Source organism: Nocardioides limicola (assembly GCF_016827675.1).
Classification (GTDB): domain Bacteria; phylum Actinomycetota; class Actinomycetes; order Propionibacteriales; family Nocardioidaceae; genus Nocardioides; species Nocardioides limicola.
On record NZ_JAERJA010000015.1, the window covers coordinates 1 to 53,839 of the forward strand.

At 70.4% G+C, this 53,839-nt stretch carries 47 protein-coding genes; 27 read left to right on the forward strand and 20 right to left on the reverse strand.

Features of this window, described 5'->3' with window-relative positions; translation table 11 throughout:
- Positions 1-311: 311 nt before the first annotated feature.
- Entirely contained in the window at positions 312-1,181 is an 870-nt protein-coding gene (locus JKG67_RS17535) for an ion transporter (RefSeq protein ID WP_203338648.1), read from the reverse strand.
- A gap of 139 nt (positions 1,182-1,320) precedes the next feature.
- Here JKG67_RS17535 and JKG67_RS17540 point away from each other — a divergent pair, with 139 nt between their 5' ends.
- Together JKG67_RS17540 and JKG67_RS17545 are read left to right on the forward strand one after the other, a co-directional pair.
- Complete coding sequence (locus JKG67_RS17540) at positions 1,321-2,937, forward strand: succinic semialdehyde dehydrogenase (RefSeq protein ID WP_203338649.1); 1,617 nt, start codon at positions 1,321-1,323, stop codon at positions 2,935-2,937.
- Complete coding sequence (locus JKG67_RS17545) at positions 2,934-4,640, forward strand: GMC oxidoreductase (RefSeq protein ID WP_203338650.1); 1,707 nt, start codon at positions 2,934-2,936, stop codon at positions 4,638-4,640. Before JKG67_RS17540 ends, JKG67_RS17545 begins: the two co-directional genes overlap by 4 nt.
- Positions 4,641-4,884: 244 nt before the next feature.
- On the opposite strand, the gene JKG67_RS17550 is transcribed toward JKG67_RS17545, so the two are convergent.
- Positions 4,885-5,514 (reverse strand): QsdR family transcriptional regulator, encoded by a 630-nt coding sequence (locus tag JKG67_RS17550; RefSeq protein ID WP_203338651.1) that lies wholly within the window; start codon positions 5,512-5,514, stop codon positions 4,885-4,887.
- Positions 5,515-5,678: 164 nt separating this feature from the next.
- Here JKG67_RS17550 and JKG67_RS17555 point away from each other — a divergent pair, with 164 nt between their 5' ends.
- Genes JKG67_RS17555 through guaA form a run of 4 tightly spaced genes read left to right on the forward strand, consistent with a single transcriptional unit; the run spans position 5,679 to position 10,579 of the window.
- Positions 5,679-6,857: an acyl-CoA dehydrogenase family protein gene (locus JKG67_RS17555; protein ID WP_203338652.1), complete on the forward strand. Its 1,179-nt coding sequence runs from the start codon at positions 5,679-5,681 to the stop codon at positions 6,855-6,857.
- Positions 6,854-7,951, forward strand: a complete 1,098-nt coding sequence (locus JKG67_RS17560; RefSeq protein WP_203338653.1) for an acyl-CoA dehydrogenase family protein — start codon at positions 6,854-6,856, stop codon at positions 7,949-7,951. Before JKG67_RS17555 ends, JKG67_RS17560 begins: the two co-directional genes overlap by 4 nt.
- Positions 7,948-9,012 (forward strand): NADPH-dependent curcumin/dihydrocurcumin reductase, encoded by a 1,065-nt coding sequence (gene curA, locus JKG67_RS17565; protein ID WP_203338654.1) that lies wholly within the window; start codon positions 7,948-7,950, stop codon positions 9,010-9,012. The genes JKG67_RS17560 and curA overlap by 4 nt, the downstream gene beginning before the upstream one ends.
- Positions 8,993-10,579 carry a glutamine-hydrolyzing GMP synthase gene (guaA, locus tag JKG67_RS17570; protein WP_203338655.1) on the forward strand — a complete coding sequence of 529 codons (1,587 nt, stop codon included), beginning with the start codon at positions 8,993-8,995 and terminating at the stop codon, positions 10,577-10,579. The genes curA and guaA overlap by 20 nt, the downstream gene beginning before the upstream one ends.
- A gap of 17 nt (positions 10,580-10,596) precedes the next feature.
- Here the strand turns inward: guaA and JKG67_RS17575 are convergent, their stop codons facing one another.
- Positions 10,597-11,778, reverse strand: coding sequence for an ROK family transcriptional regulator (locus tag JKG67_RS17575; RefSeq protein ID WP_203338656.1), 1,182 nt, complete (start codon positions 11,776-11,778; stop codon positions 10,597-10,599).
- Positions 11,779-11,957: 179 nt separating this feature from the next.
- Between JKG67_RS17575 and JKG67_RS17580 the strand changes: the two genes are divergently transcribed.
- The 5 genes from JKG67_RS17580 to JKG67_RS17600 all read left to right on the forward strand — a co-directional run bounded on the left by JKG67_RS17580 (position 11,958) and on the right by JKG67_RS17600 (position 16,451).
- Complete coding sequence (locus tag JKG67_RS17580) at positions 11,958-13,016, forward strand: sugar ABC transporter substrate-binding protein (protein WP_203338657.1); 1,059 nt, start codon at positions 11,958-11,960, stop codon at positions 13,014-13,016.
- Positions 13,016-13,849: an ATP-binding cassette domain-containing protein gene (locus JKG67_RS17585; RefSeq protein WP_203338658.1), complete on the forward strand. Its 834-nt coding sequence runs from the start codon at positions 13,016-13,018 to the stop codon at positions 13,847-13,849. The genes JKG67_RS17580 and JKG67_RS17585 overlap by 1 nt, the downstream gene beginning before the upstream one ends.
- Positions 13,842-15,092 (forward strand): sugar ABC transporter permease, encoded by a 1,251-nt coding sequence (locus tag JKG67_RS17590; protein ID WP_203338659.1) that lies wholly within the window; start codon positions 13,842-13,844, stop codon positions 15,090-15,092. Before JKG67_RS17585 ends, JKG67_RS17590 begins: the two co-directional genes overlap by 8 nt.
- A gap of 70 nt (positions 15,093-15,162) precedes the next feature.
- Positions 15,163-15,441 (forward strand): GNAT family N-acetyltransferase, encoded by a 279-nt coding sequence (locus JKG67_RS17595; protein WP_203338660.1) that lies wholly within the window; start codon positions 15,163-15,165, stop codon positions 15,439-15,441.
- Positions 15,442-15,443: 2 nt separating this feature from the next.
- Complete coding sequence (locus JKG67_RS17600) at positions 15,444-16,451, forward strand: substrate-binding domain-containing protein (RefSeq protein WP_203338661.1); 1,008 nt, start codon at positions 15,444-15,446, stop codon at positions 16,449-16,451.
- Between the two features lie 78 nt (positions 16,452-16,529).
- On the opposite strand, the gene JKG67_RS17605 is transcribed toward JKG67_RS17600, so the two are convergent.
- Complete coding sequence (locus JKG67_RS17605; RefSeq protein ID WP_203338662.1) at positions 16,530-19,046, reverse strand: bifunctional FO biosynthesis protein CofGH; 2,517 nt, start codon at positions 19,044-19,046, stop codon at positions 16,530-16,532.
- 162 nt (positions 19,047-19,208) lie between these two features.
- On the reverse strand, positions 19,209-20,243 hold the full coding sequence (locus tag JKG67_RS17610) for an LLM class F420-dependent oxidoreductase (protein WP_203338663.1): 1,035 nt from the start codon (positions 20,241-20,243) through the stop codon (positions 19,209-19,211).
- A 174-nt stretch (positions 20,244-20,417) separates the two neighbouring features.
- Between JKG67_RS17610 and JKG67_RS17615 the strand changes: the two genes are divergently transcribed.
- Positions 20,418-21,500: a glycerophosphodiester phosphodiesterase family protein gene (locus JKG67_RS17615; RefSeq protein WP_203338664.1), complete on the forward strand. Its 1,083-nt coding sequence runs from the start codon at positions 20,418-20,420 to the stop codon at positions 21,498-21,500.
- A 129-nt stretch (positions 21,501-21,629) separates the two neighbouring features.
- On the opposite strand, the gene JKG67_RS17620 is transcribed toward JKG67_RS17615, so the two are convergent.
- From JKG67_RS17620 to JKG67_RS17630, 3 genes are read right to left on the reverse strand one after another with little or no spacing between them, the layout of a single operon-like run.
- Positions 21,630-21,839 (reverse strand): PspC domain-containing protein, encoded by a 210-nt coding sequence (locus JKG67_RS17620; RefSeq protein ID WP_203338665.1) that lies wholly within the window; start codon positions 21,837-21,839, stop codon positions 21,630-21,632.
- Positions 21,840-22,115 (reverse strand): hypothetical protein, encoded by a 276-nt coding sequence (locus JKG67_RS17625; protein WP_203338666.1) that lies wholly within the window; start codon positions 22,113-22,115, stop codon positions 21,840-21,842. It abuts the gene before it with no gap.
- On the reverse strand, positions 22,112-23,491 hold the full coding sequence (locus JKG67_RS17630; protein WP_203338667.1) for a PspC domain-containing protein: 1,380 nt from the start codon (positions 23,489-23,491) through the stop codon (positions 22,112-22,114). The genes JKG67_RS17625 and JKG67_RS17630 overlap by 4 nt, the downstream gene beginning before the upstream one ends.
- A gap of 143 nt (positions 23,492-23,634) precedes the next feature.
- Between JKG67_RS17630 and JKG67_RS17635 the strand changes: the two genes are divergently transcribed.
- The 3 genes from JKG67_RS17635 to JKG67_RS17645 are packed head-to-tail and all read left to right on the forward strand — an operon-like array spanning position 23,635 to position 26,865.
- On the forward strand, positions 23,635-24,906 hold the full coding sequence (locus tag JKG67_RS17635) for an ATP-binding protein (RefSeq protein WP_203338668.1): 1,272 nt from the start codon (positions 23,635-23,637) through the stop codon (positions 24,904-24,906).
- Positions 24,903-25,535: a response regulator gene (locus JKG67_RS17640; protein ID WP_203338669.1), complete on the forward strand. Its 633-nt coding sequence runs from the start codon at positions 24,903-24,905 to the stop codon at positions 25,533-25,535. Before JKG67_RS17635 ends, JKG67_RS17640 begins: the two co-directional genes overlap by 4 nt.
- 37 nt (positions 25,536-25,572) lie before the next feature.
- Positions 25,573-26,865, forward strand: a complete 1,293-nt coding sequence (locus tag JKG67_RS17645; RefSeq protein WP_203338670.1) for a serpin family protein — start codon at positions 25,573-25,575, stop codon at positions 26,863-26,865.
- Here the strand turns inward: JKG67_RS17645 and JKG67_RS17650 are convergent.
- Complete coding sequence (locus JKG67_RS17650) at positions 26,843-27,847, reverse strand: EamA family transporter (RefSeq protein ID WP_203338671.1); 1,005 nt, start codon at positions 27,845-27,847, stop codon at positions 26,843-26,845. The two genes, JKG67_RS17645 and JKG67_RS17650, sit on opposite strands and share 23 nt — an antisense overlap.
- Positions 27,848-27,918: 71 nt before the next feature.
- Here JKG67_RS17650 and JKG67_RS17655 point away from each other — a divergent pair, with 71 nt between their 5' ends.
- Both JKG67_RS17655 and JKG67_RS17660 read left to right on the forward strand, forming a co-directional pair.
- Positions 27,919-28,818, forward strand: a complete 900-nt coding sequence (locus JKG67_RS17655) for a LysR family transcriptional regulator (protein WP_203338672.1) — start codon at positions 27,919-27,921, stop codon at positions 28,816-28,818.
- A gap of 40 nt (positions 28,819-28,858) precedes the next feature.
- Entirely contained in the window at positions 28,859-30,151 is a 1,293-nt protein-coding gene (locus tag JKG67_RS17660; RefSeq protein ID WP_203338673.1) for a serpin family protein, read from the forward strand.
- An 18-nt stretch (positions 30,152-30,169) separates the two neighbouring features.
- Here the strand turns inward: JKG67_RS17660 and JKG67_RS17665 are convergent, their stop codons facing one another.
- From JKG67_RS17665 to JKG67_RS17695, 7 genes are all read right to left on the reverse strand, one after another.
- Complete coding sequence (locus JKG67_RS17665) at positions 30,170-32,026, reverse strand: ABC transporter ATP-binding protein (protein ID WP_203338674.1); 1,857 nt, start codon at positions 32,024-32,026, stop codon at positions 30,170-30,172.
- Positions 32,023-33,825, reverse strand: coding sequence for an ABC transporter ATP-binding protein/permease (locus tag JKG67_RS17670; RefSeq protein WP_203338675.1), 1,803 nt, complete (start codon positions 33,823-33,825; stop codon positions 32,023-32,025). The genes JKG67_RS17665 and JKG67_RS17670 overlap by 4 nt, the downstream gene beginning before the upstream one ends.
- A complete protein-coding gene (locus JKG67_RS17675; RefSeq protein WP_203338676.1) occupies positions 33,822-34,652 on the reverse strand; it encodes an ABC transporter ATP-binding protein in 831 nt (276 codons plus the stop codon). Before JKG67_RS17675 ends, JKG67_RS17670 begins: the two co-directional genes overlap by 4 nt.
- Positions 34,649-35,809 carry a FecCD family ABC transporter permease gene (locus tag JKG67_RS17680; protein WP_203338677.1) on the reverse strand — a complete coding sequence of 387 codons (1,161 nt, stop codon included), beginning with the start codon at positions 35,807-35,809 and terminating at the stop codon, positions 34,649-34,651. The genes JKG67_RS17675 and JKG67_RS17680 overlap by 4 nt, the downstream gene beginning before the upstream one ends.
- Positions 35,806-36,810: a FecCD family ABC transporter permease gene (locus JKG67_RS17685; RefSeq protein ID WP_203338678.1), complete on the reverse strand. Its 1,005-nt coding sequence runs from the start codon at positions 36,808-36,810 to the stop codon at positions 35,806-35,808. Before JKG67_RS17685 ends, JKG67_RS17680 begins: the two co-directional genes overlap by 4 nt.
- Positions 36,807-37,790 carry an ABC transporter substrate-binding protein gene (locus JKG67_RS17690; protein ID WP_203338679.1) on the reverse strand — a complete coding sequence of 328 codons (984 nt, stop codon included), beginning with the start codon at positions 37,788-37,790 and terminating at the stop codon, positions 36,807-36,809. Before JKG67_RS17690 ends, JKG67_RS17685 begins: the two co-directional genes overlap by 4 nt.
- 117 nt (positions 37,791-37,907) lie before the next feature.
- Positions 37,908-38,801: an LLM class F420-dependent oxidoreductase gene (locus tag JKG67_RS17695; protein WP_203338680.1), complete on the reverse strand. Its 894-nt coding sequence runs from the start codon at positions 38,799-38,801 to the stop codon at positions 37,908-37,910.
- A gap of 99 nt (positions 38,802-38,900) precedes the next feature.
- Between JKG67_RS17695 and mfd the strand changes: the two genes are divergently transcribed.
- From mfd to JKG67_RS19150, 5 genes are all read left to right on the forward strand, one after another.
- Positions 38,901-42,395, forward strand: coding sequence for a transcription-repair coupling factor (gene mfd / locus JKG67_RS17700; RefSeq protein ID WP_203338681.1), 3,495 nt, complete (start codon positions 38,901-38,903; stop codon positions 42,393-42,395).
- A gap of 16 nt (positions 42,396-42,411) precedes the next feature.
- Positions 42,412-43,110 (forward strand): hypothetical protein, encoded by a 699-nt coding sequence (locus JKG67_RS17705; RefSeq protein ID WP_203338682.1) that lies wholly within the window; start codon positions 42,412-42,414, stop codon positions 43,108-43,110.
- A gap of 4 nt (positions 43,111-43,114) precedes the next feature.
- Positions 43,115-43,735 (forward strand): nucleoside triphosphate pyrophosphohydrolase, encoded by a 621-nt coding sequence (locus JKG67_RS17710; protein WP_307816618.1) that lies wholly within the window; start codon positions 43,115-43,117, stop codon positions 43,733-43,735.
- Between the two features lie 86 nt (positions 43,736-43,821).
- Entirely contained in the window at positions 43,822-44,337 is a 516-nt protein-coding gene (locus JKG67_RS17715) for an SRPBCC family protein (RefSeq protein ID WP_203338683.1), read from the forward strand.
- Between the two features lie 66 nt (positions 44,338-44,403).
- Positions 44,404-45,954, forward strand: a complete 1,551-nt coding sequence (locus JKG67_RS19150) for a Ycf46 family AAA ATPase (RefSeq protein WP_203338684.1) — start codon at positions 44,404-44,406, stop codon at positions 45,952-45,954.
- 39 nt (positions 45,955-45,993) lie between these two features.
- Here the strand turns inward: JKG67_RS19150 and JKG67_RS17725 are convergent, their stop codons facing one another.
- The 3 genes from JKG67_RS17725 to JKG67_RS17735 all read right to left on the reverse strand — a co-directional run bounded on the left by JKG67_RS17725 (position 45,994) and on the right by JKG67_RS17735 (position 48,270).
- Positions 45,994-46,641, reverse strand: a complete 648-nt coding sequence (locus JKG67_RS17725; RefSeq protein WP_203338685.1) for a response regulator — start codon at positions 46,639-46,641, stop codon at positions 45,994-45,996.
- Complete coding sequence (locus JKG67_RS17730; protein ID WP_203338686.1) at positions 46,638-47,834, reverse strand: sensor histidine kinase; 1,197 nt, start codon at positions 47,832-47,834, stop codon at positions 46,638-46,640. The genes JKG67_RS17725 and JKG67_RS17730 overlap by 4 nt, the downstream gene beginning before the upstream one ends.
- A gap of 67 nt (positions 47,835-47,901) precedes the next feature.
- Positions 47,902-48,270, reverse strand: a complete 369-nt coding sequence (locus JKG67_RS17735; protein WP_203338687.1) for a DoxX family protein — start codon at positions 48,268-48,270, stop codon at positions 47,902-47,904.
- Positions 48,271-48,404: 134 nt separating this feature from the next.
- On the opposite strand from JKG67_RS17735, the gene eno reads away from it, so the two are divergent.
- The 5 genes from eno to JKG67_RS17760 are packed head-to-tail and all read left to right on the forward strand — an operon-like array spanning position 48,405 to position 52,572.
- Positions 48,405-49,688: a phosphopyruvate hydratase gene (gene eno / locus JKG67_RS17740; RefSeq protein WP_238998653.1), complete on the forward strand. Its 1,284-nt coding sequence runs from the start codon at positions 48,405-48,407 to the stop codon at positions 49,686-49,688.
- A gap of 30 nt (positions 49,689-49,718) precedes the next feature.
- Complete coding sequence (locus tag JKG67_RS17745) at positions 49,719-50,270, forward strand: FtsB family cell division protein (RefSeq protein ID WP_203338689.1); 552 nt, start codon at positions 49,719-49,721, stop codon at positions 50,268-50,270.
- Positions 50,260-50,790: a DUF501 domain-containing protein gene (locus JKG67_RS17750; RefSeq protein WP_307816619.1), complete on the forward strand. Its 531-nt coding sequence runs from the start codon at positions 50,260-50,262 to the stop codon at positions 50,788-50,790. The genes JKG67_RS17745 and JKG67_RS17750 overlap by 11 nt, the downstream gene beginning before the upstream one ends.
- Entirely contained in the window at positions 50,777-51,709 is a 933-nt protein-coding gene (locus tag JKG67_RS17755; protein ID WP_307816620.1) for a Ppx/GppA phosphatase family protein, read from the forward strand. Before JKG67_RS17750 ends, JKG67_RS17755 begins: the two co-directional genes overlap by 14 nt.
- Positions 51,706-52,572, forward strand: a complete 867-nt coding sequence (locus JKG67_RS17760; RefSeq protein WP_203338691.1) for a uracil-DNA glycosylase — start codon at positions 51,706-51,708, stop codon at positions 52,570-52,572. The genes JKG67_RS17755 and JKG67_RS17760 overlap by 4 nt, the downstream gene beginning before the upstream one ends.
- 179 nt (positions 52,573-52,751) lie before the next feature.
- On the opposite strand, the gene JKG67_RS18735 is transcribed toward JKG67_RS17760, so the two are convergent.
- Positions 52,752-53,839: HNH endonuclease signature motif containing protein (locus JKG67_RS18735; protein ID WP_238998654.1), on the reverse strand; the 1,088-nt coding region annotated here is incomplete at its 5' end.

Genomic DNA, 53,839 nt, shown 5'->3' on the forward strand with positions numbered 1-53,839 from the left:
CACCGAGAAACGAACCAGCCAAGGCAAGAACCCCCGAGAGATCCGACGCTGCCTCAAGCGCTACATCGCCCGCGACCTCTACCGACTACTCGAACACCGACCCCTTGACCCAACATAGGAGCGTCCCGTGCGGAGGGGTGGTGGTCTCGATACACCGCCTCGTGCCTCGGCGGCACTCGACCACCGAGGGGGGTGGCACTCGACCACCGAACGGGGCGGCACTCGACCACCGAACGGGACGGCACTCGACCACCGAACGGGGCGGCACCCGGCCGTCGAATGGGACGACCACCGAGGGGCGGGCGGGTCCGCTACGACTGGCGGTCGCGCAGGAGTTGGGTGGCCTCGGAGAGCGCGGACTGGACGTCGGCCAGTTGCGCCGCCATCTCCGTCAGTTGTGCCTGGATGGCCGCGTCGGCTACCTCCGCCGGTGACTCCTCCGGCCACGACTCCGGGTTGGCGCGCAGTTGCTGCATCGAGTCCACGATCACGGCCATGAAGAGATTCAGCACCATGAAGGCGCTGATCAGGATGAACGGGACGAAGAACGCCCATGCCCACGGGTGCTCGGTCATCACAGGTCGGGCGATCCCCATCGACCACGACTCCAGGGTCATCACCTGGAAGAGGCTGTAGAGGCTCTTCCCGATGTCACCGAACCACTGGGGATGCGACTGCCCGAAGAGGTTGGTGGCGGTCACCGCCGCGACATAGAAGACCAGCACCAGCAGGCCGCCGATGGAGACCAGGCCGGGCAAGGACCGCACCAGCGCCTCCACCACGAACCGCAACTTGGGGAAGGCCGAGATCAACCGCAGCACCCGCAGCACGCGCAGCGTGCGCAGCACCGACAGTGAACCGGACGCCGGCACGAGCGCGATGGCGACCACCACGAAGTCGAAGACGTTCCATCCGCCGAGGAAGAACCGGGGGCCGTTGGCGAACAGTTTCAGTGCCAACTCGATCACGAAGATCGTCAGGCAGACCGTGTCCAGTGCGCCGAGCAGGTCGCCGAAGGAGCGGCGCGCCGCCTCGGAGGTGTCCAGGCCGAGGATCACGGCGTTGGCCAGGATCACCACGATCACGAATCGCTGGACGGGGTTGGACTCGAGCAGTTCCGCGAGTCGCTGCCGCTCGGTGGCCCAGGCGAGCCTCCGCCTGTTCGTGTCGATCTTGGGCATGGGCATCAGCGTGCCAGAGAGGAGAAGGTGGCGATCTCGGAGTCCCACACCGGCCTTGCCAGGCATGTGGCAGCGATCACCATGACCAGAAAGTGACTGACGGGTAGCCACTGCGACTCCCGTCACTTAACCTCAGTACATGAGCGCCTCCAGCCCCACCCCGGACCCCCTCTTGCACGGGCCGAACGACCCCGAACACGACCCCACCGCGTCGTACGCGTTGGAGCCCGGCTACGTCGCGGCCCTGACCGGCCGCATCCTGGCGACCTCGGGGGAGACGGCGGAGGTCACCTCGCCGTTGACCGGTCAGCCGCTGGCGCACATCCCGCAGTCCAGCGACGGGGACATCGAGGAGGCCTTCCGGCGCGCCTACCGGGCCCAGGAGGCATGGGCGCGCACCTCGCTGGGGCACCGCAGCGAGCTTCTACTGCGTCTGCACGACCTGGTCCTGGACCGCCAGGACGAGATCCTGGACCTGATCGTCTGGGAGTCCGGTAAGGCCCGCAAGCATGCCTTCGACGAGCCGCTGCACATCGCCCTGACCGCCCGCTACTACGCGCGCACCGCCGAGCAGCACCTGGCCCCGCAGCGCAAGCTCGGCGTCGTACCCGGCCTCACCCGGGTCGAGGTCAACCGGATCCCCAAGGGTGTCGTCGGCATCATCTCGCCGTGGAACTACCCCTTCACGATGGCTCTGTGTGACGGCCTCCCCGCGCTGCTCGCCGGCAATGCGGTGATCGCCAAGCCCGACTCGCAGACGATGCTCACAGCCCTGTACGGCGCGCAGTTGCTGGAGGAGGCCGGCTTCCCGAAGGACCTGTGGCAGGTCGTCGCCGGCCCCGGCTCCCGGGTCGGCACCGCGCTGATCAACAACGCCGACTACATCTGCTTCACCGGCTCCACCGCCACCGGCAAGCGGGTCGCCGCCGGGTGTGCGGAGCGACTCATCGGCTGCTCCTTGGAGTTGGGCGGCAAGAACCCGATCCTGATCCTGCGGGACGCCGACCTCGACCGCGCCGCCGAGGGCGCCGTCCGGGCGTCGTTCTCCAACGCCGGACAGCTCTGTGTCTCGATGGAGCGGATGTTCGTCGCCGACCAGATCTACGACCGGTTCCGGGAGAAGTTCGTCGCCCGGGTGCAGGCGATGAACCTGACCCCGGGCCTGGCCTGGGGCTCTGACATGGGGTCGCTGATCTCGGCCAGCCAGCTCGAGACCGTCACCGCCCACGTGGAGGACGCGCGCGCCAACGGGGCCACCGTGCTCACCGGCGGCAAGCATCGCCCCGACCTCGGCCCGTACTACTACGAGCCGACCATCCTTGAGGGCGTCACCCCGGGGATGACCTGCTTCGGTGAGGAGACCTTCGGTCCGGTGATCTCGCTGTACCGGTTCCACGACGAGGCCGAGGCCATCTCCCGCGCCAACGACGGCGAGTACGGCCTCAACGGTTCGATCTACAGCCGAGACACCAAGCGGGCCCGGGCGATCGCTGCTCAGATCAAGTGCGGCACCGTCAACGTCAACGAGGCGTTCGGGGCCACCTTCGCCTCCATCGACTCCCCGATGGGCGGCATGCGCCAGTCCGGGATGGGGCGTCGTCAGGGCAGCGAGGGCATCCACCGGTACACCGAGTCGCAGTCGGTGGCCACGCAGCGGCTGATCCGATTCGCGCCGATGCTCGGAATGAGCGACGAGGGTTACGCCAAGTTCATGACCGCCAACCTGCGGGTGATGAAGAAGTTGGGGCGCGCATGACCCACTACGACGTGCTGGTGATCGGCTCCGGTTTCGGTGGCTCGGTCACCGCGCTCCGGCTCACCGAGAAGGGCTACAAGGTCGGCGTGCTCGAGGCCGGCGCACGGTTCCACGACGACGACCTCCCCGAACACGGGGGAGACGCGCGGAAGTTCATGTTCCGCCCCGAGATCGGCATGTACGGCATCCAGCGCGTCGACCTGGTCAACGACTGCTTCATCCTCGCCGGAGCCGGCGTCGGCGGTGGTTCACTGGTCTACGCGAACACGCTGTACGAACCACTCGACCCCTTCTACACCGACCCGCAGTGGGCGCACATCACCGACTGGAAGGCCGAGCTGGCGCCGTACTACGACCAGGCCAAGCGGATGCTCGGCGTGGTGGAGTACGCCGGCACCACCCCGGCCGACGAGGCGATGAAGCGCGTCGCCGAGGAGATGGGGGTGGGCGACACCTTCCACCCGACGCCGGTGGGCGTCTTCTTCGGCGGCCCCGGTCAGCCCGAGGGTGAGCGGGTCGAGGACCCGTACTTCGGTGGCGCCGGCCCGGACCGCAACACCTGCATCAACTGTGGCTCGTGCATGACCGGCTGCCGGCACAACGCCAAGAACACGCTGGTCAAGAACTACCTCTACCTGGCCGAGCGCAACGGGGCCGTGGTGCACCCGCTGACCACGGTCACCGACGTCCGGCCGCGGACCGGGGGAGGCTACGAGGTGACCGCCCGCTGGACCAAGGCCAAGCTGTCCCGTCGTTCCGCGACCAAGACGTTCACCGCCGACCAGGTGGTCTTCTCCGCAGCCGCGCTGGGCACCCAGCGACTGCTGCACCGGCTGAAGGCCGAGGGTTCACTGCCGAACATCTCCGACCGCCTCGGTGTGCTCACCCGCACCAACTCCGAGGCGATCCTCTGGGCCACCGCCAACGACGACAACGTCAACTGGTCCGAGGGCATCGCGATCACGTCCTCGTTCCATCCCGACGAGCACACCCACATCGAGCCGGTCCGCTATGGCCCGGGTCGCAACGTGATGCCGTTGATGGCGACCGTGCTGGTCGACGAGGTCCCCGACGAGTCGCGCTGGAAGACGTGGGGCAAGGAGTTCTGGAAGCAGCGTGGTGGCCTGAAGGACCTCTACTCGCTCAACACCTGGTCGCGACGCACCGTGGTGGCGCTGGTGATGCAGACGCTGGACAACTCGATCACCACCGTGTGGCGCAAGCGCGGCCCCGTGTCGTACATGTCGTCGGAGCAGGGTCACGGGGCGCCGAACCCGACGTACATCCCGGCGGCGTACGACGCGGTGCGCAGGCTCGCCCGGGCGATGAACGCCAAGGAGGCCTACGGCAGCCTCGGCGAGCCGCTCGGGATGCCGTTGACCGCGCACTTCATCGGCGGCTGCACCATCGGTGAGACCGCGGAGTCCGGTGTGGTCGACCCGTTCCATCGGGTGCACGGCTACGAGGGCCTGCACATCGTCGACGGCTCCACGATCTCCGCCAACCTCGGCGTGAACCCGTCGCTGACGATCACCGCTCAGGCTGAGCGTGCGTTGGCGTTCTGGCCCAACAAGGGCGAGGCGGACGCGCGTCCCGCCCCGGGGACCGCCTACCAGCGGATCCAGCCGGTGACCCCGAAGAACCCGGTGGTTCCCGACTCCGCGCCGGGCGCATTGCGGTTGCCCATCGTCGGGGTGAGCTAGTCCGGAGACAGCCCGGAGGCGGGGGTTCTCGACCCGCACAAGTTTCTCGTCGGTAACTTGTGACGGCGGCGTAACCCCCCTCTCAGGGGGTCGTTGAACGAAATGGGTCCGGTAGTCATGCTCCCTCCCAATGACCGGATCCCACTGTCCAAGCGCTGTCCATCAGTCGCGTGGACGATCAGGGCCCGGCCACCCTCCCTCCCCGGCCGGGCCCTGATGGGATTTCAGGGCCCTGGTGCCGTTGTCAGGAGCGGGTTCCCTCGCGGCTGGGTGGGACGTCGCTCTCGTGGAGGAGGGTCGACAGCACCGCTCGCAGTTGGGTGAGGTCGGAGTTGAGGGCGACCTCCTCACCCTCGTAGTGGGTGTAGAGGAACGCCTCCACCAGTCGCACCACCGTGAACGCGAGCACGTCCAGCGGCAGCCGCGGACGGTAGCCGTCCTCGTCGACGACCCGACTCAGGAGGTCCCTCGTGACGGCGATCGCGCCGGACTGGACCTTGCCGTTGCTCGCGGTGATGATGCGCAACGCATCGAGCCGCTCGGCCTGCAGGTACGCCGCGTAGGGCTCGGACCGTGCCAGGTGTGAGCTCAGCGTGCTCATCACATCGAGGATCCGCTCGGCACCGGTCCCGCGGGCGTCCCGCTCAGCGGCGTGCATCAGACTCCGGAACTCCGCGGCCAGCACCTCGGCCACCAACTCCTCGCGCGGTCCGAACCAGCGGAAGATGGTGGTGCGACTGATGCCGACCTGGGCGGCTATCGCCCGCGCGTCGACGCGTACGCCGGCCCGGAAGGCCGCGCGGGCCGCGTCAAGCACCGCGTCACGGCTCGCCGCCGACGGTCGCCCGGGTCCGCGCTTGGTGGGATCTGTCATGGCTCTCCTGGGGTGGCATCGTGACTATGTGTACCGCAGTTCCGGCGCGACGAACGACATTTTGGTTCATTTCGCGCGAGATGTTCCCAAATAGGGCGCGAGGCGTCATGATGGAGCGGTGCCACCACGTCGTGGCACCGGCCAGCCAAGAGCGGGAGGACCAGTTGAGCAGCGAAACCGTGCACGCACGCGTCGTCGAATTCCTCGGCACGCACGATCCGAGCACCCTGGAACCGCTCGAGTTCCTCCGCGCCCGGTACGACGCGGGGCTGGCGTGGGTGGCCTACCCGGAGGGTCTCGGCGGACTGGGCCTGTCCCGGTCACTGCAGCCCGAGGTCGACCGCCTCTTCGCCGAGGCGGGCGCCCCGTCGAATCGGCCCGAGGTCAACGGCATCGGCCTCGGGATGGCCGCACCCACGATCCTGGCTTTCGGCACTGACGCGCAGAAGCAGCGGTTCCTGCGCCCGTTGTGGACCGGTGAGGAGATCTGGTGCCAGCTCTTCTCCGAGCCCGGCGCCGGCTCCGACCTCGCCAACGTCGGCACCCGCGCGGTGCGTGACGGTGACGGGTGGGTGGTCAACGGACAGAAGGTGTGGACCTCCGGTGCCCACACCGCCCGGTTCGCGATCCTGGTGGCGCGCACCGACCCGGACGTCCCGAAGCACTTCGGGCTCACCTACTTCCTGTGCGACATGAGCGACCCAGGCGTCGAGGTGCGGCCGCTGCGCCAGATCACCGGCGAGGCCGAGTTCAACGAGGTCTTCCTCACCGACGTGCGGATCCCCGACAGTCAGCGGCTCGGTGCCGAGGGCGAAGGCTGGAAGGTCGCCAATGCCACCCTCAACAATGAGCGCGTCTCCATCGGAGGCCACGCCTCTGCCCGCGAGGACGGGATGATCGGGGTGGTGGCCCGCACCTGGCGCGACCACCCCGCGCAGCGGACCCCCGAACTCCACGACCGGCTGCTCAGGCTGTGGGTCGACGCCGAGGTCGCCCGGCTGACCGGCCAGCGGCTGCGGCAGAAGCTGGCCCTGGGTCAGCCCGGCCCCGAGGGGTCGGCGATGAAGCTGAGCTTCGCCCGGATCGCCCAGCAGCTGTCCGGCCTCGAGCTCGAACTGCTCGGCGAGGAGGGCCTGCGCTACTCCGACTGGACCATGGTCCGCCCGGACAAGGTGGACATGACCGGCCGCGATGCGGGCTACCGGTACCTGCGCGCCAAGGGCAACTCGATCGAGGGGGGCACCTCCGAGATCCTCCGCAACATCGTCGCCGAGCGAGTGCTCGGCCTCCCTGCGGAACCGCGCACCGACAAGAACCGCCCGTGGAAGGAGCTCGACCGATGAGCGACCTGGACCTGCTCTACACCGACGTCGAGGAGGACCTGCGGACCACTGTCCGCGACCTGCTCGCCGACCGGTGCGACCCCGGCGCGGTGAACTCGCTCTACGACGGGGACCGGTCCCTCGTCGAGCCACTGTGGAAGGCGCTCGCCGCCGACCTCGGCCTGGCGGGCCTGCTGGTGCCTGAGCAGTACGGCGGTGCCGGTGCCTCCGCGCGCGAGGCTGCGGTGGTGCTCGAGGAGCTGGGCCGGGCCGTCGCCCCGGTGCCGTTCCTGACCAGCGCCGTGGTGGCGACCACGCTGTTGGTCGCGGCCGGCGACGAACTGCTGCCCCGGGTGGCGGCGGGCGAGTGCACCGCAGCGCTGCTGGTGCCGCTGTCCACCGCGCCACACGCCCCGATCACCGGCGTCGAGGCCGTCGACGGCCGCCTCACCGGCACGATCACCAGCGTGGCGGGGACCCTCGAGGCCGACGTACTCCTGGTGCCGGTCAGCACACCCCACGGCCTGGCGGTCTACGCCGTCTCGGCCACCGAGGCCGAGATCGCCCCGGTGGTCTCCTTGGACATGACCCGCCAGCTGGCCGACATCCGCCTCGACAACGCGGCCGGCCGGCTGGTGCTCGCCGACGCCGAGCCCGCCGTACGCACCGCCCTTGAGTGCGGCGCGGCGTTGCTCGCGTCCGAGCAGTACGGGGCGGCGCGTTGGTGCTTGGAGGCCACCGTGGCCTACCTGAAGGAGCGTCGGCAGTTCGGCCGCGTGGTCGGCGGGTTCCAGGCGGTCAAGCACCGGCTGGCCGACCTGTACGCCGGTGTCGAGTCCGGCGCTGCGGCCGCCCGCTACGCCGCGGCGACGCTGGCGGCCGGGGACGAGGACGCGTCGATCGCGGCCGCCGTGGCCCAGGCCTTCCTCAGCGATCTGGCGGTCACCGCGGGCGAGGAGGCGGTGCAACTGCACGGCGGGATCGGGATGACCTGGGAACACCCGGTGCACCTGTACCTGAAGAAGGCGAAGGCCGACCAGATCGCGTTCGGGACCGCTGGCGCCCACCGGGCCCGGCTCGCCGGACTCGTCGACCTGGCGGGGGTGGCTCGATGAGCGCCACCAGCACCCAGGTCCGGCTCGCGTCCTACCCGGTCGGCGAGCCGCAGGACAGCGACTTCGAGTTCGTGACCATCGAGTTGCCGGAGGTCGGCGACGGACAGGTGCTGCTGCGCACCGTCTACCTCTCCCTCGACCCGTACATGCGCGGTCGGATGAGCACCGCCAAGTCCTACGCCGCGCCGCTGCGGATCGGTGACGTGGTGCTTGGCGGCACCGTCTGCGAAGTGGTCGAGTCGCGGTCGCCGAAGCGGGCCGCGGGTGATCTGGTGCTGGCCTTCACCGGCTGGCAGACGCATGCCGTGGTGGACGCCCGCCAGACCCAGCGGATCGACCCGTCCGCACCGATCTCGACCGCGTTGGGCGTGCTCGGGATGCCCGGGTTCACGGCGTACGCCGGACTGCTCGAGATCGGCAAGCCCAAGGCGGGGGAGACGGTGGTGGTGGCCGCGGCCGCCGGTCCCGTCGGCTCCGCGGTCGGACAGATCGCCAAGATCAAGGGCGCCCGGGCCGTCGGCATCGCCGGCGGTCCGGAGAAGTGCCGGGTGCTGACCGAGGAGCTCGGCTTCGACGTCGCGGTCGATCACCGTTCGCCGACCTTCGTCACTGACCTCGCGGCCGCCACCCCCGACGGGATCGACGTCTACTTCGAGAACGTCGGCGGACCGGTCTTCGACGCTGTCGTACGCCGGCTCAACAGGTTCGCGCGCATCCCGGTGTGCGGCCTGGTCGCCGACTACAACGCCACCGAGCAACCGACCGGGATCGACCAGCGGCCCGGCTTCATGCGCCGCGTCCTGACACTGAGTCTGACGGTGCGCGGATTCATCCAGGACGAGTTCGTGCCGACCCATCACCACGACTTCCGGCGGGAGATGGGCGAGTGGGTCCGGGACGGGTCGGTCCGCTATCGCGAGGACGTGGTCGAGGGCCTGGAGCAGGCGCCCGCCGCCTTCCGGGGGCTGCTCCGCGGCCAGAACCTCGGGAAGCTGCTGGTCCAGGTCGGTGAGCTGCCCGCACCAGCGATAGACTCCGCGGGTGCTCGAGCCAGACCATGACCTCGTCCTCGTCGTCGACTTCGGCGCCCAGTACGCCCAGCTGATCGCCCGGCGGGTTCGGGAGGCCAAGGTCTACTCCGAGATCGTCCCGCACACCATGGGTGTCGCGGAGATGCTGGAGCGTCGGCCGGCCGCGATCATCCTCTCCGGCGGACCGTCGTCGGTCTACGAGGAGGGTGCCCCCGGCATCGACCCGGCGCTCTTCGACGCCGGCGTCCCGGTCTTCGGGATGTGCTACGGCTTCCAGGTGATGGCCGAGGCGATGGGCGGCACCGTCTCCCGCACCGACGTGCGCGAGTACGGCCGCACCGCGGTGCGGATCACCGAGCCCGGCACCCTGCTCGCCGACATGCCGGCCGAGCACCGGGTGTGGATGTCGCACGGCGACTCGGTCACCGAGGCGCCCGCAGACTTCACCGTGCTGGCGGCCACCGACGTCACCCCGGTCGCCGCCTTCGAGGACACCTCGCGGCGCTTCGCCGGCGTCCAGTGGCATCCCGAGGTGTTGCACAGTGAACACGGCCAGCAGGTGCTGGAGCACTTCCTGCATCACATCGCCGGCTGCCGGCCGACGTGGACGATGGTCAACATCGTCGAGGACCAGCTCGAGCGGATCCGTGCCCAGATCGGGGACTCCGGCCGGGCCATCTGTGGCCTCTCCGGCGGCGTCGACTCCGCCGTCGCCGCTGCGCTGGTGCAGCGCGCCATCGGTGACCGACTCACCTGCGTCTTCGTCGACCACGGCCTGCTCCGCAAGGGTGAGGCCGAGCAGGTGGAGCGCGACTTCGTCGCTGCCACCGGCGTCTCGCTGCATGTGGTCGACGCCCAGCAGCGCTTCCTTGATGCGCTGGCCGGGGTCACCGACCCCGAGGAGAAGCGCAAGATCATCGGCCGCGAGTTCATCCGGGTCTTCGAGGCCGCTGAGGCCGAGGTGCTCAGCGCCCAGCTCGACACCGTCGGCGACACCGGCGACAAGGTCGCCTTCCTCGTCCAAGGCACCCTCTATCCCGATGTGGTCGAGTCCGGAGGAGGTGCGGGCACGTCCAACATCAAGTCCCACCACAACGTCGGTGGCCTGCCCGACGACCTGGAGTTCGAGCTCGTCGAACCACTGCGCACCCTGTTCAAGGACGAGGTGCGGATGGTCGGGCAGGAGCTCGGGCTGCCCACCGAGATCGTCTGGCGGCACCCGTTCCCCGGCCCGGGTCTGGGCATCCGGATCATCGGCGAGGTCACCGGAGAGCGGCTCGAGATCCTGCGTGACGCCGACGCGATCGCCCGCGAGGAGATCACCCGCGCCGGGTTGGACCGGGAGATCTGGCAGCTGCCCGTCGTACTGCTGGCCGACGTCCGTTCGGTCGGAGTCCAGGGCGACGGTCGCACCTACGGCCACCCGATCGTGCTACGCCCGGTCAGCAGCGAGGACGCGATGACCGCGGACTGGTCGCGTCTGCCCTATGAGGTGCTGGAGAAGGTCTCCACCCGGATCACCAACGAGGTCGCCGAGGTCAACCGGGTCGTCCTCGACGTCACCTCCAAGCCGCCCGGCACCATCGAATGGGAGTGAGCCCGGCCGGGCCCTGCTCAGGCGACCAGGTCCACCGCGAGCTCCGTCCGCTCTGCCGCGAGCAGGACGGCGCCCACCAGTGAGGCACGGTCACCGAGCTCGCCGGTGACGACCGGGGTGGCGGCCACTGCGTCCAGTGAATGCCGACGCAACCCGATCCGGACCGAGGACAGCAGCAGTTCGCCGGCTCGGGCCATCTCGCCGCCCACGACCAAGATCGTGGGGTTGAGGAGGTTCGCCACGCTGGCCAGCCCCCAGCCCAAGTGCAACCCGGCATCCTCAAGGGCGCGCAGCGGCCCGACCTGACCCTCCCGGGCTGCCTCGACCACGTCGGCGAATGTGGCCCCGGGCATCCGCTCGGCGAGCAGCCCGACCACGGTGCCGATGGAGGCGTAGGTTTCCAGACAGCCGCGACTTCCGCACCGACACACCGGCCCTTGGGTGTCGAGGGTGAGGTGCCCCATCTCCCCGGCCGTCCCGTCGGAGCCGCGGAACAGGCGGTCGTCGATGATCAGGCCGGCGCCGACGCCTGAAGAGATCTTCACGAAGGCCGAGGTGCGGTGGCCGCGCGCGGCACCCACCCGGTGCTCGGCGAGGGCTCCGAGGTTGGCGTCGTTCTCGGCATGCGCGTGAGTGCCGAACTGGGCCGCTGTGGCGTCCCGGGCGTTCACTCCCAGCCACCCGGGCAAGATGGTGGAGGAACGGACCTGCCCGGCGGTGACCGGCGCTGGCAGACCGATGGTGACCGTCCGGACATCCTCGAGGGTGGCACCGTGCTGCTCAAGCAGTTCTGCGACCTTGGCGTGGGCCAAGGCCAGGCCGTTGCTGTGATCCACATCGGGACCCAACGGCTGTCGGTCCTCTGCCACGATCCTGCCGGCCAGGTCACCCAAGGCAACCGAGAGGTGTAGCCGGCCGAAGTCGAGGCCGACGACGAGGCCAGCGGACCGGGCGAGGCGGACCTCGGTTCCCCGGCGGCCGCTGCCGGGGACCGTGTCGGCCAGGCCGGTCTCGGCCAGGCTCCGGACGATGCCGGAGACGGTGGCGGGTGCCAGACCGGTGAGCCGGGCGAGTTCTGCCTGGGTGTAGGCGGTCTCGTGGTCGCGTGCCGGATCCCGCAGTGCCTGCAGGATGCGTTGGGTGTTGGCGCTGCGCAGCGAGGCGGTCGAGCCGGGGCGAGGTTCGTGGCTGCTGGGCATGAGGTCAGACTGACCCAACGACCACTAATAGTCAAGAGATGGGTCTTTATCTCGATAGTCAGCGGTGAACTGAGATTTTATGTTCAGGTCTTGACGATAAGAGTGTGATGCGCAACACTCGGACGGGTCAGCACCAAGTCACCACATCCGGTTCCCACCGGTCCACCGAGGAGCGTTCGATGCCCAGAACCACCCGTATCGCGGCCATTGCCGCAGCAGCCCTGATCGGCGCCGGCAGCCTGGTTGCCTGTGGGGCCAACCAGGCGCAGAGCAGCAACGACGACAAGACCATCGCGCTGCTGCTTCCCGAGTCCAAGACCACCCGATACGAAGCCTTCGACCGGCCCATGTTCGAGGCCAGGGTCGCCGAACTCTGCAACGACTGCCGGGTCGTCTACTACAACGCCGATCAGGACGAGGCCAAGCAGACCCAACAGGTCGACACCGCGATCTCCGAGGGTGCCTCGGTCGTCGTGCTTGGTCCGGTCAACGGGGCCGGCGCGGGTGGCATGGTGCGGTCGGCTCAGGACGCGGGGGCCGTCGTGCTGGCCTACGACCGATTCATCGCCGAAGCCGACTACTACATGTCGTTCGACAACGAGACCGTGGGCAGGATGCAGGGCGAAGCGCTGGTCGACCTGATGGGTGGCACGGGTGGCATCCTGATGCTCAACGGCTCGCCGAGCGACCCCAATGCCGGACAGTTCAAGGCCGGAGCCCACAGCGTGATCGACGCCAGCGACCTCACCGTGCTGGCCGAGTTCGACAACCCGGACTGGAGCCCGGAGAACGCCCAGAAGTTCGTCACCGACCAGCTCAGCAGGCTGGACCTCGACCAAGTCCAGGGCGTCTACGCCGCCAACGACGGCCAGGCCGCCGGCACCATCGCCGCGCTGACCGGCGCTGGAATCGCGGTGGACGACCTGCCGCCGGTGACGGGTCAGGACGCCGAACTGGCCGCCGTACAGCGGATCCTGGCTGGCCACCAGGCGATGACCATCTACAAGCCGATCAAGCTCGAGGCCGAGCGGGCCGCCGAGGTGGCGGTGGCCCTGGTGAACGGGGAGCCGGTCGGAAACACCGTCGACTTCTCCGGCGTCGCCTCCTTCATCTTCGACCCGATCGTGGTCACCCGGGACAACGTGGCCGACACCATCGTGGCCGATGGCTTCTACACGGTGGCAGACATCTGCACCGCCGAGTACGCCGACGCGTGCGCCGAGGCCGGACTCGAGTGATGTCGGCCATCGCGACCCCGCTGGCGCGGGAGCCGGTGCTCTCCCTGCGGGGTGTGAACAAGCGGTTCGGCGCCGTCCAGGCTCTCACCGACGTGCACATCGACGTGGCAGCGGGGGAAGTGGTGGCCCTGGTCGGGGACAACGGCGCCGGCAAGTCCACCTTGGTGAAGGTGATAGCCGGGGTGTACCAGCCCGACTCCGGTGACATCAGATTCTCCGGGATCAACGTCACCGTCGGTGGTCCGGGGGAGGCCCAGGCGCTGGGCATCGCCACCGTGTTCCAGGATCTGGCGCTGTGCGACAACCTCGATGTGGTGGCCAACCTGTTCCTGGGCCGGGAGGACCTCGCCGGAGGCCTGCTCAACGAGGTGAAGATGGAGAAGGAGGCGTGGCGGCTGCTGCGCACCTTGTCCGCCAAGATCCCCTCGGTCCGGATCCCCATCGCCGCGTTGTCGGGTGGTCAGCGTCAGACCGTCGCGATCGCTCGCAGCCTGGTCGGTGACCCCAAGGTGGTGATGCTCGACGAGCCGACCGCCGCTCTCGGGGTCGCCCAGACCGCTGAGGTGCTCAACATGATCGAGCGGCTCCGTGAGCACGGACTCGGGGTGATCCTGATCAGTCACAACATGGCCGATGTGCAGGCGGTGGCCGACCGGATCGTGGTGTTGCGGCTGGGCCGCAATGCGGCCGAGTTCCGAGTGGAGGAGGCGACCACCGATCAGTTGGTCGCCGCCATCACAGGTGCTTCCGACAACGTGGTCGCCGCACGTGCGGAACGACGTCGCACCGACGGCGCCGAGGCTCAACTCGAGGAGGGGAACTCCGATGGCTGACACCGAGCAGACCCACACGGTCGCAGACGACCTCGCCGACGAGCGGTTGATCCGGGTCCAGGGCCTCAGCGGCCTGGTGCACATGACCTGGAACAGGCTCCGGTCCGGTGAGTTGGGCAGCCTCCCGGTAGTGGTCGGGCTGGTGGTGATCAGCATCCTCTTCTACGCCATGGAGCCCCGGTTCCTCTCCTCGCGCAGCCTGGTCTCGATCACTCAGTTCGCGGCCCCGATCGGGATCATCGCGCTGGGCATCGTGCTTGTGCTCCTGCTCGGGCAGATCGACTTGTCGGTCGGCTCGGTCAGCGGTCTGGCCGCCGCCGGCATGGCGGTGCTGGTGGTCCGGCACGGATACTCGGAGTTGGTCGGCATCATGGCGGCCTTGACCGTCGGTCTGCTGATCGGTGCGGTGTACGCCGTCTTACACAACAGACTGGGAGTCCCGTCCTTCGTCTTCTCACTGGCGGGCCTGCTCGGCTTCCAGGGACTGCTGTTGTACGTGTTGGGCAGGCAGGGCACGATCAACCTCCCGTCGGGCTCGTTCCTGGTGGAGTTCACCCGGTTCAAATTCGTCACCGGACTCACCTCGTATGTGCTGGTGCTGGCGGTGGTCGCGGTCTTCCTGGCCACCCAGCTCTGGGGCATCCGGACCCGCACCCGGGCCGGGCTCAGCGCTCCGGGGCAGGGCGCCGTGCTGATCAAGGTGGGGCTGCTCGCGGTCGGCCTGCTGGTGCTCACCTGGTACGTCAACCTGGACCGTGGCTGGAGCTATCTGTGGCTCTTCTTCGTGTTCCTGGTCGTGGTCATGGATCTGCTGCTGCGCCGTACCCGATGGGGGCGGCATGTCTTCGCCGTCGGCGGCAACGAAGAGGCCGCGCGACGATCGGGCGTGAAGGTGGGTCGCATCTACTTCACGGTCTTCGCGAGCTGTTCGATGCTGGCAGCGGTGGGCGGCCTGCTTGCTGCCGGCCTGCAGACCTCGGTCTCCCAGGCCAGCGGCACCACCGACACCAACCTGACGGCGATCGCCGCAGCCGTGATCGGCGGGACCAGCCTCTTCGGTGGTCGCGGGTCGGCGTACTCGGCGATGCTGGGCATCATCGTCCTGCAGGCGATCCAAAGCGGCCTGAACATGGTCGGCGTGGACTCCTCGGTGCGCTTCATGGTCACCGGTGGGGTGCTGCTGCTCGCCGTGGCGATCGACTCGGTCTCGCGCCGAGCCCGGTCGAGTAGCGGCAGAGGTTAGCGGTGCCACCGCACCGCTGATTCAGGTTCGTGGGAGCGGACGGTTCGCCCCCGCGTGGCACGATGGGCCCATGGCGATCGAGATCATCGACAACCCCGACCAGAGCCGCTACGAGGCGCACCTCGACGGTGAGGTGGCCGGCTTCGCCGAGTACGTCCTCAAGGACGACCGGATCGTGTTCACCCATACCGAGGTCGCCGTGGAGGGCAAGGGCATCGGCGGCGCGTTGGCCCGAGGCGCACTCGACGACGTCCGCGCCAAGGGCACCCATCAGGTGGTGCCGCGGTGCCGGTTCATCAAGTCCTGGATCGAGAAGCACCCCGACTACGCCGACCTGGTCTCCGACTGACCTTGCGCGGCATCCGACGGCTGATCGCCTCGGCGCTGGCGGGACTCGGTGTGACGCTCGGCGCCGTGGTCGGCTGCGCCAGCCCGGACCCGGTCCGGATCGTGCTGCTGGTGCCCGACGACGATGATCAGCGCTGGCTGAGGGTGGATGCGCCGGCCTTCATCGACCTGGTCGAGGCGACCTGTGACGGCTGTGTGGTCACCGTCAGCGACGCCGGGGGTGACCCAGCCGTGCAGGCGACCCAGGTGGCCGAGGCAGCCGCAGCGGGTGCCGGCGTGCTGGTGATCGCCGCGGTGGATCCGGCCGCGCTGACCGAGGCCGTGGCCGACGTGGGGATCCCGATCATCTCCTTCTCCCGCAGGCTGCCCGGCGTACGACATCACGTCGGCACCGACCCCGTCGTCGTTGGCGAACTCCAGGGCGAGGCGTTGGTTGCCGCCGATGCGGAGCGGGTGCTCCTGGTGCACGGGCCGGCCAGTGACCCCGAGGCCGTCCAGCAACGCGATGCGGTCCGGGAGGTGCTGGCCCGCGCCGGGGTCGAGATCGTCGGCGAACTGGAGGCCGGCTCTCCTGGCCAGGTCAGCGAGTGGGTGGCCTCCCGCTGGGCCGAGCGGCGCGTGGATGCGATCCACGCCGCTGACGACGTGCTCGCAGCCGCCGTGATCGACGCGCTCCGGGCCGCCGGTGTCCGACGCCTTCCGGTGGTCACCGGAGCCGGCGCCGAACTGGACGCGGTACGCCGGATCGTGGCCGGCGAGCAGACGATGACGGTGCTGCCGGCGGCTGCTGCGGAGGCGGAGCGAGCCGCGGAACTGGCGGTGGCCACCCTGACCCGGGAGAGCGCGCCGGTGGGTCAGGAGGTGTCCGGCGTCGACACCCATCTCTTCGAGCCGCGCGCCGTCACCGTCGGCTCGCTGGCCGACACGGTGCTGCGCAGTCGGTTCCTGGGCGTCGCCGAGATCTGTGAGGGCGACGTGGCTCGACGGTGCACCGAGTTGGGCCTCCGCTGACCCCGAGTTGGGCCCTATCCGCGTCGAGTTGGGCCCTATCCGCGTCGAGTTGGGCCCTGTCCGCGTCGAGTTGGGCCTTCAGAGACGTCCGTACGTCGTGGTGCGCTGCCGGACCGGACGGCCGATGCCGGCGGCAATCTCGGTGAGCTCCGCGACCGTCTTGGCCGACCCGTGTTCGGAGCCCGCCATCCGCGAGATCGTTTCCTCCATCAGGGTTCCGCCGAGGTCGTCGGCGCCGGCCTGAAGCATCGCCCGGGTCCCCTCGACGCCGAGCTTGACCCACGACGTCTGGATGTGGTCGATCTGGCCGTGCAGCATGATCCGGGCCAGCGCATGCACGGCCCGGTTGTCCCGCATCGTCGGCCCCGGCCGTGCCACTCCAGCCAGGTAGATCGGCGCCGAGGTGTGCACGAACGGCAACGGGACGAACTCGGTGAAGCCACCGGTCTCGGCCTGGATCCGCTGGATCACCCGCAGATGCCCGATCCAGTGCCGGGGGTTGTCGACATGGCCGTACATCATCGTCGAGCTCGACCGCAGCCCGACCTTGTGTGCGGTGGTGACCACGTCGATCCAGGTTGCGGTGGGGAGCTTGCCCTTGGTGAGCACCCAACGGACCTCGTCGTCGAGGATCTCCGCGGCGGTGCCGGGGATGGAGTCCAGCCCGGCCTCGCGGGCCTTGATCAGGAAGTCGGTGAAGGTGAGTCCGGTCCGGGACGAACCGTTGACGATCTCCATCGGGCTGAACGCATGCACGTGCATCTGCGGCACCCGCTGCTTCACGGCGGCCACCAGATCGAAGTACGCCGTGCCCGGAAGTTCCGGGTCGATGCCGCCCTGCATGCAGACCTCGGTGGCGCCGAGACGCCACGCCTCCTCGGCGCGGTCGGCGACCTCGGTCAGCGACAGGCTGAACGCGTCGGCATCGGTGCGCCGCTGCGCGAACGCACAGAAGCGGCAACCCACATAACAGATGTTGGTGAAGTTGATGTTCCGATTGACCACGTAGGTGACGTCGTCCCCGACCGCTTCACGACGCAGTGCGTCGGCCAGGGCGCACACCTCATCGAGGAGATCGCCCTCGGCGGTGATCAGGGTGAGAGCCTGCTCGTCCGACAAACTGGCCGGGTCCCGCTCGGCGGCAGCAAGCGCCGCGTGGCCCTCCGAAGTCGGGCCGCCGGCCACCGACCGGCCGGTGGCCAGGGCCGCCTCGGCCACGTCCTCCCAGTCGCCGTACACATGGCCGAAGTCGGTACGCCGGTCCTCGGTGCGCCCCGTCGTGTCGATGCTCGTATGCAGATCCACCCGACCCGCGGACTCCAGTGCCGCGTCGGGCTCCTGCCAGGCCCGCCCGACCGGCTTGATGCCCGGCACCGCGAGCCCGTCGGGGCCGGCCAGGGCGGCCACGTGGCCACGGACCCGGGGGTCGATCCACGGGTCCCCGGCGACGACGTACTCCGGATGCACGGTGAGCCGCGGCCGCAACTCGAAGCCACAGTCGGCGGTGATCTCGGTGAGCGTATCCAGGGACGGCCAAGGGCGCTCCGGGTTGACGTGGTCGGGGGTCAACGGGGAGACGCCGCCCCAGTCGTCGACACCGGCGTCGAGCAGCGCGCGGCACTCCTCCGGGGAGACCAGGTTCGGCGGAGCCTGCACCCTGGCCTTGGGTCCGAGCAGGATCCGGGTGACCGCGATGGCGGCCCGGTAGGGGTCCAGGTCGAGGTCATCGACGTGCCGCATCGCGGTGTCCGGCTTGGCGCGGAAGTTCTGGACGATCACTTCCTGGATGGCGCCGTAACGCTTGGCGGAGGCGCGCAGCGCGAAGATCGTCTCGGCGCGTTCGGTCAGCGTCTCACCGATGCCGACCAGTAGCCCGGTGGTGAACGGGATCGCCAGCCGGCCGGCGTCCTCGAGAACCCGCAGTCGGACGTCGGGGTCCTTGTCGGGGGAGCCGAAGTGGGCCTCACCCTTGGTCTCGAAGAGGCGCCGGGAGGTTGTCTCGAGCATCATCCCCATCGACGGGGAGACGGCCTTGAGTCGGTTCATCTCCGCCCACGACATCACCCCGGGGTTGAGGTGTGGCAGCAGTCCCGTCTCCTCCAGCACCTGCACCGCCACCGCCCGGATGTAGCCCAGGGTGGAGTCGTAGCCCTGCTCGTCGAGCCACTCCCGGGCTTCGGGCCAGCGGTCCTCGGGACGGTCGCCGAGGGTGAAGAGCGCCTCCAGGCAGCCGAGTTCGGCGCCGCGGCGGGCGATGTCGAGGATCTCGTCGGGGGAGAGGTACGGCGCTTTGCCCTCGCGCTGTAAGTGGCCAGGCGTGGTGACGAACGTGCAGTAGTGGCAGCGGTCGCGACACAACCGGGTCACCGGGATGAAGACCTTGGGTGAGTAGGTGACCACGCCCGGGCGGCCGGCTGCGACGAGTCCGGCGTCGCGGATCCGGGCAGCCACCGCACTGAGGCGGTCCAGGTCCTCGCCGGTGGCGGCCAGCAGTGCGGTGGCCTCCGCGACGTCGATGGAGGCGCCCCGCTCCGCGCGCACCAGCGCCCGGCGCACCTGCGCCGGGGTGACGTCGGTGTCGCCGGTCCCAGTCATGAGGTCACCCATGGTAGCGAGGGGATTGCTGGCATCTACAGGTGTCCACGCTGAGCGTCCGGGGGAGGCCCAACTCGGCGCGGATAGGGCCCAACTCGGCGCGGATGGGGCCCAACTCGGCGCGGATGGGGCCCAACTCGGCGCGGATGGGGCCCAACTCGGTCAGCTGACGAGTTCCTTCATCTGGCGGACCAGGGCGGCCGGGTCATCGGAGGCCGGGATGATCTGCAGGTTGGTGACGCCGGACTCCCGGAAGGCCTCGATCCGCTCCTTCACGTACGACGCGGGGCCGACCAGGTTGACCATCTCGAGCAGCTCCAGAGGCAGGGCGGCCTCGGCCTCCTTCTTCTTGCCGTCCAGGTAGAGGTCCTGGATGTGCTTCGCCTCGGCCTCGAAGCCGTACTCGCAGACCAGCTGGTTGTAGAAGTTCTTGCCGCGCGCTCCCATGCCACCGATGTAGAGCGCCAGCATCGGCCGGGCGAAGTCGAGCAGGCCCTTCACGTCGTCGCCGATCGCGCACATGCCGCCGGCGACGACCTCCAGCGGACCCAGTGCGGAGTCGCGCTTCGCGGCACCCGCAGCGAGCGCCGCACCCCAGGTGGAGGAAGCCTTCTCCGGGGCGTAGATGAACGGCAGCCAGCCGTCGGCCTTCTCCGCAGCCAGCTCGACGTTCTTCCCACCCAGCGCGGCCAGATAGATCGGCACCGCGGAACGCTCGGGGTGGTTGAGCAGCTTCAACGGTTTGCCCAGGCCGGTGACTGCCCCGTGCTCCTTGGTCAGCGGCAACTTGATGATGCCGTCGTTGACCAGCGGCTCACGGCGCAGTGCAGCGCGGACGATGTCGATGATCTCCCGGGTGCGGCCGATCGGCTTGTCGTACGGGACGCCGTGCCAGCCCTCGACCACCTGGGGTCCGGAGGCGCCGAGACCGAGGATGGCCCGGCCGCCGGACACGTTGTCCAGGCCGGCGGCGGTCATCGCCAGCAGGCCGGGGGTGCGCGAGTAGATGTTCAGGATCGCCGAGCCGATCTCGATGGTCTCGGTCTTGGCGGCCAGGTAGCCCATCAGGGTGGGGGAGTCGAAGCTGTACACCTCCGCGATCCAGACGGTGTCCAGGCCGGCCTTCTCCAGCGCGGTCACCTGGTCGGCGGCGTCGCGGGGATTCCCGGCGTACATCAACGGCATCGAGAGCTTCATCGGTGTCCTTCGCTGGTGGGGGGGCTGCTCGGCCCACCCTGCCGCACCGCCGCGGCACGAGCAACCGTGTCTCGCGTCACAGAGGCCTTGGTGATGGACACTCCTCATCCGATCCTCGACCCCTGTTCACCCAGACGCCACCGACCGGACGGATCGAACTGGCATCCATGGATCGTGAGTCTCTCGAGCGATGTGGCCATGGTCCGGGCGCCGGGCCAGCGACGGGCGCCGCGCCTCCGGCCCGCGCACAGTCTGGTGGTCACCCCGGCGGTGGTGGCGCACCGCGGCGCCAGCGGCTACCGGCCCGAGCACACCCTCGAGGCCTACCGGACCGCGATCCGGATGGGCGTGGACGACATTGAGCTGGACCTGGTCTGTACTGCCGACGGGGTGCTGCTGGCACGCCATGACGTCGAACTGTCGCTCACCACCGACGTGGCCGACCACCGTGAGTACGCCGACCGGCACCGCACGCTGACCATCGACGGGGTCGAGCAGCGCGGCTGGTTCGTCACCGACTTCACCCACGCCGAAGTGAAGCGGCTCACCGCCAGGGAGCGTCGCCCCGCCGCTCGGCCGCACAGCGCCGCCCACGACGGCCGCTACGGCGTACCCACCCTCAACGAAGTGCTGGCCATGGTGGAGGCCGAGTCGGTACGACGGGGGCGGATGGTCGGAGTGATGCTGGAGTTGAAGCACGCGTCCTGGTTCGACTCGATCGGGCTCGGGCTCGCCGAGCCGCTGCTGCGGGATCTGGCCAGGCACGGGGTGGACCACGCTCGATCGCGGGTGAGCGTGATGTCGTTCGAGCCGACGATCCTGCGCACTCTGGCAGGGTGCGCGAAGGTGCCCTTGATCCAGTTGCTGGACGCTGGCTCCGTGCCGGCCGACTTCGTGGCTGCGAACGATCCGAGGACCTATGCGGACCTGGTCACCCCGGCCGGGTTGGCCTGGATCGAGCGGTACGCCGACGGGCTGGGCGTGCACGTCGACCTGGTGCTGGCACGGACGCCGGGCGGCATGCTGGGCGAGCCGACCTCCCTGGTGCGGGATGCGCATGCCGAGTGGCTCACCGTGCACACCTGGACGCTGCGCGCCGAGAACGCCACCCTCCCCGTCGACCTCCGGATCGGCGCGGACCCGCACACCCACGGTGACCTGCCCGGGCTGGCTCGACGCCTGCTCGATGCGGGGGTGGATGGCCTGATCACCGACCACCCCGACCTGGTGTTCCCGGCTCTCTCGGAGCGGACCTGACGGGGTGCTGACTCAGTACTCTGGGCCTGGCGAGGCTCCCACCACTGATTCCCGTGCGGTCCGCACCATCTCGAGGTCGAGAATGGTGCGGACCGCACGGGAATGGGGCAGGTGGGCGGCGGGACTCGCTCAGCTCTCGGGCAGGATCAGCCAGAGGATGATGTAGGCCAGACCGACCGGGAAGAACCCGGTGAAGACCAGCGCGATCACGGTCAGCACCCGCATGATGTTGGCGTCGACGCCCAGGTAGGACGCCAACCCCGAGCAGACACCTCCCAGCATCGCGTCGTTGGGCCGGCGAGTCAGCTTCTTGGGTCCCATGGGAACGGGGTTGCTCATCTACTTCTCCTCTTGGTTGTCGAAGATCGGGTCTTTGAGGGTCACATCGGGGAAACCGGGGCCGTACGACGTGTCGACGTACGACGGGCTCGGCTCGGGGTGGCGGTGGGTCCAGAAGTGCACCAGCAGGCCCACCACGCCGGCCGCCAGCCAAGGCAGTGGCAACAGCCAGCGGAAGTCGTCCACCACTCCAGTCTCCAGGAGCAGCCACACCGCGACCAGGCCGAGGAACGCCACTCCCATCACCAGGTGGCCGATGTTGATGCTGCGCTTCATCGGTTGCTCCTCTCTTCCTCGCGCTGCTGTCGGTCCACTCTTCGTCGTTCGGAGCGGCTCTGGGCGTGCTCGGACTCGCTGAGCACCTCGACCTGACCGATGCCGACCTCGAGGATCAGCTCCACGTCAGAGTCTGCGGAGCCCTGCGACACGTCCTGGCCGAAGCCGCCGTGGTCGCTGCCGAAGGCGCGGACGCTGCCGATCCCGACCGAGGCGTTCAGCCGCGGCTCGATGTCGTCGGGGAGGATCACCCGCAGTTGGCCGATCCCGACCTCGGCGCGGATCGGGCGGCCGTCCAGGGCGGCCAGATCCTCGACGCCTCGGAGGTCGATCTCCAGCACGCCGACGTGCAGCTCATAGCGTTCGTCGATCTGCTCCGCCGAAGCCGGGATCTCGGTCTGGGGTCCGACCCGATCCAGGTGATCGCCGACCGACTGGGCGGCCATCGCGAGTGCGGCCACCAGCCCCAGGGCGATCAGGCCGCCGGCTCGGCCCCAGAAGGCGCCGATGACCAGGCCGATCCCGGCCAGTGCCAGGATCGCGGCAGGGTAGGCGGCGGAGGGGATGTCGATCCGCGAGCTCAGGGCGGCCAGCGTGACCAGCGCGAGCGGTGTGAAGAAGGCCGCCACCGGCCAGAACAGCACCGGCCCGCGGCGCTTGGGCGCGGTGGCCGTGGCCACCGGTGGTCCGGATGCGACGGGCGCCTGCCCGATGAAGCCGGTGTACGGCGGGCCCACCGGTCCTGCAGGGCCCGGTTGCCAGCCGACGGTGGCACCGACGGTGCTGGGGGAGGTCGGGCCGGTCGAGGTCGGGGGTCCCGCGGGCGCCGGGCCGGCGAACCCGCTCCAGGAGGCTGGAGGCGTGCCGCCCGGAGGCGTGCCGCCCGGAGGCGTGCCGCCCGGAGGCGTGCCGGCCACGGTGCCAGCACGGGCGCCGCCGTCACGACGGCGCTGTGCCTGCATCACCAGGAGCACCACCCCGGCGATGATCAACACCGGGATCGGGAACGCCCAGAAGCTCCAACTGCCTCCCACGGTCATCAGCGCGCCGATGCCGGCGGCGCCCCACAGGGCCACGGTCCGGGACTGAGGCTCCAGGTCGATGGCCGCCTGCTCGGAACCCTCCTCGGGCACCAGCAGCCAACCGGCGGCATAGAGCAGCACGCCCGCGCCACCGAAGATCGCCAGCACCACGAAGATGACCCGGACCAGCGTCGGGTCCAGGTTGAAGTGCCTGGCGACACCGGCCGCGACACCGGCGACCTTGCGGTCGGCCACGCTGCGGCGCAGTGGGCCGAAGTCGCGTGCGGCGCCCCAGTTCGGGCGGTCGCTCGGCGCCGGCTGTCCCGGGGCCGAGCTGGGGGTTGTCTCTTCCATGGCATCCAGACTGCCGCGTCGGCGCCGCCGACACCATCGGGGAACCCCCTGATCCTGGGTCCCCTACCCCGAGTCCTGCTCAGGGGCAGCTCAGGGGCGCACCTCATGGTTGCCACGCGCCCGCTGTGTGACGATGGATGACGATGAGCATCCGAACGCCCGCCGTGCCGTCGTATCGACGCGCCGTCCGAGCCAGCGACGACCACCTGCTCGGTGGTGTCGCGGGCGGCTTGGCGCTGCACCTGGGGCTGCCGACGCTGTGGGTGCGGATCGGGTTCATCGGTCTGGCCGGGCTCGGCGGCCTCGGCATCGCCTTGTACGCCGGGCTGTGGCTGCTGCTGCCCACCGAGCGGTCGTTCGGTGACGACGCCCCCGGTCTGGCCAGTGCCACCCGCGGTGGGCGACGACCCGCCGGGGTGAAGCCGTTGTTCACCAACCTGGGCGTCACCGTGCCGCTGCTGGTGCTCGCCTTCGGGCTGGTGCTGGCCGCCGAGGCCGCGTTCGGTTCAGGAGTGCTCTTCTGGCCGCTGGTCTTCGCCGCCGGGGGCCTGGCGTTGCTGTGGCGTCAGGCGGACGAGGCCCAGCGGGAGCGCTGGATGGACACGGGTGGACGGGTGGACCCGATCCGTGCGGTGCTCGGCAGCGGCGGCTGGGCGGCGTACGCGCGACTGCTCAGCGGTGGCCTGTTGCTCTTCACCGGGTTCGTGCTGTTCGCGTGGCAGCAGGGCACGGTGCGGATCGGGGCCGAGCTGCTGATCGCGGTCCTGCTGGGCATCACCGGGTTGGCGCTGACCGTGGGTCCCTGGGTCTTCAGGCTGGCCTCGGACCTGACCGCTGAGCGTGCCGAACGGGTGCGCAGCCAGGAGCGTGCCGACATGGCCGCGCACCTGCACGACTCGGTGCTGCAGACCCTCGCGCTGATCCAGAAGAACGCCCACGACGCGACCACGGTGGCCACCCTGGCTCGGGCCCAGGAGCGGGACCTGCGCCGCTGGCTCTTCGACGAGGACGCCCGGCCCGACTCCACCGTGGCTGCCGCCCTGAGGCAGGCTGCCGCCGAGGTCGAGGATGCCCACGGGGTCGTCGTCGACGTGGTGGCTGTCGGCGACCAGTCACTCACCGAGGCCACCCAGCCGATCGTGCTGGCCGCCCGGGAGGCGATGGTGAACGCAGCCAAGCACGCCGGCACCGGCCGGGTCGATGTCTACGCGGAGGTCGGTGACGGCATCGACGTCTTCGTCCGGGACCGCGGCGTCGGCTTCGACACCGACGGTGTCGCCGAGGACCGGCAGGGCGTCCGTGGCAGCATCATCGATCGGATGGAACGCCATGGTGGCACCGCCGAGATCCGCTCCGCCCCCGGAGAGGGCACCGAGGTTCGCCTGCACCTGAGAGTTGAGGAGACACCAGCATGACGAGGGTCCTGATCGTGGACGACCATGCGATGTTCCGGGCCGGGGTCCGCGCCGAGCTCGGTGCGCACGTCCAGGTGGTGGCCGAGGCCGAGGATGTGCCCACCGCGGTGGCTGCGCTGGCCGAGCACCGCCCGGACGTGGTGCTGCTCGACGTACACCTGCCCGGCGGCGGGGGAGTCGAGGTGATGCGGCAGAACACTGCGTCCCCGGACACGCGGTTCCTGGCGCTGTCGGTCTCCGACGCGGCCGAGGACGTGATCGGCACCATCCGCGGCGGCGCCCGAGGCTACGTCACCAAGACCATCACCGGCCCGGAGCTGATCGCCGCCATCGGCCGGGTCGCCGAGGGGGATGCGGTGTTCTCGCCGCGGCTGGCCGGGTTCGTGCTGGACGCCTTCGCCGGCAACATCGACATCGCCGCAGTCGACGAGGACCTGGACCGGCTCACCGAGCGCGAGCGAGAGGTGATGCGCCTGATCGCCCGCGGCTACGCCTACAAGGAGGTCGCCAAGGAGCTCTTCATCTCCATCAAGACCGTCGAGACCCACATGTCCTCGGTGCTGCGCAAGCTGCAGCTCTCGTCGCGCCATGAGCTCACCAAGTGGGCCTCGGACCGACGGTTGTTGTGAGGGGGAACCGATGCCCGGGCACCGGCGTCGAACAGTCATGACCCTTCGCCATCTCCTGATCGGACTCGCCGCCGTGACCACACTGGCCGCCTGCGGTGGCGGCAACGGCCCCAGCGCAGCCTCCGACCCGATCACTGCCGATGTCGAGCGGCGTGCCGCCCAGGCCGACCTGGTCCCCGACACCGTCGGCGCCGTGCACCGGCTGGCCGGCGCGATCGTCGAACTGACCGAGGAGGGCGACAACCTGGCGCTGTCGCCGTACTCGATCGCGGTGGCGCTGGCGATGACCGCCAACGGAGCCGGCGGTGAGACCGCCGAGCAGATGTACGACGTGCTCGGACTGGACCGCGACGCCCTCAACGCCGGGCTCAACGCGCTCACTCAGCATGTCGACGCCCTGGCCGGGGCCCAGACCCGCGCCGACGGCAGCGAGGCCGACCTCGAGCTCGAGGTCGCCAACGCTCTCTTCGGTCACCAGGCCACCGTCTGGGAGCCTGACTTCCTGGCCACGCTCGCCGAGTACTACGGCGCCGGGATGAACGCCGTTGACTGGGCCGGGGAGACCGAGGCGGCCCGCCAGCAGGTCAACGAGTGGACCGCGGAGCGGACCCGGGACCGGATCCCCGAGATCGTCCCCGAGGACGCCGTCGACCATCTGACCCGGCTGATCCTGGTCAACGCGATCTATCTGAAGGCGCCGTGGGAGGACCCCTTCGACACCGGCGCGACCCAGGGCCGCCCGTTCACCCTCGGTGACGGCAGCACCGTCGATGTGGAGTCGATGCAGGGGCTGCTGGACCACTCCAGCTACGCCGCCGACGAGGGCTGGCAGGCGGTGTCGATGCCGTACGCCGGCCGAGGGGCCGCGATGACGCTGGTGCTGCCCGACGAGGGGCAGGAGGACCGGGTCAGGGGCCTGGTCACCGGCGGCGAGCTCGGCCAGCTGCTGTCCACGCTCAGCCCGAAGATGGTGCAGCTGACCTGGCCGAAGTTCGAGTTCCGCAGCCAGGTGCCGCTCAAGGAGACCCTCAAGCAGGCCGGGATGCCGGCCGCCTTCGAGCGTGGCGCCGACTTCCTGGCGATGACCACGCCGGAGAACCCCGACCGGGAGCGGGAGTTGCGGATCACCGACGTGTTGCACGAGGCGTTCGTGGCCGTCGACGAGGAGGGCACCGAAGCCGCCGCTGCGACCGCGGTGGTGATGGGGATCGAGTCGATGCCGGAGTTCGTGGAGGTGACGGTGGACCGGCCGTTCTGGTTCCTCATCCACGACACCACCCACGGCACCCCGCTCTTCATCGGCCACGTCACGGACCCGCGCGCTGACTGACACCCTGACCGACGCGCTGACCGACACCCTGGCCGACGCGCTGACCGACACCCTGGCCGACGGGCTGACTGGGCGCGGGCCGGCTGCCCGCGCGCCGGGACCGGCCGGCCCCGCGAGCGCGCACCCCGGAGCTGCCCAGCAGCACCCCGCCGACCACCACCACAGCGCCGATCCATTCGCCCGTCGACAGCGTCTCGCCCAGGACCAGCCACGCCGAACTCATCCCGACCACGGGGACCAGCATCGAGAACGGAGCGACCTGGCCGGCCGGATGGCGACTCAGCAGCCAGGTCCAGATCCCGGAGCCGAGCAGCGTGCCGACGAGCACGGTGTAGCCGAGCCCGAGCACGGCCGGCACCGCGGTCGGCGCCTGCCACGAGGTCAGCGACGCGGTGATCCGTGTGGGTCCTTCGACGGCGAGGGCGATCGCCAGCATCGGCAGCGGCGGGACCACTGACATCCACAGCACCACGTGCAGCGGCTCTGAGGATCGGATGCGGGTGTTGCACAGGTTCCCGATCGCCCAGCCGAAGCCACCGGCGAGCACCAACAGGAACGGCGTGATAGCGGCGGTGCTCCCGTGGGACCAGCCGACGATGGCGAGGCCACCGCAGGCCAGGACCAGGCCGAGGAGTTGGCGCCTGCTGATCCGGTCGGCGAAGAGGGCGGCCCCGAGCAGCACGGTGAACGGCGCGGACGACTGCAGCACCAACGAGGCCAACCCGGGGGGCATGCCGGCGTACATGCCGGCGTAGAGGAAGAGGAACTGGAGGGTGCCGAAGCCGATCCCGTAGCCGATCAGCCAGCGCAGCGGCACGCTCGGCAGCGGGACCAGGAGCAGGGTGGGGATGGCGATCACGGTGAAGCGCAGCGACACCAGGAACATCGGTGGGAAGTGGCCGAGGGAGGCGTCGATGGCGAGGAAGTTGAGCCCCCAGATGACGGCGACGGTGACGGCGAGCAGGCGATGACGACGAGGCACACGCCATGGTCGCCAGCGACGACTAGTAAGGACAAGCGAAATGTTCTGAAGTGTCCTTGTAGGCTGACTACATGGACGCCCGGCATCTCGAGCTGCTCCGCGAACTCGCCGACCATGGCAGTGTCACCGCGGTGGCCCGAGCCACGCACCGCACACCCTCGGCGGTCTCCCAGCAGTTGAAGAGCGCCGAGCGGCGCTATCAGACGCCGCTGGTCGAACCCTCGGGGCGCGGCCTGCGGCTGACCGATGCCGGTCACCTGCTCGCCGACGCGGGTCGGGACGTCGCCGAAGCGCTGGCCCGCGCCCAGGCCCGCTGGGACGAGTTCCGTGGCCAGCCGACCGGGCGAGTGAGGGTGGCCGCGCTGCCGAGCGCGGCGACCTTCCTGCTTCCCGGCGTGTTCACCGAGCTCGCCGAGTTGGCGATCGAGATCGAGTGCGAGGACGTCGACCTCGCTGAGGACGACTACCCGGGCCTGACCCGAGATCACGACCTGGTGATCGGGCACAGCCTGTCCCGGCTCCTGCCGCCGTCGGTCGCGGGCCAGGTCAGCGCGCTGTTGACCCGCGAGCCCCTCGACATCGCGATGGCCGCCTCCCACCCGCTGGCCACTCAGGAGCAGGTGAGTGCTCAGGACCTGGCCGACCAGCAGTGGATCGGGGTGCCGTTCGGGTATCCGTTCGACACCGTGCGGGTGGCCGTCGAAGAGGCGATCGGGTGCCCGGTGCAGGTGTCGCTGAGGCTGCGGGACAACCGGCTGATCGAGGCCCTGGTGGCGTCGAGCGATCGGGTGGCCGTGCTGCCCCGGTTCACCACCCCGACCGGCCCGGTGGTGCTTCGCCCGCTGGCGGAGATCCCGACGGCACGCTTCATCTACGCCGTGGCCCGACCCGACCGCGCCGAACGCCTGGCGGTACGCCGGGTCCTCGACGCCCTGCGTCGAGTGGGCGCCACCTTCGCAGGATCCGGGTGAGGAACCGGATCCCGGTGCCGCGCGTCGAAGGGGCATGATGGTGCGCACCCTGCTCGTCGGACTCTCTGCCCTGGCGCTGGCCGCCTGTGGCTCGCTCACCGGTGGAGGTGGAACCGTGGTTGATGCCGACCTGGTCAGCGTGGAGGTGGACCGCCTCCCGGGTGATGAGGGGGCGGTCCCGGAGGTGGCTGCGGCGCTGCATCGGCTGGCCGGTGGCGTGGTTGATCTTGTCGAGGACGGTGACAACCTGGCGCTGTCGCCGTACTCGATCGCGGTGGCGTTGGCGATGACCGGCAACGGAGCCGATGGGCGGACGGCCGATGAGATGTACGACGTGCTCGGCCTGGATCGCGACGCCCTCAACGAGGGGCTGAACGCGTTGACCCAGCTCATCGACGCCCTGGCCGGGGACCAGACCCGCGCCGACGGCAGTGAGGCTGAGCTTGAGTTGGAGGTCGCCAACGCGCTGTTCGGTCATCACCAGACGGTCTGGGCGACCGACTTCCTGACCACGCTGGGTGAGTACTACGGGGCCGGGATGCGCACGGTGGACTGGGTGGGGGACACCGAGGGGGCCCGCCAGCAGGTCAATGAGTGGACCGCGGAGCGGACCCGGGACCGGATCCCCGAGATCGTCCCCGAGGATGCGGTGGATGCGTTGACCCGGTTGATCCTGGTGAATGCGATCTATCTGAAGGCGCCGTGGGAGGAGCCTTTCGAGGTCGACTCCACGCGGCCGCGCCTCTTCAGGTTGGCCGACGGTGAGCGGATCTCGGTGGAGTCGATGTGGGCGATGTTGGACCACTCGTCCTATGCCGCCGGCGACGGGTGGCGGGCCGCGTCGATGCCGTACGCCGGCGGGGGTGCGGCGATGACGCTGCTGCTTCCTGAGGTCGGGCGTGAGGCGGACGCTCGTGCGCTGGTCACCGACGGGCGACTCGGTGAGGTGCTGGACGCGTTGGGTCCGGAGCGAGTGGAGTTGACCTGGCCGAAGTTCGAGTTCACCAGTGACGTGCCGCTCAAGCAGACGCTGATCGACCTGGGGATGCCGACCGCGTTCACACCGGCCGCGGATTTCCTGGCGATGACCTCGCCGGAGACCCCGGCTGATGAACGCGCCCTGATGATCACCGACGTGCTGCATCAGGCGTTCGTGGCCGTCGACGAGGAGGGCACTGAGGCCGCCGCCGCCACGGCAGTGGTGATGGGGTTGACCAGCATGCCGACGTACACCCCACTGGTGCTGGACCGGCCGTTCTGGTTCCTCATCCACGACACCACCCACGGCACCCCGCTGTTCATCGGCCACGTCGCCGACCCACGCGCCGACTGACGCCGCCCCCCGGTGAGGTCAGGCGCCAGTGCGGGGCTCGGCGCCGCGCACCTGTGAGGCGACCAGGTCGGCGTACTGGGGCAGCGCCAACAGTTCGTGGTGGGTGCCCGTCGCCACCACCTCGCCCTGCGACATCACCACGACCCGGTCGGCGGCGAGGATGGTGGTGAGCCGGTGCGCGATCACCAGGGTCGTCCGGCCGGCACGCACCCGCTCCAGCGCGGCGGCGACGCTCAGCTCACGCAACGGGTCGAGCTGACTGGCTGCCTCGTCCAGGACCAGCACCGGTGTGTCCCGCAGCAGCGCCCGCGCGATCGCCACCCGCTGGCGCTCGCCACCGGAGAGCCGGGTGCCTCGCTCTCCGACCACGGTGGCCAGACCCTGCGGCAACCCGGCGATCACCTCGGTCAGTCCGGCCGCCTCGCACGCCGTCGCCAACTCCTCGTCCGAGGCCCCCGGACAGCCCAGCCGCAGATTCTCGGCCAGCGTGAGGTGGAACAGGAACACGTCCTGGGGCACATGACCGACCCAGGCGCTCAGCTCGGCCGGACTCAGCGCACGCAGGTCGACGCCGTTCAAGGTGATCCGCCCCCGACCCGGGTCGGCGTATCGCAGCAGCAGATGGCCCAGCGTCGACTTCCCGGCGCCGCTGTGGCCGACCAGGGCGACTGTCTCGCCTGGCGCGAAGCGAAGATCCACGCCGGCCAAGGCCCAGGGGCCGGTCTCGTCGTAGCGGAACCAGACGTCCTCGATGGCCACCGTGCCGCCCTCGCCGACCGACGGCGGCGGAGTGTGCGGCTGGGTCGGCGCCGGGGTGCTGGCCGGCTCCTCCAGTAGGTCGAAGACGCGGCTCGCGGACGCCGCGCTGATCCCGGTGACCCGGGTGGTCGCCAGCAGCGTCACCACGGGCAGGAACGTCACCGCGCCCAGGGTGACCGAGGCGGGCAGCATGGTCGCGGTGATGGCGCCGGCGTCGTGCAGCCAGAGGGCGGTGAACAGCGCAGCGAGTACGCCGGCACCCAGCACCACCTCGGTGGCCGCCGCCTCGGCGCCGGCGCGGGAGCTCTGGCGCCGCTCGGCCGTCGCGAGGCGGGTGGTCGCTGACAGGATCACCTCGCGCTGTCGTGCCCCGGCGCCGAAGGCGAGCGTCTCCCGCAGCCCGGCGGTGAGGTCGGTGACCGCGGTGCTCACCGCCGCCGCCCCGGTCCGCACGTCGGCACCGTGCCGGGCGTTGTGGCGGCGCAGCGCCAGTGGCACCACGGTGGCCAGCAGCACGAACGGCAGCAGCACCAGGGCGAACATCGGCGTCACCACCACCGCACAGGTGACCAGCAGCATCGGAGTGAGGACGCCGGTGCAGACGATGTAGATCGCGGTGTGCGCATAGAACACCTCCAGGCCCTCGGCGTCCGACATCACCCGGGTGAGCAGGTCACCCGAGCGGCGCCGGATCAGCGCCAGCGGCCCGATCCGGTCGAAGGCCCGGACCAACCACATCCGGACCTCGGCGAGCATCCGGAAGGCCAGGTCGTGGCCGATCCAGGCCTCTCCCCACAAGAACGCACAGCGGAGCAGCACCAGCGCCACCAGGGCGGTCGCCCACGGCACCAGTTCCGCGGCGCTGTGGCCGGTGACCGCCAGGCCGGTCAGGTAGGCCGCCACCACGGCGGCCACCACCTGGGTGAGCTGGTTCCCGGTGCCGCACAGCGCGGTGGCTGCGAACGGCCCCCGGTAGGCGCCGAGCACCCTGACCATGGCTCTCATCCCGCGGCCGCCGGGTCCGTCGCCGACCAGCCCCGGTCGCCATCCGTCGGTGTCGGCGGCGTCGACCCGGCTGCGCAGTTCGTCGGCCTCGTGGACCGGTGTGACCGTCATCGGGGGGTCTCCTCAGCGCGTGGGGACAGGTCGTGGGCGCCGGTGCCGGCGGCCACGAGCTCGGCGAATCGCCCGTGTCGTTGCGCCAGCAGGAGCCCGGGCTCGCCGGACTCGACGATGCGGCCGGAGTCCAGCACCACCACCCGGTCGGCGTCCAGCACGGTCGACATCCGGTGCGCCACCACCACCGTGGTGCGGCCGCGGCTGGCCTCGGCGATGGCGGCGTGCATCGCCTGCTCGTTGGCGCCGTCCACGCTGGAGGTGGCCTCGTCGAGCAGCAGCAGCGGGGCGTCGGCGAGCAGCGCCCGGGCGATCGCGAGCCGTTGCCGCTCACCACCGGAGATGGTCAGGCCCCGCTCGCCCAGCACGGTCTGGTAGCCGTCGGGCCACGACTCGATGACATGGTGGATCCTGGCCCGGCGGCAGGCCTCCTCCAGGTCGTCGTGGTCCGCGTCCGGCCGGGCCAGCCGAAGGTTGTCGGCGACGGTGCCGGCGAACAGGTGCACGTCCTGACTCACCAGCGCGGCGAGCGACCTCGCATCGACCAGCGACAGCTCCCGCAGGTCCACCCCGCCGACCAGTACCGCCCCCTGATCGGGGTCGAGGAACCTTTGCAGCAGGGCCACCAGGGTGGACTTGCCGGCGCCCGAGGGGCCGACCACGGCCAGCGTCGTCCCGGCCGGCACGTCGATGCTGACCCGGTCCAGAGCCCAGGCGCCGTCGGCGTCCTTGGCGCTGTCAGTGCCGTCGGTGCCGTCGGTGGTCGGGTAGCGGTAGCTCACCTCATGGAGGGTCAGCGAGACCGCGCCGGTCGGCCGCGGCCGTGGCCGGGCGGGCTCGGTCAGCAGTTCGGGGGCGTCGAGAAGCGCGAAGATGCCGTGCGAGGCGGCAAGACCATGGAAGCCCTCGTGCCAGTAGTTCTGCAGCTCCTGTTGGGGCCGGAAGCACTCGGCGGCCAGGAACAGCACGAACAGCAACAGCATGGGGTCCAGGGCACCGGAGGCGACCCGGAACGCGCCGACGCCGACACTGATCAGGGTGCCGGTGCCGACCAGCAGCGCGGTGACGCCGACCACGCCCAGCGAGGCGGCCAGGTCTCGCCGGGTGGCCCGGTAGAGCTTCGCCGCGCCACGGCTGAGCCGCTCGCCGTACTCGTCCACCGCACCCACCGACCGCAGCGTCGCCAGGCCGGTGATCGCATCCATCATCGAGGCGGCGAACTCCTCGTAGGCCTCCCAGTGGGCTCGCCCGCGGCGACCCAGCAGACCGCCCCAGGCTCGTCGCGCGAACGGCAGCGCCACCAGGCAGGCCAGCACCAGGAGGCCGATCACCGGGTCGACCAGGGTCAGCGCCACCACCAGCACCAACGGCCCGGCCAGCGAGACGAAGGCCTGGGGGAGGTAGAAGCCGACGTACGCGCGGAGCGCCTCGACCCCGTCGCCGACCGAGGCGATCATGTCGCCGGTGCGTCGCCCGGAGGTGTACGCCGGTCCCAGCCGCAGCAGCTTGTCGATCAGGGCGGCCCGCAGTCGCCGCTTCACCACCCGGCCGGTCCAATTCCCGGCCAGGTCGCGGCCCCACATCAGCAGACCGCGGCAGGCGACCGCGGCGGCCACGCCGACGAGCGGCCAGACCAGCGCGGAGGAGTCGGCGCCGGAGAGGACCCGGCTCAGCGCCTGCGCGGTGAAGAACCACTGCAGAACCGCGGCAAGCATGCTGCCGAGCGCGCAGGCCACCGTCACGGTGACCGGGAGCGGAGCCTCGCGGACCAACCCGACGAGTCGACGTTGCACCATCATGAGCGGACCACCTGAGGGACGTGGGGACTGGAGGCGGGGGTGTGCGGCAGCACGACCGGGGTCCCGGTCACCGGGTCGGTGAGCACGGTCGCCTCGACGCCGAACGCCCGACGTACCAGCTCCGGGGTGACCACCTGCTCGGGTCGGCCGTCGGCCAGGATGCGCCCCTCGTCGAGGATCACCATCCGGTCGGCGTAGCGGGCGGCGTGGCCCAGGTCGTGCAGCACGGTGACCACGGTGAGCCCGCGTGCCGCCCGCAGCCGCGCCACCAGATCCAGCACCTCGAGTTGGTGGCCGATGTCGAGGAACGTGGTGGGTTCGTCCAGCAGCAGCAGGTCGGTCTGCTGCGCCAGCGCCAGCGCCAGCCAGACCCGTTGCCGCTCCCCGCCGGAGAGCCGATCCACGTATCTGTGCGCGTACTCGGCGGTGCCGGTCAGGTTCATCGCGTCCTCGACCGCCTCACGGTCCGCCGCCGACAGCGGCCCGAGCAGTGCCCGATGCGGGTGTCGGCCCAACTCGACGAGCTCGCGGACGGTGATCCCGGCCGGCGGTTGTGGTCCCTGGGGAAGCACCGCCATCCGGCGGGCGATCTCGCGGGTGGGCAGGGACGAGATCGCCTGCCCGTCGAGGAGGATCTGCCCCGATCGTGCCGGCATCAGCCGGGACAGTGCCCGCAGCACCGTGGACTTGCCGCATCCGTTGCGTCCGACGAGGGCCACCCAGGACCCGGCGTCGACGTGCAGGTGCAGGTCGGCTGCCACCAGCCGGCTGCCGTAGCCGACACCGAGGCCGATCGCGGACAAGGCGGGTGCTGAGGGGGTGGTCATCGACGCTCCTTGAGGATCAGGGCGAGCAGCAGCGGGCCACCGACCAGGGCGGTCACCGCACCGGTGGGCAACGAGGCGCGCCCGCCGATCTGGTCGCCGGGGATCGCGAAGGTCAGTCCGTTGGCCACGATGTCGGCGCCGAGCAGCAGCGCTGCGCCGGCGAACGCGGCCATCGGGATCACCCGGGCGGGGTGGTGGCCGACCAGCGGGCGGACCAGGTGGGCGGCCACCAGTCCGACGAAGCCGACCGCTCCGACCGTGCAGACGGCACCGGCGGTCAGCAGGGCGGCCGACCCGAACACCGCCAGCCGGATCCGGGTGGGGTGCGCGCCGACCGCGGTGGCCACGTCGTACCCGCTCCACAGCACTGTGGCGCCGCGGATCGCGCCGAGCGCGATCACCAAGGACACGATCGCCCAGGGCCACAGCACCTGCCAGTGCTCCCAGGTGCGGGCGTGCAGGGTGCCCACGATCCAGCGCAGCACGGTGCCGAACGTCGACCCGTCCAGGGTCAGTACGACGGCCACCAGAGCCGACCCGATCGCGGAGACGAGTACGCCGTTGAGCACGAAGCGGGTGGCGTCGGCAGCACCGCCGTGCCACCCCAACCAATAGACCAGTGCACCGCTGGCGAGGGCCCCGCCGGTGGCCACCACCGGGGTCCAGCCGCTGGAGACCGAGACCAGTCCGAACGAGGCTCCCACCACCACCGCCAGCACCGCGCCGGCGCTGACGCCGAGCAGGCCGGGGTCGGCCAGCACGTTGCGGGTGACCGCCTGCAGGTGGGCCCCGGCCACACCCAGCATCGCGCCGGCGGTGACCGCGATCAGACCGCGTGGCATCCGCAACCCGATCACCACGTCACGGTGCCAGGGCTCGATCGGACGCCCGGTCAGTGCCGCGGTGACCTCGGCGGGGGTGAGTGGGGCGCTGCCCATGCCCAGGTGCAGGATCAGCAGCCCGAGCAGCAGCAGCGCGGCGAGGGTGATCCACCAGGTGAGTCTGTGCGCGGCCCTGGGCAGATCACTGGGCAAACCGCGGGGCGAACCGTTGGGCGGGTCACTGCCCAGATCACTGCGCTCGTTGCTGCGCACCTCCTGGGGCAGTGCACCGGGCACACCGCCGGACCGGCCCCGCGTCTGTGGCAGCGCCGTCATACCGGGCTCCGGGCCTGCTCGGAACGGATCAGGGCCAACAGCACCGGCGCGCCCACCAGTACCGTGACGATGCCGGCGGCGATCTCTCGGGGCTCGGCCACCACCCTGGCGGTCTGGTCCGCTGCGGTGAGCAGCACCGCGCCGACCAGCGCCGCCAACGGCAGCACCCGGCGCGCATCGGTGCTGCGCAGCAGGCGTCGCACGATGTGCGGGGCGAGCAGAGCCACGAAGCCGATCGGCCCGCAGGCGGCGACGGCGGCGGCGGTCAGCAGCGTGGCCACCACCAGCAACCCGGCACGAGCCCGGCGTACCCGGACCCCGAGAGCGGCGGCCGGGTCGTCGCCGAGCTTCAGGGTGTTCAGGGTGCGGGCGAACAGCAGCCCCGCGGGCACGGCCACCGCCAGCCAGAGGGCCACCAGTCGTACGTCGGCCCAGCCGCGGTTGGCCAGGCTGCCGAGCAGGTACTGGTAGAGCAGCGCGGCGTTGGCCGGTGCCCCCAGAGTGACCAGGGCGATCACACACCCGGAGAGGAAGGAGGCGCACGCCAGTCCGCACAGGATCTGCGCGGAGGTGCTGCGCAGCCGCACCCCCACCAGCACGCACAGGGCGCCGACCGCCAGCCCGCCAGTCAACGCCGCCACCGGGACCAGGGGCCGCGGCACGGGGACGCCGAGGACCGCCACGGCGGCCACCACCACCGCGCAGCCGCTGCTCACGCCCAACAGTTCGGGGGCTGCCAGCGGGTTGCGCAGGCCGTCCTGGAGCAGGGCGCCGGCCAGGCCGAGCGCCAGGCCCACCAGGGCCGCCAGCACGACCCGCGGAGCGCGCAGGTGCAGCAGCGCCAGCCGGACGCGCTCGTCAGCGGGGTCGAGGAGCGCCTGGGGGAGGTCGCGCAGTGGGATCTGGGGGGTGCCGGTGGACAGTCCGACCGCCGCCACTGCCACGAGGGCGACGGCCGAGACCGCCACCAGCGACGCCGTCGCCCTCGTGGGGTGACTCATCGCGAGAGCGGTCCGAGCGGTTCGGGGAACTCGTCGGGGTAGACCTGCGGGAGCACGTGGTCGAGCACCAGTTGCTGGGTGTGGGTGCCGCCGACGCCGCCCCACCACCGTGGGGTCACCACGACGTTGCCGTTGCGGACCGCGGTCAACGTCTCCCAGACCGGCTCCTCGGCCAACTGCTCGACCAGAGCGGGGGCGTTCGGGTCGAAGCCGAAGTCGAGGATCCAGATCCACTCGGGGTCGACGTCGAGGATCGTCTCCAGGTTGATCTCGAGGAAGCCGGAGTCACCTTGACCGGCGTCGGGCCACGGATAGTTCGTGTAGCGCTGCAGCAGGCGGCCGATGGTGGAGTCCGCGGCGTCGATGCCGATGTCGGCGGTGGCGCCGCCGTACATGGAGAGCACGCTCACCTCCCGCTCCCGCTCGACGTATCCCTCGAGGGTCTGTCGGTGCCGCTCCAGCGCCTCTGCGGCGGCGTCCTCGCGGCCGAGGAGCTGCCCCATCGTGGTCAGGTTCGCCACGGCGGCGCCCTCCTCGCGCAGGGAGCTCGTGTACAGCGGCACCGACCCCAGTGCGGAGCGCAGGTCCCCGTGCACGCTGGCCGACCCGACGACCAGGTCGGGCTGGGCGGCCAGGATGGCTTCCAGGTCGGGCTCGAAGAAGCTGCCGCCGATCGGGTCGACGTCGGCGTCGGGGCCGAAGAAGTGTGGGTCGGTGAGCGTCTGCTGCTGGGCCGAGGCCACCGGGGTGACCCCCAGTTCGATCAGTGCGTCGAGGCAGAGGGTGTCCAGGCAGACGACGCGCTCGGCGGGGGCGTCCAGGGTGATCTCGGTGCCGGTCGCGTCGGTGACGGTCACGGGTGCGGCCGCGTCGGCCGGTGTGGTCTGGGAGCCGCTCGCAGCGCAGGCGCTGAGGGCGGCCACCAGGCTGAGGCTGGCGATCGACGCGAGGGCGGTGCCTCGGCGTACGAGTCGGGACATGGGTGTCTCCTGACGGGGTAGATGGCTCGAAGCGCGACTATAGTTAGAATGAGAATCATTCGCAATTCGAGCGAAAGGCGACCCTCAGACACCCCTGGCAGCGCCGTGAGTCCCGACTCAGGCGACCTGGCGGATCACCTCGGCGAGCAGCTCCCAGGCCGCCGGATCGGTGTCGTTGCCCATCGCCAAGGTGACCGTCTGGGTGCCGAGGCCGGCCAGGTCGCCCAACTTCTGCACCGCTTCGCCCACCGACATCGACACCTCGCCGTAGGGCATCTGCTCGCCTCCGGACTCGGTCAGCGACAGCCGGGTCAGCACCGTCCTGCGGACCTCCTCCGGGTCGCGACCGAGGGCGACGCAGTGCTCGGCCAGCACGTCGTACTTGCGCTTCACGACCTCCAGCCCGGCATCGAAGATGTTGCAGGCATCGGCGTACTCGGCGACCATCCGCAGCGTCTTCCGCTCACCGCTGCCACCGATCATGATCGGGGGCCGGCGCACCGGCGGCGGCGAGTTCACCGGGCGCTCCAGTCGGTAGTGCCGACCGGTGTACGGCGACTCATCGCCGGCCCACATCCGGTGCGCGATCTGCAGGGTCTCCTCGAGTCGCTCGAACCGCTCCCGCAATGGCGGGAAGGGGATCCCCAGGCCGGCGTGCTCCACTTCGTTCCAGGCGGCGCCGATGCCCAGCCAGGCCCGGCCTCCGGAGAGCACGTCCACGGTGGTGACCGTCTTGACCAGGACCGCCGGATGCCGGTGCGTCACCCCGGTCACCATCAGGCCCAGCTCCACCCGTTCGGTCCGGCCGGCCAGGAACGCGAGCGTGCTGTAACCCTCCAGCATCTCGGCCTCGGGCGGGCCGAACGGAGCGATCTGGAAGTAGTGGTCCATCAGCCAGAGGCTCCTCACCCCAGCCGCCTCGGCGTCCTGGGCGATCCGGGTCAGCGTGCCCGGGATCGAGGCAGGAGTGCCGGGCCAACTGAAGTCGCAGATCTGTATGCCGAGGTCCATACTCATTGATTCTGCCCCGCGCCTACACTCGACCGGGCAACCCCCTGTCCCACAAGGACCGGGGGCGTTCGTGCTGACCACCACCCGAAGGCGACAGCTGTGCATCTCACCGGACTCACCGACGCCGTTCTGGCCACCCCGCTGCTCACCGACGCACTCGCCGACGCGGAGCGGTTCTCCACCCACGACCTGATCGGCCCGCCCGGGCTGCGACCGTTCCTGATCGCCGGCCTGGTCGCCCAGGGCCGCACCGTGCTGGCCGTCACCGCCACCGGGCGCGACGCCGAATCGCTGGCCAGCGCCCTCGACGGCCTCGTCGACCCGGACACGGTGGCGACCTACCCGAGCTGGGAGACACTGCCGCACGAACGGCTCAGCCCCCGCAGCGACACCGTCGGCCAGCGACTCGCGGTGCTCCGTCGCCTCCAGCACCCCGGCACCACCCCGGGTACCGGCCCCCTGCAGGTGCTGATCGCGCCGGTCCGCTCGCTGCTGCAGCCGCAGGTGGCCGGCCTGGCCGATCTTGAGCCGGTCGAGCTCGCGGCGGGGGGCGAGGCCGACCTCGACGACGTGGTTCGGCGTCTTGCGGACGCGGCGTACTCGCGGGTGGACCTGGTCACCAGACGCGGTGAGTTCGCGGTCCGCGGCGGCATCATCGACGTCTTCCCGCCCACCGAGGAGCACCCGCTGCGGGTCGAGTTCTTCGGCGACGAGGTGGACGAGATCCGCAGCTTCTCCGTCGCCGACCAGCGCACCCTGGACAAGGTCGATCGGGTCTGGGCTCCGCCGTGCCGCGAACTGCTGCTCACCGACGAGGTGCGCCGCCGCGCCGCCGAGCTGGGCCGCCAGCATCCGGCGCTGCTGGAGATGACCGACAAGATCGCCGACGGCATCGCGGTCGAGGGGATGGAGGCCCTGTCCCCGGTGCTGGTGGAGGAGATGGAACTCCTGGTCGACCTGCTGCCCGCCGACGCCTGCGTGCTCACCCTCGACCCGGAGCGGATCCGCACGCGGGCCCACGACCTGGTGGCCACCAGTGAGGAGTTCCTGGCCGCGAGCTGGGCTGCGGCCGCCGGCGGCGGCCAGGCGCCCATCGACCTGTCGCTGGCCTCCTACCGGGAGCTGGTCGAGGTGCGGGCGCACGCCCTTCAACGGGGCATGGCCTGGTGGACGCTGGGACCGTTCGGCCTCGACAGCGAGCCGTCACCGGGCATCCGGGAGGCCGAGCAGTACCGCGGCGACATCGAGGGCGCCATCGCCGACGTGGTCCGCTGGGTGGCGGACGGCTACCGGGTCGTGGTCGTGCACGAGGGCCACGGGCCCGCCGAACGGATCGTGGAGACCCTCGCCGAGCACGACGTCGCCGCGCGACTGGTCGACGGCGACGTGCCCCCACCCCAGCCCGGCCTGGTCACCGTGACCACCGGCAACCTGGGCCAGGGCTTCGTCGACGAGGGCGCCCGGCTGGCGGTGCTCACCGGCTACGACCTGTCCGGGCAGCAGTCCTCGACCCGGGACATGCGCAGGATGCCGTCGCGGCGCAAGCGCCAGATCGATCCGCTCGAACTCAAGGCCGGCGACTACGTCGTGCACGAGCAGCACGGGGTCGGCAAGTTCGTGGAGATGAAGCAGCGCGAGGTGGCCGGCGCGGTCCGTGAGTACCTGGTGCTCGAGTACGGCAGCAGCAAGCGGGGCGCGCCACCGGACCGGCTCTATGTGCCGGCCGACGCCCTCGACCAGGTCACCCGCTACATCGGCGGCGAGCAGCCCAGCCTGGACCGGCTCGGTGGCGGCGACTGGGCCAAGCGCAAGGGTCGGGCCCGGAAGGCGGTCCGCGAGATCGCCGCCGAGCTGATCAAGCTGTACGCCGCCCGGCAGGCCACCCGGGGCTACGCCTTCGGCCCGGACACGCCCTGGCAGCGGGAGCTGGAGGACGCGTTCCCGCATCCGGAGACCCCGGACCAGCTGACCACCGTCGACGAGGTCAAGTCCGACATGCGCCAGGTGGTGCCGATGGACCGGCTGGTCTGCGGTGACGTCGGCTACGGCAAGACCGAGATCGCCGTCCGGGCCGCCTTCAAGGCCGTCCAGGACAGCAAGCAGGTCGCAGTGTTGGTGCCCACCACGCTGCTGGTCAGCCAGCACCTGTCCACCTTCGCCGAGCGGATGGCCGGCTTCCCGGTGATCATCAAGGCGCTGAGCCGGTTCCAGTCCGATGCCGAGGCCCGCGACGTGGTCGCCGGTCTGGCCGACGGCAGCATCGACATCGTGATCGGCACCCACCGACTGCTCAACCCCGACATCCGGTTCAAGGACCTCGGCCTGGTCATCATCGACGAGGAGCAGCGCTTCGGGGTCGAGCACAAGGAGCAGATGAAGCGACTGCGCACCAGTGTCGACGTACTGGCGATGTCGGCGACCCCGATCCCGCGCACCCTGGAGATGTCGATCACCGGCATCCGGGAGATGTCCACCATCACCACCCCACCCGAGGAACGACACCCGGTGCTCACCTACGTCGGCGGGTACGACGACCAGCAGGTGATCGCCGCGGTCCGGCGCGAACTGCTCCGCGACGGCCAGGTCTTCTACATCCACAACCGGGTGGACTCGATCGAGCGGGCGGCCGCGAAGCTGCGGGAGTTGGTCCCCGAGGCCCGGGTGGCCACCGCGCACGGGCAGATGAACGAGAAGCAGCTCGAGCAGGTGATGCTCGACTTCTGGGAGAAGCGCTTCGACGTGCTCGTCTGCACCACCCTGGTCGAGTCCGGGCTGGACGTCTCCAACGCGAACACGATGATCATCGAGCGCGCCGATGCCCTCGGCCTCTCCCAGTTGCACCAGCTGCGCGGGCGGGTGGGCCGGTCCAGGGAGCGGGCGTACGCGTACTTCCTGTTCCCCGCGGAGAAGCCGCTCACCGAGACCGCGCACGCGCGACTGGCCACCCTGGCCCAGCACTCCGACCTGGGTGGCGGGATGGCCATTGCGATGAAGGACCTGGAGATCCGTGGCGCCGGCAACCTGCTCGGCGGCGAGCAGTCCGGACACATCGCCGACGTCGGCTTCGACCTGTACGTGCGGCTGGTCGGGGAGGCGGTGCACGAGTTCAAGGGCGACGGCGCCCCCGAGCTGGAGGAGACGCGCATCGACCTGCCGGTGGAGGCGCACCTGCCGCACGACTACATCGGCTCGGAGCGGCTGCGGTTGGAGATGTACAAGCGGCTCTCGGAGGTCCGGGCCGACGAGGACGTCGACCTGCTCGCCGAGGAGCTGCAGGACCGGTACGGCCCGATGTCCGAGCCGGTGGTGGCGTTGCTGATGGTGGCGCGGTTCCGTGCCCGGGTGCGTGAGGCCGGGATCCGGGAGGTCACCCTGGCCGGCAGGAACGTCCGGTTCGCGCCCGTGGAGCTGCCCGACTCGCGACAGTTGCGGCTCAAGCGACTGCACCCCGGATCGATCGTGAAGACACCCGTGCAGACGGTGCTGGTGCCCCGTCCACCGAGTCCGGTGGCCAAGGGGCGTCCGCTGGACGGGGTGGCCCTGCTTGAATGGGCTCGCGGCGTCATCGATGACGTGCTCGCCGTACCTCAGTAGTGAAGGAGCCTGTGACGTGTTCTCTGCCCGTGCGCTTGCGTCGTACGCCGGCGGCCTGGTGGCCGTGGTCCTGCTCGCCGGTTGTGGCGGCCTCAACCCCGGCGTGGCGGTGAAGGTCGGCGACGACCGGGTGCTGCTCGCCGACGTCGACCGGTTGGCCACGGCGCTGTGTGAGTTGCAGGAGGAGCAGATGCAGGCCCAGGGGGCGCAGGCGCCGATGGCGTACGTGCGCGCCGAGGCGATGTTCCGGTACTTCCTCAAGATCGCCTCCGCGCAGTACGCGGCGGACCACGGACTGAGCGTCGAACCGTCGTACGACGCGTCTCTGCTCGGGGCCCGCGCCGACCTGGAGCGGCTCCCCGAGGAGCTGCGCGACGTCTATGCCGAATCGATCCGGGGCCAGGCCTACACCGAGGAGCTGTTGTTGGTGGCCGGGGTGCAGTTGCTCGGCGGCGACCCGGACGCGGTCGACCCGGAGACTGTGGACCTCGGTGTCGCCCAACAGACCGGCGCGTCGGCGCTGCTGGAGTGGCTGACCGCCCATGACTCGATCGAGTTCGATCCCCGCTTCGGTCTCGGCGTCGGTGACCTCGGCCTGGAACGGGTCGAGAGCGGCGTCTCGGTGGCGGCCAGTGAGTTCGCCCGCAACGCCGCTGCCGACATGGTGGACCCGGCCTGGGTGGCCTCGCTGCCATCGGACCAGCGCTGCGGGTGAGACCGTGACCCGGGCCGGCGAGGGGGAGCGGCTGCTGGAGTTCCTGGCGATGATGCGGGAGCTCCGGGCCGGCTGCGACTGGAAGCAGGCGCAGACCCATCGTTCGTTGGCCCGGTTCCTGCTCGAGGAGACCCACGAGACCCTGGAGGCGATCGACTCCGGCGACCTCGAGCACCTGTGCGAGGAGCTCGGTGACCTGCTGCTGCAGATCTGGTTCCACGCGGTGATCGCGGAGGAGTCGGGCGCGTTCGACCTGGAGGACGTGGCATCAGGGGTCCTGGCCAAGATGCGGCGACGGAACCCGCACGTCTTCGGTGAGGCGCAGGCCAGTGGGGTGGACTCCATCGAGGCGCTGTGGCAGCAGATGAAGGCGGCCGAGAAGCCCCGTACCTCTGTCACCGACGGGCTCCCACCCGGGCTGCCCGCTCTCCTGTACGCCGACAAGCTGCTGGGTCGCCTCGAAGGTCATCCGGTTGAGCCTGGCTCGGTGGTCGAGCCTGTCGAGACCCCATCCGACTCCGATGCCATCGGCGAGGCCCTGCTGGCGCTGGTGGCGCAGGCTCGTCGGAGCGGCGTCGATCCCGAGCAGGCGCTCCGTGACGCGGTGCGCCGTCGGCTGCCCTGACGCAATGTCCGCGATTCGGTCGTCGCGGAGGCTGGTGCGCAGCAGGTGCGCGGACATCTGTGGCGTACTTGGGGTATACAAGACCCGTGCGTACCTTCGACCTGGCCCCGATTGACCTCGGCTTCTTCACCGACGCCCCCATCAGCTACCGGATGGACGTGCACCTGCCGGTCGCGCCCGCGGTGGCGTGGGGCGAACTGACGAGGCAGAACACCCTCGACTGGTGCCGGGTGATCAGGAAGATCGAGTTCACCTCCCCGGCTCCCTACGGGGTGGGCACCACCCGCCAGGCGGCGCTCGGCCCCGGCTTCGTGTCGCTGTCGGAGGTCTTCTTCGACTGGAACGAGGACGCCGAGGCGGGTCGCTACCGCAATGCCTTCCAGGTGGAGCGGAGCACGGTGCCGGGGATGAAGCGGTTCGGTGAGTTGACCGAGGTGCAGCCGGCCGAGGTGGGCTGCCGGCTGATCTGGACCTTCGCTCTGGAACTGCCCAGCAACGCCGCCCCGGTGACCGCGTTCTCCGCGCCCACCGCGGCCAAGGTCTTCCGGACCGTGGAGAACGACACCATCCGGCACTTCGCGACGTTCACACCCCGGGCCTGAACCACCTCCGCCGCTCCCGGGCCGGCGCTAGAGTGCCGGGGGAAGTGACGGTCGAGGGGAGCTGTGGTGCCGGGGACGTTCGCGGAAGAACTGGGAGTGCTGCTCAAGGCGCGCTTCCCGCTGCTCTACGTCGAGTCGTTCGAGGAGAGTCGGGTGCTTGCCCAGGTCCGGGCCGTCGCCGGCCAAGGACTGCCAGCGGCGCGGCCCGTCTACGTGTGGAGCGTCACCGAAGGGATCCGGACCCCGACCGGTGACGTGGTCGAGGAGACCAGCGACCCGCGGAGAGCGCTGGACTGGGCACTCGATCACCAGCACCCGGCGGTCTTCGTCTTCTGCGACCTGCATGCCCACCTCGGCTCGGACGTGCGCAGCGCCGACGCCGCCCTGATCCGGCGACTGCGGGACATCGCTTCGTCGTTCGCCCGCGGCCAGCAGGCACGCACCCTGATCGTCGTGGCGCCGGTGCTGCGGATCCCGCCGGAGCTGGAGAAGGACCTCTACATCGTCGACTTCGCGCTGCCCGGCGTGGTCGAGATCCGCCGGATCCTCGACAACATCATCGGCCTCAACTCCGGCGGCCGGATCTCGCCCGACCTCGACGAGGACGGCAAGGAGCGCCTGGTCAAGGCGGCGCTAGGGCTCACCGAGCACGAGGTGGAGAGCGCCTTCGCCCGGGCGATGGTCGCGGGCGGGGTGTTGCAGGAGAGCGACGTCGAGCTGGTGCTCGCCGAGAAGCGACAGGTGGTCCGCAAGACCGGCGTACTGGAGTTCCTGACCAGCGACCTGGACCTCGACGACGTCGGTGGTTTGGAGAACCTCAAGGCCTGGCTGGGGAGGCGCAACAACTCGTGGATGGAGGAGGCGACCCGGTACGGCGTACCGGCGCCGAAGGGTGCGCTGATCACCGGGGTGCCGGGCTGCGGCAAATCCCTGACCGCGAAGGCGATCGCTTCGGCGTGGGGGCTGCCGCTGCTGCGGATGGACGTGGGCCGGGTCTTCGCGGGCCTGGTCGGGTCGTCGGAGCAGAACATGCGCTCGGCGATCCGCTCCGCGGAGGCGGCCGCGCCGTGCGTGCTGTGGATCGACGAGATCGAGAAGGCGTTCGCCGGGGTGGTCGGTTCATCGGGGGACTCGGGGACCTCGTCGCGGGTCTTCGGCACCTTCCTCACCTGGATGCAGGAGAAGCGCAGCCACGTCTTCGTGATCGCCACCGCCAACAACGTGGCCAGCCTGCCGCCGGAGTTCCTGCGCAAGGGCCGCTTCGACGAGATCTTCTTCGTGGACCTGCCCACTCAGGTCGAGCGGGTCGCGATCTGGCGGATCCAGATCGGCCGCTACGTGATGAAGGCGCCCGCCAACACCGACTTCCCGAACTACCCGGCCCTGTGGGAGGAGTTGGCCACCCTCAGCGAGGGATACTCCGGCGCCGAGATCGAGCAGGCGGTCATCGCCGCGCTCTATCAGGGTTTCGCCGACCGCCGGCCGATCACGCCGGATGACCTCAAACGGGAGATCACCGACTCGGTGCCGCTCAGCGTGACCCAGGCCGAGCAGGTCCAGGCGCTGCGCACCTGGGCCGAGTCGCGCACCGTGTCGGCCTCCACGGCCGACGCCTGAGTGGAGATCTGTGGCCAGCCAGTGGCTGCGGATCACCACTCAGCGGGGCATCAGGCCGTGCTCGTAGGCGTACACCACCGCTTGGATCCGGTCGCGTAGACCGAGTTTGCGGAGCACCTCGGAGACATGTGACTTGACCGTCTCAGCGGTGACGTGCAGGGACTCGGCGATCTCCGCGTTCGACCGGCCACGGGCCAACTCCAGTAGTACCTCGCGCTCCCGTGGGGTGAGCGATCCGGCGTCGGCTGGCTCCGGCCGGGGGCGCCCGTGGCCGGCGAACTGGGCGGCCACCAGGCTCCTGCTGGCGGCCGGGGCGAGCAGCATCGCTCCCTCGGCCACCAGCCGCACCGCTTCGACGAACCGCTCGGCGGTGACGTCCTTGAGCAGGAAGCCGCTTGCGCCGGCCCGGATCGCGTCGTACACGTAGGCGTCCAGGTCGAAGGTGGTCAGGATCAGCACCCTGGTGGCATAGTCGCGGGTCAGCGCCGCGGTGGCGGTGATCCCGTCCAGCTCCGGCATCCGGATGTCCACCAAGGCCACGTCCGGCTCCTGCTCAGCCACCAGGCTCAGCAACTCACGCCCGTTGGTCGCGGTGCCCACCACAGTCAGGTCGGGCTGGGCGTCCACCAACGCCGCGAACCCCGCCAGGATCACCGGCTGGTCGTCGGCGATCACCACGCTGATCACCGGGGAGCCTCCTGCGGCACGGTGGCCTCCACGACGAAGTCGCCACCCCCCTGGGTGATCGAGAGTCGTCCGCCGAGCGCCTCGACCCGTTCCCGCATCCCGGTCAGGCCATTGCCGGGCTCCGACGCTGCTCCGGGGCGGGCGGGATTGCTCACCCGCACGAAGAGCAGTTGTTCGGTGACCTCCAGATCGACCGAGACCCGGGCGTCCGGAGCGTGCTTGCGGGCGTTGGTGAGCGCTTCCTGCACCACCCGGTACGCCGCATACCCGGCGGCAGCCGACGTCGCCGCAGCGACATCGCCGCTGAGTCGGATCTCGGTCCCGGCCTTTCTGGCACGTTCCACCAAGGCGCCGATATCGCCCCAGGTCGGCTGCGGAGCCCGTTCCGCGTCACCGGCGCGGCCGAGGATTCCGAGGACGCCGCGGAGTTCATCGAGCGCGAGCCGGGCGTCGGCGGCGATCTCGCTGAGGATCCGGCGACCGGTCCTGTCCAGGTCCGGATCGGTGTATGGCGCGGTCTCGGCCCGGACCGCGATCAGCGAGACGTGGTGGGCGATGACATCGTGCAGGTCGCGGGCCAGCCGGGCCCGCTCGGCGAGCACGGTCGACTCCGCGTCGAGCTCCCGGCTGCGGGCCTCCAGAGCCACCGTGCCACGCAGCGTGAGGATGCGCATGGTCAGCGACCCGACAAGGATCAGGACGAACGCCACCGAATAGATCACCGCGCCGCCGAGAGCGTGCCCGTCGTCGACCCAGAAGATGCTTTCGCCGAAGGGCAGCGCCAACTCGAAGCCACTCATGATCCACCACCAGTTGGCTGCGATGGCCAGGACCGCGGCAACCCCGGCCATCCTGGGTCGCCGCCAGCTGGCGGTGATGGTGACCGCGGCCAGCGCTGCGAGCACTCCGAAGTGGAAGCCCCCCTCGTCCCCGAAGATCAGGGGCAGCACCGGCAGCAGGCTCACGACGATGGCGAAGGTCGGCCATCGGAAAGCCAGCCACACCACCGGGGTCATCACCACCGCGCACAGCATCCCGAATCCCACGCCCGGAAGAAGGGTGTAGTTCTCGACGAACCACGGCCGCCACCACGTGGTCGCGAAACTCACGAAGACGACCAGCCCGGCGACCACCGAGGCCAGCCAGTACGAGCCCGGGATCGGGCGGTCGTGCGGGGACAGCACTCGAGTCATGCCCCGGATCGTCTCGGAGGAAGGCGGGTCGGCGCCACCCCCGCACGGGGGATCTCCGCCGAGACGCTCAGCTCAGCACCGGAGTGAACGACACCACCAGCGTGCCCACGGTCAGCACCAGCATCCCGGTCGCGTTCACGAACAGCATCCGACCGAAGTCCCGTGCGCGGACGTGCGCCGTGATGGCGAGCAGGAAGTAGACGATCAGCGCGATCGTGGTGCCCAGCGCCAGCCACGGCAACCACAGGCCCAACACCAGGCCGGTCGCGGCGCCGAACTTGATCGGCGGCAGCACCCACCACCACTGCCGGGGGAGTCGTACGTCGGTCAGGCAGCGAGAGATGAAGCCTGCCGGTTTGGCGCACAGCACACCGTCGCCGAGCTGGATGACCGCAAGCACCAGCACTGGCCAGACGGGGTCCGGCAACGCGTACACGACCCCCACCATACGCATCGCCCACGCTCCGAGTGTCCGCCCGATGCGACCTGTCGGCTCCGTTAGGCTGGCCCCGACCCCAGCAGCGCGGCTGACCACCCGGCCTCAGCCGCCCCTCGACACCGCACAGGAGCATGCACGTGGCTTCCATCGCAGCACTCGGCGCCCGCGAGATCCTCGACTCGCGTGGCAACCCCACCGTCGAGGTCGAGATCGTCCTCGATGACGGTTCCTTCGGCCGGGCCGCGGTGCCGTCCGGCGCCTCCACCGGCGCGTTCGAGGCGGTGGAACTGCGCGACGGCGGTGACCGGTACCTCGGCAAGGGCGTGCAGGGCGCGGTCAAGGCCGTCCTCGACCAGATCGACACCGCCCTCGTCGGCCTCGAGGCCGACGACCAGCGGCTCATCGACCAGACCATGATCGACCTGGACGGCACCCCCAACAAGGCCAACCTGGGCGCGAATGCGATCCTCGGCGTCTCGCTGGCCGTGGCCCGCGCCGCCGCCGACTCCGCCGCGCTGCCGCTCTACCGGTACGTCGGCGGCCCGAACGCACACCTGCTGCCGGTGCCGATGATGAACATCCTCAACGGCGGCGCCCATGCCGACACCAACGTCGACATCCAGGAGTTCATGATCGCGCCGATCGGCGCCGGCACGTTCTCCGAGTCGGTGCGGATGGGCGCCGAGGTCTACCACAGCCTCAAGTCGGTGCTGAAGAAGAAGGGTCTGGCCACCGGCGTCGGCGACGAGGGCGGCTTCGCCCCCGACCTCGCCTCCAACCGGGCCGCTCTCGACCTCATCTCCGACGCCATCGGCGCCGCCGGCCTCACCCTGGGCAAGGACGTCGTGCTCGCCCTCGACGTCGCCGCGACCGAGTTCTGCACCGACGGCCTGTACACCTTCGAGGGTGCCAAGAAGACCGCCGAGGAGATGACCGCCTACTACGCCGAACTGGTGTCGGCGTACCCGATCGTCTCCATCGAGGACCCCCTCGACGAGGAGGACTGGGACGGCTGGAAGGCGATCACCGACACTCTCGGCGGGCTCACCCAGCTGGTCGGTGACGACCTGTTCGTCACCAACGTGGAGCGGCTGCAGCGCGGCATCAGCGGCGGCCAGGCCAACGCGATGCTGGTCAAGGTCAACCAGATCGGCTCGCTCACCGAGACCTTGGACGCCGTCGAACTGGCGCACCGCAACGGCATGCGCAACATGATGAGTCACCGCTCGGGGGAGACCGAGGACACCACCATCGCCGACCTTGCCGTGGCCACCAACTGCGGCCAGATCAAGACCGGCGCCCCGGCCCGCTCGGAGCGGGTCGCCAAGTACAACCAGCTGCTGCGCATCGAGGAGGAGCTCGGCGACGCGGCCCGGTACGCCGGCGCCGCGGCGTTCCCGCGCTACCAGGGCTGAACCGACACGGAGAGGGCAGAAGCGACCGCGATGGCCGAACGGGGCACCCGACGGGAACGGCGTGACGACCGACGCCCGGGCCAGCGCGCCCCGCGCCGGTCACCGCAGCCGGTGCCCCCCACCCGGCCGGACAACGGTTCCCGGTTCACCGGCCGCGCCGCGATCCTGATCGGCGTCGTCGTGGTGCTGGCCGTCTCCTACGCGTCATCGATGCGCGCCTACCTGGAGCAGCGCGCGCACATCGACGAGATCAAGGCCGAGATCGCCGACCGACGAGCCAGCATCGAGGAGTTGCAGCGGGAGAAGCGCCGCTGGAGCGATGAGGCGTTCGTTCGTGCCCAGGCCCGGGAACGGTTCGGCTACCTGATGCCCGGGGAGACCAGCTATCAGGTGATCGACGTCGACGGGACGCCACTGAACCCCTCGGAGACACTGCCCGAACGGGAGGTGGCCGAGCCACCGACGGCTTGGTGGCAGGTCGCCTGGGAGTCGGTGGAGATCGCCGACGACCCGCCCGACTATGACGAACTCGAACCGCTCGACCACATCGCCCCGCCGGAGGACGACACCCGTGACCGATGACCGTGACGTCGAGGCGATCCGCGCCCAGCTGGGTCGGCCGCCGCGCGGCATCCATGCCATCGGCCACCGCTGCCCGTGCGGAAACCCGGACGTGGTCACCACCGAGCCGCGACTGCCCAACGGCACCCCCTTCCCGACCACCTTCTACCTGACCTGCCCTCGGGCCGCCTCCCGGATCGGCACCCTGGAGGCCGGAGGGGTGATGAAGGAGATGAGCGACCGGTTGGCCAGTGACGCCGAACTGGCGGCGGCGTACCGTAGTGCTCACGACGCCTACCTCGCTGCCCGCGCCGAGATCGCCGCGGAGACGGGGATGGAGGTCCCGGAGATCGACGGGATCAGTGCCGGGGGGATGCCTGACCGGGTCAAGTGCCTGCACGTGCTGGCCGGTCAGTCGCTGGCTCAGGGGCCGGGGGTGAACCCGCTGGGCGACGAAGTGCTGGCGGCGCTGGGGGAGTGGTGGGCCAGTGGACCGTGCGTGACCGTCGAGGAGGAGGTCGCGACCAGTGGCGACGAATGACCTGACCATTGCCGCCATCGACTGCGGCACCAACACCATCAAGCTGCTGATCGGGGCGCTGCCCGACGTCGCCGTCCGGGAGTCGCGGATGGTGCGTCTGGGCCAGGGCCTGGACGAGCACGGTGAGATCTCCGCCGAGGCGCTGGAGCGGGCGTTCGCCGCGATCGACGAGTACGCCGAACTGATCGCCGAGCACGGCGCCGACCGGATCTCCTTCTGCGCCACCTCGGCCACCCGGGACGCCAAGAACGCGCGGGTGTTCACCGAGGGGGTGCGGGAGCGACTCGGCGCCGATCCGGTGGTGCTGTCCGGCACCGAGGAGGCGGCACTCTCCTTCGACGGCGCTGTCCGGCATCTGCGGGTGCCCGCCCCCGAACCGGTGCTCGTCGTCGATGTGGGCGGTGGCTCGACGGAACTGATCCTCGGCACCGCCGCCGACGGGCCCCAGCAGTCCCAGTCGATCGACATCGGGTCGGTGCGGCTGCACGAACGACACCTGCACTCCGACCCACCGCAGGATGAAGAGATCGCTGCCTGCCTGGCCGACATCGACGCGCACCTCGACCGGTGCCGGGTGGAGTTGGCCACGGCGAGTTCGGTGGTGCTGGTCGCCGGCACCGCGTTGACCCTCTCGGCCGGTGTCCTGCACCTGCCGCGCTATGACCGTGAGGCGATCGACCAGTCGGTCCTCAAGGTGGACGCGGTGCACGCGATGGCCGAGGAGTTGGTGCACATGCCTCTGGGCGCCCGGTTGCGGCTCGGGTGGATGGAGCACGGCCGCGCGGACGTCATCGGCGCGGGCGGACTGATCGTGTCGCGGGTGCTGCGCCGCACCAGGGTGCGCGAGGTGATCGCCTCCGAGGCCGACATCCTCGACGGCATCGCCTGGGCCCTGCACGACGCGCTCGTCGACCAGTGACCTTGCCGCACCCGGTCACCGGGACGGCGTACCCGTCCCCGGTGCCGCCCGGCACCGGCTGGCCCGACGACCCGGCCGACGCGGAGACGCCGGTGGCGCGCAGTGCTGCCGGGGTACGACGGCTGGCCGGTGCCGGTGCGTTGCCGGTGCTCGATGCGCGGGTCTCGGTGTGCCGTGCCTGCCCGAGGTTGGTCGACTGGCGCGAGACGGTGGCCGCGGAAAAGCGTGCCTCGTTCGCCGACCAGCCCTACTGGGGCCGACCGGCCCCGGGCTGGGGAGACGAAGCCCCGCGGGTGCTGGTGGTCGGGCTGGCCCCGGCCGCGCATGGGGCCAACCGGACCGGAAGGGTCTTCACCGGCGACCGTTCCGGTGACTGGCTCTATGCCGCGATGCATCGGGCCGGACTGGCCGATCTGCCGACCAGTGAGCACGCCGGCGATGGCCAGCGGCTGCGGGGAGCGAGGATCGTCGCCGCGGTCCGGTGCGCACCGCCGCAGAACAAGCCCACCGTTACCGAACGCGACACCTGCGCCCCGTGGCTGGAGACCGAGCTGCGGCTGCTGGAACCGCACGTGCGTGCGGTGGTCGCGCTGGGCGCCTTCGGGTGGGACGCGGCGCTGCGTGGGTACGCTGCGGCGGGGTATGCGCCGGTGGGACCGAGGCCGAAGTTCGGGCACGGCGCTGAGGCGGAGCTGGTGGGCACAGGTCTGGTGGGCGGCGCAGGGCCGGGCGGTGGGGAACGGTCGGTGCGGCTGCTCGGTTGCTATCACCCGTCCCAGCAGAACACCTTCACCGGCCGGCTCACCGAGCCGATGCTCGATGCGGTCTTCACCCGTGCCGTTGAGGCGTCCTCCCTCCCCTGAAGCCGGGGGCTGTGGTTCGGTGGTCGAGTGCCGCCTGCGTTCGGTGGTCGAGTGCCGCCCGGAGTTCGGTGGTCGAGTGCAGTCCCATTTCGGTGGTCGAGTGCCGCCGAGCTTGCGAGGCGGTGTATCGAGGCCACCCCGGGCAGGCCGGTGGCCCCGCAACCGGTGGGGTTGCGGGGTCAGGGGCGGGGTGTATCTCGTGGTGGGTCGGGCGTCGCGTCGTTTCGGTGGTCGAGTGCCGCCGAGGAACGAGGCGATGTATCGAGGCCACCACCCCCACCGACGGGACTGGTGCCGTCGGGTCCACGGTGATAGGTCCGGCCTTGGGGGCTGGTCCACAGGTACTCGCCGGGGATCAGCATGGTGTAGGTCCACCCCAGGTGGGTCTTCGCTCGGTGGTGGGTACGACACAACGGCGCCAGGTTCGTGGAGTCGGTCCGGCCACCGCCACCGTCGTCGCGCCAGGGTTCGAGGTGGTCCAGATCGCTGGTCCTGGCGGGCCGGTGGCAGAAGGGGAACACACACGTCGGGTTGTTCCCGACCACCTGCTCCCGCAGCCTGCCTGCGGGCTGATACCCCGTCGACATCAACGTCTCATGAAGATCGAGGACCGGTTGCACGGTGACCTGGGCCCCGGCGCACCACTCGGTGAGCTGCTCGAACGTCACCAACCGGTCCCGGCGCCCCAGGATCGTCTCGACCCGGGCGATCCCGTCCCCGTACCCCTGGACCGCGTCCGCGGACAGATGCACATGCAGCACCACCCGCCGGGTGGGTGGCCTCGATACATCGGCTCGTCCCTCGCCGACACTCGACCACCGACCCTCCGCTCCGTCGCCCGGCGGTGTCTCGAGACCCCGACCCTGCGCTCCGTCGCCCGGCGGTGTCTCGAGACCCCCACCCTCCGCTCCGTCGCCCGGTGGTCGAGTGCCGCCGAACGTGTGAGGCGGTGTAGCGAGACCCCCGCCACTGTCCCCGCGGTTGTCGAGGTGGAGGTGGAGTTGGGTGCGGGCCAGCTCGCCGAGGGCTTTGGCGCGGCGTACGTTGAGCGATTCCAGGGATCCCAGGTCGCGGTACTGCGCGGCCAGGGTGGTGAGGGCTTCTTGGAGGTCGAGCGCGTCGGCGGCGTCGATGACCCCGTTTACGCGGGCGTGGCAGACCTGCCCATCGATCAGGTCATCGAGGTCGATGTCGACCCGGCGACCCTCGAGGCCGTCGAGGCGGCGCTGTTCGGCCTCCTCGGGGTCGAACCGGGTCAGTGCCTCGT

Coding starts and splice junctions, on each gene's coding strand:
- JKG67_RS17535 (WP_203338648.1), bottom strand. CDS start 1,181: ATGCCCAAGATCGACACGAACAGGCGGAGGCTCGCCTGGGCCACCGAG.
- JKG67_RS17540 (WP_203338649.1), top strand. CDS start 1,321: ATGAGCGCCTCCAGCCCCACCCCGGACCCCCTCTTGCACGGGCCGAAC.
- JKG67_RS17545 (WP_203338650.1), top strand. CDS start 2,934: ATGACCCACTACGACGTGCTGGTGATCGGCTCCGGTTTCGGTGGCTCG.
- JKG67_RS17550 (WP_203338651.1), bottom strand. CDS start 5,514: ATGACAGATCCCACCAAGCGCGGACCCGGGCGACCGTCGGCGGCGAGC.
- JKG67_RS17560 (WP_203338653.1), top strand. CDS start 6,854: ATGAGCGACCTGGACCTGCTCTACACCGACGTCGAGGAGGACCTGCGG.
- curA (WP_203338654.1), top strand. CDS start 7,948: ATGAGCGCCACCAGCACCCAGGTCCGGCTCGCGTCCTACCCGGTCGGC.
- JKG67_RS17575 (WP_203338656.1), bottom strand. CDS start 11,778: ATGCCCAGCAGCCACGAACCTCGCCCCGGCTCGACCGCCTCGCTGCGC.
- JKG67_RS17580 (WP_203338657.1), top strand. CDS start 11,958: ATGCCCAGAACCACCCGTATCGCGGCCATTGCCGCAGCAGCCCTGATC.
- JKG67_RS17585 (WP_203338658.1), top strand. CDS start 13,016: ATGTCGGCCATCGCGACCCCGCTGGCGCGGGAGCCGGTGCTCTCCCTG.
- JKG67_RS17590 (WP_203338659.1), top strand. CDS start 13,842: ATGGCTGACACCGAGCAGACCCACACGGTCGCAGACGACCTCGCCGAC.
- JKG67_RS17595 (WP_203338660.1), top strand. CDS start 15,163: ATGGCGATCGAGATCATCGACAACCCCGACCAGAGCCGCTACGAGGCG.
- JKG67_RS17605 (WP_203338662.1), bottom strand. CDS start 19,046: ATGACTGGGACCGGCGACACCGACGTCACCCCGGCGCAGGTGCGCCGG.
- JKG67_RS17610 (WP_203338663.1), bottom strand. CDS start 20,243: ATGAAGCTCTCGATGCCGTTGATGTACGCCGGGAATCCCCGCGACGCC.
- JKG67_RS17620 (WP_203338665.1), bottom strand. CDS start 21,839: ATGAGCAACCCCGTTCCCATGGGACCCAAGAAGCTGACTCGCCGGCCC.
- JKG67_RS17625 (WP_203338666.1), bottom strand. CDS start 22,115: ATGAAGCGCAGCATCAACATCGGCCACCTGGTGATGGGAGTGGCGTTC.
- JKG67_RS17630 (WP_203338667.1), bottom strand. CDS start 23,491: ATGGAAGAGACAACCCCCAGCTCGGCCCCGGGACAGCCGGCGCCGAGC.
- JKG67_RS17635 (WP_203338668.1), top strand. CDS start 23,635: ATGAGCATCCGAACGCCCGCCGTGCCGTCGTATCGACGCGCCGTCCGA.
- JKG67_RS17640 (WP_203338669.1), top strand. CDS start 24,903: ATGACGAGGGTCCTGATCGTGGACGACCATGCGATGTTCCGGGCCGGG.
- JKG67_RS17645 (WP_203338670.1), top strand. CDS start 25,573: ATGACCCTTCGCCATCTCCTGATCGGACTCGCCGCCGTGACCACACTG.
- JKG67_RS17655 (WP_203338672.1), top strand. CDS start 27,919: ATGGACGCCCGGCATCTCGAGCTGCTCCGCGAACTCGCCGACCATGGC.
- JKG67_RS17665 (WP_203338674.1), bottom strand. CDS start 32,026: ATGACGGTCACACCGGTCCACGAGGCCGACGAACTGCGCAGCCGGGTC.
- JKG67_RS17670 (WP_203338675.1), bottom strand. CDS start 33,825: ATGATGGTGCAACGTCGACTCGTCGGGTTGGTCCGCGAGGCTCCGCTC.
- JKG67_RS17675 (WP_203338676.1), bottom strand. CDS start 34,652: ATGACCACCCCCTCAGCACCCGCCTTGTCCGCGATCGGCCTCGGTGTC.
- JKG67_RS17680 (WP_203338677.1), bottom strand. CDS start 35,809: ATGACGGCGCTGCCACAGACGCGGGGCCGGTCCGGCGGTGTGCCCGGT.
- JKG67_RS17685 (WP_203338678.1), bottom strand. CDS start 36,810: ATGAGTCACCCCACGAGGGCGACGGCGTCGCTGGTGGCGGTCTCGGCC.
- JKG67_RS17690 (WP_203338679.1), bottom strand. CDS start 37,790: ATGTCCCGACTCGTACGCCGAGGCACCGCCCTCGCGTCGATCGCCAGC.
- JKG67_RS17695 (WP_203338680.1), bottom strand. CDS start 38,801: ATGGACCTCGGCATACAGATCTGCGACTTCAGTTGGCCCGGCACTCCT.
- JKG67_RS17730 (WP_203338686.1), bottom strand. CDS start 47,834: ATGACTCGAGTGCTGTCCCCGCACGACCGCCCGATCCCGGGCTCGTAC.
- eno (WP_238998653.1), top strand. CDS start 48,405: ATGCACGTGGCTTCCATCGCAGCACTCGGCGCCCGCGAGATCCTCGAC.
- JKG67_RS17745 (WP_203338689.1), top strand. CDS start 49,719: ATGGCCGAACGGGGCACCCGACGGGAACGGCGTGACGACCGACGCCCG.